This window comes from Geodermatophilus sp. SYSU D00697, assembly GCF_054050175.1.
The window spans coordinates 1-50,478 of the sequence record NZ_JBJGYV010000033.1 but is presented as its reverse complement, the minus strand read 5'-3'; the positions used below and the strand labels follow the sequence as shown (position 1 = coordinate 50,478).

The window sequence follows — 50,478 nt, the reverse complement described above, 5'->3', positions numbered from 1 at the left end:
CCACGAGCGCGCCGGCGGAAGGTGTTGCGGTGGGTGCGTGGTGCACTGCCTCCGTGGCGCAGGCAGAGCACGAGCATCCCGGGAGTGCATGGTGACGTGACTCCTTCGTGCTCTGCCTCCGTGGCGCAGGCAGAGCACGAGCATCCCCGGGGGAGGGTCAGGCCTCCCGCTGGCGCAGGGCGTCGAACAGCACCGTCTGCAGGTCGGCGGGGTCGACGGCGGAGTAGGCCTCACCCTCGGTCGCCTCGGCGATCTGCTCGAGGGCGTCCAGGTCGGCGTCCGGGCCGAGGGCGACGCCGATGACCTTGATCGGCCGCTCCGGGTCGGCCTCGTCGCCGAGGGTCTCCAGCAGGGTGTCGAGCGCGATCCCGTCGTCGTCGTTGGTGCCGTCGGTGACCATCAGGACGCTGTTCACCGCGGTCGGGTCGAAGTCCGCCCGCGCCGCGCGGACCGCGTCCAGGGTGGTGTCGTACAGGCCGGTGCCGCCGGGGCTCAGGCGGTCGGGGACGGTGTCGAGCTGCTCGTCGAGCAGGTCGCGCTGGGTGGTGGCCTCCACCTCGGTCTCCAGGGCCCGCGTGGGCACCAGCTCCGACCAGTCCTGGTCGCCCTCGAGTTCGTTGGCGAAGACCCACAGGCCCAGCGCGAAGTTGCCCGGCACCAGCGACAGGGCGCTCTGGGCGGCGTCCCGGGCGAGCGTGGCGCGGGTGCCGCCCCCGGCCGGGGCCTCCATCGACGTCGACACGTCGAAGACCGCGAGGATCCGGGACGGCGCGGCCAGCTCGGCCAGCTGCGCCAGCAGCGACTGCACCTGCCCCGGGTCGAGCAACACCGCCGTGGGCGCCTCCTCCCGGGTGCCGGTCGCCTCCCCGGCCCGCGGGGGAGCCGCGCCGTCGGCGTCGCGGAACCCGGCCTCCCCGAGCGCGGTGCGCGCCGCGTCGGAGGTCAGCGCCGAGACCACCGCGTCCACCGCCGCGGCGTCGGCGCCGGAGGCCGAGCCCACCCGCACGACCGGGTAGTCGAGGGACGGCGAGCCCTCGCTCGGGTACACCGCGACCAGCGACGGGTCCTCGGCGCCGCTGTTGGTGGCGTGGACCTCCTGCTCGCTGACCGGCACCAGCGGCGCGTCGGCGTCGTCGGCAGCCGCGGCCTCCAGCGCGTCGGCGGGCGAGACCGACGGACCGCGCTCGGCCGCCAGCACCGCCTGCACGACGGCGTTGTCGGCGTCCGCGCCGCCGCCCAGCGCGGTCCGGACGGCGCTCAGCGCGGCGAGCCCCTCGGCGCTGCTGGCCAGGTCCGGCACGGCGATGCCCTGGTCGCTGGCGAGCGCCTCGCCCCAGCCGGGCGGTGACCCGTCCCAGCCCAGCGCGTCCACGGCGGCGCGGCTGGTCGCCAGCACCACCGGCGAGGTGGCCATCGAGCCGACCGTCTCCAGCGCGGCCCCGTCCGCGCGCGCCGGCCACAGCGACGAGTCGGGTACCCAGACGTGCGGCAGGTCGGCCGCCTCGAGCGCGCTGAGGTCGCCGACGGTCTGCAGCGGTTCCTGCGCGGCCACCTCGGCGCCCGCGCAGTCGCCGTCCCCCAGTCCCTCGGCCTCGGCCAGCAGCCGGTCGGCGACGGCGGCCAGCTCCGGGGCCACGGTCACGCGGACGTCGTCGGTCCGGTCGCAGTCGGCGCTGCCGGAACCGACGACCCACCAGGTGATGCCGCCGGCGACCAGCACCACGAGTGCCACGGCGGCGGCGATGAGCAGTTGCGGCGTGGCGGCGACGCCCCGTCGGCGGGAGGTCGTGTCGGCGTGGCGGCCCATCCTGCAGCTCCCCCGTCGGTGGGTCAGGTCTCGTCGGCGACCCCGCGACCGCCCTCCTCACAGATTAGATGCGTTCGCGCACGGAGTGGTGTCAGCCGGACGACCCGGCCCCGCTCACCCGGCGGCGGCCACGGGCGTCGCCTGCCGCGCGGCGAACCAGTCCACCGTCCGGCGCAGTCCCTCCTCCGACGGCACGGTCGGCCGCCAGCCGAGCAGCTGCTCGGCGCGGGTGGTGTCGGGGCGGCGCACCTTCGGGTCGTCCACCGGGAGGTCGATGAACTCGATGGGGGAGGCCGAGCCGGTCAGCTCACGGATCCACTCGGCGAGCCGGAGCATCGACAGCTCGTCCGGGTTGCCGATGTTCACCGGCCCCGCCTCGGCCGACCAGGCCATCGCGAGGATGCCGCGCACCGTGTCGTCGACGTAGCAGATCGACCGGGTCTGCGAGCCGTCGCCGGCGACGGTGAGGGGGCGGCCGGCGAGCGCCTGTCCGACGAACGCGGGGATGGCGCGGCCGTCGTCCGGGCGCATCCGCGGGCCGTAGGTGTTGAAGATCCGCACGATGCCGGTGTCGGTGCCCTTCGACGTCCGGTACGCCGTGGTCAGCGCCTCGCTGAAGCGCTTGGCCTCGTCGTAGACCCCGCGCGGGCCGACCGGGTTGACGTTGCCCCAGTAGCTCTCGTCCTGGGGGTGCTGCAACGGGTCGCCGTACACCTCGGAGGTGGACGCGAGGACGTACCGGGCGCCCTTGTCGTGGGCCAGGCCGAGGGTGTGCAGGGTGCCGAGGCTGCCCACCTTGAGCGTCTCGATGGGCAGCTTCAGGTAGTCGATGGGGCTGGCCGGTGAGGCGAAGTGCAGCACCAGGTCCACCGGGCCGGGCACGTGCACGAAGTCGGTCACGTCGCAGCGCACCAGCCGGAACCCCGGGTCCTCCATCAGGTGGCGGACGTTCTCCGGCGAGCCGGTGAGGAAGTTGTCGAGGCAGACCACCTCGACGTCGCGCTCGAGCAGCTGCTCGCACAGGTGGGAGCCGAGGAACCCCGCTCCACCGGTGACCACTGCCCGCCGGATCCTCCGCGCCGCGTCCACCATGCCTGCTCCCATCGCCTCGGGGGCGCGCGACGGGGCGCGCCGAGCCGCGGCATACCCCGTGATCAGCGGGACACACTTCACCCTCTAAGTGTTCACCCGCCCGGACGACGACGGCTCGCCGCTCGCGACAGCCTGTCCGCGCCTCGCCTGGACCCGCCGGGCCGCACGGGGCCCTACTGCAGGTAGTCCTCCACCTGCTGCTCCGGGCGGGGCTGCGCCTCGTCGGGGTCCTGCCCGTACTGGCGCTTGGCGTCCCGCTGGCGGAGCAGGTCCCAGAGCTGGTCGCGGTCCTCCTCGATCTGCCGGAGGCGGGCGCGCTCCTCGTCGGTGTGCTCACCGTTGTCCCGGAGTCGGCGCTCCTCCTCGACCAGCGCCTCGATGCGGCTGCGGATCTCGCTGTCGTCCATGCCCGCTCCCTGCCCGCCGCCGCGCGGGCGAAACGGTCAGGTCGCGTCACGGGTCCGGCACGTAGCCCTCGAGGAAGGCCGCCAGCCGTCCGGTCACCGCGCCGCCGGCGCGGCCGAGCGCGAGCAGCGCCGTCCGGTCCAGCGGCACCCGGACCGGGCGCCGGCCCGCCGGCGCCCCCGCCCGCACGGCGTGGCCCGCGGCGACCAGCTCCGGCCAGGGCCGGGCCAGCTGGGCCTGCACCCGGGCCAGCGCGGCGCCGGTCGGCCCGGCATTGCCCTCGACCATCGCGGTGACGAACCCGGGGTCGCTGGCGATCACCCGGGTGCCGTCGCGGAAGCTGCCGGCGGCCAGGGCGAGCGCCAGCGGGCCGGCCTCCCCGGCCGCGGCGGCCAGTGCCGCGGCGAGCAGGTGCGGCACGTGGCTGATCGCGGCCACGGCGTCGTCGTGCTCCGTGGCGGTCACCGGGACCACCTCCGCGCCCACGGCCAGCGCCACCTCCGCCACCCGCAGCCACCGAGGCAGCTCGGTGCCCGGCTCCAGGCACACCGCCCAGCGGGCGCCGGTGAACAGGCCGGGGTCGGTGGCGGCGTGCCCGGACCGTTCCGTGCCGCACATCGGGTGCCCGCCGACGTACCGCCCGCCCAGCGCCGCACCCAGGTCGGCCAGCACCGGGACCTTCACCGAGCCCAGGTCGGTGACCGTGGCGTCGGGGGCCACGGTCAGCTCGTCCAGCGCCCCGGCCATGGCCGGCAGCGGGACGGCGAGGACGACGACCCCCGCCATCTCCCGGCCGATCCGCACCCCGCGGGCGGCCGCGGCCGCGCGGGCGTCGGGGTCGACGTCCCACCCGGTGACCGACCGGCCGGCCGCGACGAGGGCCGCGGCCAGCGACCCGCCGAGCTGGCCCAGACCGACGACGCCGACCGGCGGCGCGGGCATCGTCGGCACGGGGGAGGAGCGGGTCACGCGGACTCCCATGGGCGCTCGGTCCGGAACACCCGGGCCAGCGCCGTGGCGACCAGCCGGCCGTCCTGGGCGCGGGCGTCGATCCGGTAGACCGCGGTGCGGCTGCTGCGGTGCACCTCGGTGCCCTCGGCCACCAGCCGGTCTCCGGGCCGCCCGGGCGCGAGGAACTCGGTGTGCACGTCCTGGGCGACGGCGACCGTCCCGTGGCTGTTGCTGACCGCCGCGTGCACCACGTCGAGCAGCGCCATCGTCGCGCCGCCGTGCGCGGTCCCGACGGCGTTGAGCAGCTCCGGGCGGACCGTCATCGCGGCGCGGGCGTAGCCGGGGCGCACCTGTTCGAGCTCGATGCCCAGGTGTCCGGCCAGCGGGTCGGCCGCCAGCCGGGCGAACAGGGCGGGGTCGACGTCGGCTCCGTCGTCCGGGGCGGGATCGGCCATGATCAGAGGCTATGACCCCGACCTCCGCGCTCCTCCGTCCGCACCTGCCATGACGCCGCGGTCGTTCCTGCTCACCCCGCAACTGGGCGACTACGTGCGGGCGACCTCCGAGCCGCCGGACGACGTGGTCGCCGACCTGCTCGCCGAGACCGCCGCCCTGGCCGACCGCGGCGAGGTCCCGCCCACCTTCCAGATCGCCCCGGAGCAGGGGGTGTTCATGCAGGTGCTCACCCGCGCCCTCGGCGTCCGCCGGGCGATCGAGATCGGCACCTTCACCGGCTACTCGGCGCTGTGCGTCGCCCGCGGGCTGCCCGCGGACGGCTCGCTGCTCTGCCTCGACGTCAGCGAGGAGTGGACGGCGATCGCGCGGCGGTACTGGGCCCGGGCGGGCCTGGCCGATCGGATCGAGCTGCGGCTGGGCGACGCGCACGAGTCGCTGCGCGCGCTGCCGGCCGAGCCGACCTTCGACCTGGCCTTCGTCGACGCGGACAAGACCGGGTACGCCGCCTACGTCGACGACCTGCACCCGCGGATGACCGACAACGGGGTCGTGCTGCTCGACAACACCCTGGCCGGGGGCCGGGTGCTCGCCCCGGGCACCGACAACGAGCGGGCGATCGCCGAGCTCAACCTCGCGCTGGCCACCGACCCCCGCTGGGAGACCGTGCTGCTGCCGCTGTCCGACGGCCTGACGATGCTGCGCAAGCGATGAGCGGGCACGACCCCCGCGCGAGCTGGGCGGTGCGGGTGAGCCGGCCGGACGGCCGCTGGCGGGTGGAGCTGCTCGCCGCGGACGCCGGTGACGAGCTGCCGGTGCTCGAGCGCGCGCTGGGCGAGCCGGGCGCCGAGGGCTGGCCGGGACCGTTCGTGGTCGTCGTCGACTCGCGGCTGTACTTCGTCGTCCTCCGGCACGGGCCGGGCGGGCTGGTCCGGGTGCTGATCTCCGACGCGACCATGCAGGAGTGGGTGCTGGCCGCCGAGGTCGTGGAGCGGTACGGCATCGCCGTCGACGCCGACGGGGCCTTCGACGACGACGAGACCGGCTGGCCCGGCGGTGACCTCGACGTGTTCGCCGACGACGGGCTGCCGGCCGACGAGCTGAGGCCGATCGTCACCGCCGACGACCTGTGGGCCGACGAGATGGTCGCCGCCATCGCCGCGCGCCTCGGCTTCGCCGACGAGCTCGCGGCCGCGGTGACCCCGTGAGCGAGCGGACGGGTTCCCGCGTCGACCGGGGGAGCGGGCGCGTCTCCGCCGTCGTCTTCGACCTGGGCGGGGTGATCACCGAGAGCCCGATGCCGGCCTTCGCCGCCTACGAGGCCGAGGCCGGCCTGCCCGAGGGACTGATCCGGCGGCTGAACAGCACCGACCCCGACACCAACGCCTGGGCCCGGTACGAGCGCAACGAGCTCGACGCCGCAGGCTTCATCGACGCCTTCGAGGCCGAGGCGCTGGCCGCCGGGCACCGGCTCGACGCCCGGCGCGTCCTCACCGCCCTGGCCGGGGAGCTGCGCCCCGCGATGGTCGCGGCCGTCGCCCGGCTCCGCGACGCCGGGCTGCCGCTGGCGCTGCTGTCGAACAACGTCGCGCCGATGGAGCGCACCGGGCGGCTCGGGGAGCTGCTGGAGCTGTTCGACGCGGTCGTCGAGTCCTCGCTGGAGGGCGTGCGCAAGCCCGAGCCGGAGATCTACCGCCGCGCGCTGGCCCGGCTGTCGGAGGCCGCCGGCCGTCCGGTCGGGGCCGCCGACTGCGCCTACCTCGACGACCTCGGCATCAACCTCAAGCCCGCCCGGGCCATGGGGATGCACACGATCAAGGTGGTGGAGCCGACGGCCGCGCTGGCCGAGCTGTCGGACGTGACGGGCATCGACCTGCTCACCGTGGCGGGACCGTGACCCCGCACGGTCGTTCCCCGCATGCTCGTGCTCTGCCTGTCCGGCGCATGCAGAGCACGAGGTTCCCAGGGACACCCCGGTGACCCTCGACCTCGACGCCGCCATGGGCCGCGCGCTGGAGCTCGCCGCGGCCGCGGTCGAGTGGGGTGACACGCCGATCGGCGCCGTCGTCCTGGGGCCGGACGGAGCCGTCCTCGCCGAGGCCGCCAACGAGCGGGAGAAGCGCGGCGACCCCACCGCGCACGCCGAGGTGCTGGCGCTGCGCACCGCCGCGCAGGTGCACGGCGACGGGTGGCGGCTGACCGGGACGACGCTCGTGGTCACCCTCGAGCCCTGCACCATGTGCGCCGGCGCCAGCGTGCTGGCCCGGGTGGACCGGGTCGTCTACGGCGCCGACGACCCCAAGGCCGGCGCGGCCGGCTCGCTGTGGGACGTCGTCCGCGACCGCCGGCTCAACCACCGTCCGCAGGTCACGGCGGGTGTCCGTGCCGAGGAGTCCGCCGCGCTCCTACGCGCGTTCTTCCGCCGTCAGCGGGGCCTGTAGTCTCTTCGGCGGTGGCGTGTCCGAGCGGCCGAAGGAGCACGCCTCGAAAGCGTGTGAGGTGCAAGCCTCCGTGGGTTCAAATCCCACCGCCACCGCCAGTGCGAAGCCGCCTCCGGGATCCCCGGGGGTGGCTTCGTCGTCCCGGGCCTCAGCCGACGGTCTCGACGTACCGGTCGAGGTCCACCAGCCACCCGCCGTGGTCGGCGGGCACCAGGCGGACCTCGTGCAGCTCGACCTCCTCGCTGCCGTCGGCGCGGGAGAACCGCACCTCGGTGGTCGCCGTGACCGTGCCGTCGCCGCTCTGCTCGGCGTCCCGCACCTCCGCGAGCTCGACCTCCGACCACGGCGCCCAGAAGTCCTCGTAGTACGCGGGGTCGGCCGCGTCGCGCAGCGTCGGCCCGGTCATCGCGTACGCCGACCGCGGGTCGTCGGGGAGGTGCCCGTAGTACTCGCCGAGGGTCTCCTCGACGACGGCGACCGCGTCCGGGTCTCCTGACCCGTTCTCCGCGGACCCGGCGGTGTCCGACGTGCCCGGCCCGTCCTCGCCCGCCGGGGACGACGACGCCGGCGCGGGCTGCGCCCCCGTCGTCCCGGGGTCGTCCCCGCGGGTGGTGGCCCAGAGGGCGGCGCCCCCGGCGAGCAGGACGGCGACCAGCAGCGCGACCACCGCCGGGGCCCTCCGTCGGCGGCTCGGGGGCGCGGCCGCCGGTCGGGCGGCGGGCGGGTGCTGCGGGGGCCGGGCGCCCGGGGGTGTCGACGTGCGGGATGGGGCCGTCGGCCTGGGGGGCGGGGGCGTCGCCGTGCGCGGAAGGTTCGCCGGGGCGGCCGCGGTGCCGGAGCCGGCGGCCGGGGAGAGCTCGGCGGTCCGGGCGCGGTTCGTGGACGAGCGCAGCCGCGTGCGCGCGAGCAGCACGGTCGTCGGGTCCCCGTCGCGTCCGGCGGCGAGCTCGGCCAGCTCGTCGCGGACCTGTTCCATCGTGGGCCGCCGCGCCGGGTCGGGGTCGAGCATCCGCAGCAGGGGCCCGGTCATCGAACCGGCCCGCCGCGGGGGTTCGAGCTCCGCGGCGGCCACCCGGTGCAGCAGCCGCAGCGCGTTGTCGTCCATCCCGAACGGCGGCTGGCCCTCCAGGCAGGTGTACAGCGTCGCGCCGAGGGAGAAGACGTCCGACGCCGGTGTCATCTCGTTGCCCCGGGCGACCTCCGGGGCGAGGAACGCCGGCGTGCCGGTGATCTGCCCGGTCTGGGTCAGCGTGACGTCGCCGCGGGCGTGCGAGATGCCGAAGTCGGTGATCTTCACCAGGCCGTCGACGTCCGGTCCGGAGCCGATGAGGACGTTCGCCGGTTTCACGTCGCGGTGGACGACCCCGGCGGCGTGGGTGGCGGCCAGCGCGTCGGCGACCTGGGCGCCGATCTGCGCCACCACGTCCACGCGCAGGACGCCGTCCTCGTGCAGCACCTCGGCGAGGCTGCGCGAGGGCAGGTACTCCATGACCAGCCAGGGCGAGCCCGCCTCGACCGCCACGTCGAACACACGGATGGCGTGCAGGTGGCTCAGCCGGGCGGCGATGCGCCCCTCCCGCAGCGCGCGCTGACGCTGCTGCTCCACCGCGGCGTCGTCGGCCCCGGCGGGCGGCAACACCTGCTTGAGCGCGACCTGGCGGCCCAGCCGCTCGTCGTGGGCCAGCCAGATCGTCCCCATGCCGCCGCCGCCGATCCGCGACACCAGCCGGTACCGGCCGGCGACCAGGACGTCGGGCTCGGACACGGCCGGTCCCCCTCCGGCGCCGGGGCCCGCGCCGGTCAGACCCCGGAGGGCACGCCGTAACGCTGGGCGTACTCCTCCTGGGCGCCCGCGGGCAGCGCGTCGTAGAGCTCGCCGAGCTCCTCGACCACGTCGGGGGAGAGGTCGTCGAACAGCCGCTGCCAGGTGGGCGGCTCGTCGTAGCTGCGGGTCAGCAGCAGCTCCCAGGCGCGGGTCTGCCGGTCCCGCTTGCTCCGCTCCGCGGCGAACTCCGACAGGTAGCGGTCCTTGGCGGCGTCCTTCTCCGCCTTGGTCGCCGACGGCGGCAGCCCCGAGGGATCGGCGCCCTTGAGCACCGCGACGATGGCGTCCACGACGTCGGGCCGGGGCTGGTCGGGCTCGGTCATGGGGGTGCCTCCTCGTGGTGCCGCGCGCCGGGGACCGGCGTTCCGGACCAGCCTTCCCCACCGTGCCGACGGGAAACACCCCCGCCGTCCCGGTGCCCCGGCTGACCCCTCGCCGGCCGCCCGGTATCCTGGGCCACGCACCTGGAGGATTCGCCTAGTGGCCTATGGCGCTCGCTTGGAAAGCGGGTTGGGGGCAACCCCTCGGGAGTTCGAATCTCCCATCCTCCGCAGCGACGAGGCCGGTCCCCGCACCCGCGGGGACCGGCCTCCGTGCGTCACGCGGCCGGCTCCGGGACGACGTCCGGCCGGGTGCGGGCCCCGATCCGCCGCAGGTACAGCCCGGCGACCGCCGCGAGCACGAGCAGCCCGCCGGCGAGCGCACCGAGCGGCAGCCGTTCGCCCAGGAAGGCGGTCGCCAGCACCGTCGCGGTGACCGGCTCCAGCAGGGTGACGATCGCCGCGACCGCACCGGGCACCGTCCGCAGCCCGCGGAAGAACAGCGCGTAGGCGGCGGCGCTCGGCACGGCGCCCAGGTACAGCAGTGTGGCCAGGGCCACGGGCTCGGCGGTGAGGCGCAGGCCCGCCGCGAGTGCCACCGGCGTCAGGAGCAGCGCCCCGCCGGCGAACCCGGCCAGGGTCACCGGGACGCCGGCCGGCACGGCGCCGCTGGCGAGGGTCACCACCGCGTAGCCCAGCGCCGACCCGACGGCCAGCAGGGCACCGAGCAGCACAGCCGTCCCGGTCGAGGCGCCGGCGGTGAGGCCCACCAGCAGGCCCAGGCCGGTCAGCGCAGCGACCAGCGCGAGCAGCGTCGCGCGGTCGGGCCGGCCGTGGCCGAGCAGCGCCGCGCCGACGGCGATGAGCAGCGGGGCCAGGCCGAGCGCGACCAGGGTGGCGACGCTGACCCCCGCCGCCGCGACCGCGGCGAAGTAGGCCAGCTGGTAGGCGGCCAGTCCCGCCGCCACCAGCGCCAGCCGGACGACCACCGGCCGGCGGAGCGGGGCGGGCGCCGGGCGGCGCCGGTGGGTGAGCAGGTGCGCCGCGAGGAGGACGGCGGCGCCGATGGCCATGCGGTGCCAGGCGATGTCGAGGGGGCCGAGGTCGGTGCGGTCGGCGACGACGCGGCCGCTGACGCCCGCGGTGCCCCAGCAGAGGGCGGCGAGGACGACGAACACGAAGCCGCCGGTCACGGGGGCGGCGGGGGAGCCGGCGGCAGCGCCGGACGAGCGGGCCGAGGGGGTGGACATGACGCTCCTGGTCGGGGTCCGGATCGGGGACTCGGTCCGGAGCACGGCGCAGGGCCAGGCGCGGGGCGCCGGGCGGTCAGCGACCCGCGGTGCTCCGGGTCAGGAGCGGGGCGGGGGCAGGACGAGGGCGCGCCGGGGCGTCATGACCGTGGAGCGTAGCGGGGGAGTCGCCACGGCCCGAACGGTTTCCTCTACAGTGGGGGACGACCCCTCGTGTGGCGTCACCCTGTGAACCTCCCCAGGGCCGGAAGGCAGCAAGGATAAGCGGGCTCTGGCGGGTGCACGGGGGGTCCTCGTCTTTCTCGGTGGCGTGGCCTCCCCGGGGACGTGACCGGGGGCGCGGCGGCGGTCCCCGACGTCGTCCGACCTGCCACGTAACCTCGTCGCGTGGCTCTGGCGCTCTACCGGAAGTACCGCCCGGCGACCTTCGCCGAGGTGGTCGGGCAGGAGCACGTGACCACCCCGCTGGTCAACGCCGTCGACGGGGGCCGGATCAACCACGCCTACCTGTTCAGCGGTCCGCGCGGCTGCGGGAAGACGTCGTCGGCCCGGATCCTCGCCCGCTCGCTCAACTGCGAGCAGGGGCCGACGTCGAACCCGTGCGGGGTCTGCGGCTCGTGCGTGGCCCTGGCGCCCGACGGTCCCGGTTCGCTCGACGTCATCGAGATCGACGCGGCCAGCCACGGCGGTGTCGACGACGCCCGCGACCTGCGGGAACGGGCCTTCTTCGCGCCGGTCAACAGCCGGTACAAGGTCTACATCGTCGACGAGGCGCACATGGTGACCACGCAGGGCTTCAACGCCCTGCTCAAGGTCGTCGAGGAGCCGCCGGAGTTCCTCGTCTTCGTCTTCGCGACCACCGAGCCGGACAAGGTGCTGTCCACCATCCGCTCGCGCACGCACCACTACCCGTTCCGGCTGGTCCCCCCGACGACGCTGCGCGGGCTGCTGGAGAAGACCTGCGCCGCGGAGGGCGTGCAGGTCGAGCCGACGGTGTTCCCGCTGGTGGTCCGCGCGGGCGGCGGCTCGGTGCGCGACTCGCTGTCGATCCTCGACCAGTTGCTCGCCGGGGCCGGGCCGGATGGCGTCACGTACCGGGACGCCGTCGGCCTGCTCGGGGTCACCGACGACGCGCTGCTCGACGAGACGATCGACGCCCTGGCCGCGCACGACGCGCCCGGGGTCTTCCGCGCCGTCGACCGGGTGGTCGAGGCCGGGCACGATCCGCGGCGGTTCGCCACCGACCTGCTCGACCGGCTGCGCGACCTCATCGTGCTCGACGCCGTCCCGGACGCCGGGGGCAACGGCCTGCTCGACTGCCCGCCCGACCGGCTGGACCTGATGAGCTCCCAGGCCCAGGCGCTGGGCTCGGCGACCCTGTCGCGGATGGCCGACACCGTGCACGAGGGCCTGACCGAGATGCGCGGGACGACGGCGCCGCGGCTGCTGCTCGAGCTGGTGTGCGCCCGCATGCTCCTGCCGGCCACCGACGACTCGGCGGCGGCCACCCTGCAGCGGCTCGAGCGCCTCGAGAGGCGGATGTCGATCGCCGGCGAGCACGCCGGCCGCCCGGTCGCCGACGCGCCGGTGGGAGAGGTCCGGCGGGAGCCCGCGCAGGCGGCTCCCGCAGCGCCGGCTCCCGCGGCGCCGGAGCAGCCGGCCGGACCGCGCCGCGAGTTCGTCCGCAGGTCGCAGGTGGCCGCCCAGGCCCCGGCCGCCCCCGCGCCGGCCGACCGGACCCCGGCCCCGGCCACCCGCCCCGCGGCCCCGGCTCCCGCGGCGTCGGCTCCCGCGGCGTCGGCCCCGGCGGCGTCGGCCCCGGCGGCGTCGGTCCCCGCTGCTCCCGCAGCCGCCGAGCCGGTGCGGACGCCCGCCGACGACTGGCCCGCGACCACCCCGCCCGGCGCCGGTGCGCCGCGGTCCCGGCCGGGTCCCGCCGCCGACGACTGGCCCGAGACCACGCCGCCGGGCTCCGGCGCGCCGTCCCGGCCGGCGGCACCTGCGGCTCCGGCGAGCCCGCAGGCTGCCGCGGAACAGCCGCCCGCTGCCGCGGAACAGCCGCGCGCACCGCGGGTCGCGGTCGGGGAGCCCGACATCCCGCTGCCCCCGGAGCCGACCGACGACGAGGACTGGCCGCACCAGCCGCGTCCCGCTGCGGTGGCCGCGGCGGCGGCACGCACCGAGCAGCCGCGCCCGGCCGCGACCGCGGCTCCCCGGGCCGCCGCCGAGTCCGCTCCCGCGCCGCGGGGCGCCGAGCCGACGCCGGTGGTCTCGGCCGACCCGGCGTCGGCGTCCGCCGACGGCGAGCTGACCACCAGCGACGTCCGCCGGGTGTGGCCCGAGCTGCTCAAGGTGGTGCGCGGGCACAAGCGCACGACCGAGGCGCTGCTCAAGAGCGCCCAGGTGCAGGACCTGGCCGGCGGGGTGCTCACCCTGGCGGCCACCTCGCCGGCGCTGGCCAAGATGCTGGGCGACGACCTCAACAAGGACGTCGTCCGCCAGGCGCTGCAGGAGCTGCTCGGCGTGCGCTGGAAGGTCCAGGTCGTCGTCGAGGGCGCGGCCCGCAGCGGTGCGCCGGCCGTGTCGCCGGAGGTCGCCCGCGAGGCGGCGCGGGCCGCGGAGGCGGCCGAGGCCCGCGAGCTGATGGCCGAGCGGGCGGCGGAGGGTGCCGGCGAGCGGCAGCCCGACCCGGTGGTGGACCCGGAGCAGGCGGCCCTGGCGCTGCTGCGCTCGCAGCTCGGCGCCCGCCCCGTCGACGACTGAGAGGCCCCGTCCTCCCCACCCCTCGCGGGGCCCCGGGCGGGCCCCTGGACGGGGCCGGAGCGGGACCGCGCTCCGCGGCGTCCGCCACGCTCGGGGGACGCCGCGGAGGGGCACCGGTTCACTGCCCGGCGAGGACCTCGTCGAGGCGCTCGTAGCCCTCGCGGACGCCGACCTCCATGCCGCTGGCCACGAACGCGTCGCGGTCGGCGAACGAGTCGACCAGCGAGGTCGCGGTCAGCCGGGTGCGGCCGTTCCCGACGTCCTCGAGGACCAGCTTCTCCAGGGCCACGCCGTCGGGCATGCCCTCGAAGGTGAACGTCTGCACGATCCGCTCGTCGGGGCGCACCTCGTGGAAGCAGCCGTGGAAGCCGTACTCCTCGCCGTCCTGCCGGTGCACGTAGCGGTAGGAGCCGCCGGTGCGGCAGTCGTAGTGGTCGATCGACATCTCCAGGCCGCGGGGCCCCATCCACCGGACCAGCAGGTCGGGGTCGGTGTGTGCGCGGAACACCTTGGCCGGCGAGGCGTCGAACTCCCGGGTGATCCGGATCAGCGGCACGTCGGGGTCGGCGACGATCTGGGTCTCGTGCGTGGTGGCGTTCATGACGGGGTTCCTCCCTCGGGTGGTGCAGCGGTGGGGGTCACGTCGTCGTCCGGCATGTCCCGGAGGACGTCGTCGAGACGGCGGTAGCGCTCCTCGGCCTGACGCCGATAGCGCTCGATCCACTTCGTCATGAGGTCGAAGACCTCGGCTTCCAGGTGGACCGGGCGGCGCTGGGCGTCCTTGCTCCGGCTGACCAGGCCGGCGTCCTCGAGCACCCGCAGGTGCTTGGAGACGGCCTGCACGCTCACGTCGTAGGGCTCGGCGAGCTCCCCGACGGTCGCGTCGGCCACTGCCAGGCGGGCGACCATGTCGCGCCGGGTGGGATCGGCCAAGGCCGCGAAGACCCGGGAGAGCGGATCGGCGGCCACGTCGCGTCCTCCTCTCTTGTCAACCAATGGGTTGAACACGACAGTGGACCGGCCCTCCGTCGTTGTCAACCTCTTGGTTGAAGAAGTTCCCGGCCCGTCGTCCCGGCGGGTGTCGTACCCGCGGCCTACCCTCGGGGCATGTTCCCCGGAGGCCAGCCCGACATGGCACGCCTGCTCGAGCAGGCGCAGCAGATGCAGCAGCAGCTGGCTGCCGCGCAGGAGCAGCTCGCCCAGGAGACGGTGACCGGTTCGGCCGGTGGTGGCCTGGTCACGGCCACCATGACCGGCCACGGCGAGCTGGCCGCGGTCACGATCGCCCCCGAGGCGGTCGACCCCGACGACGTCGAGACGCTGCAGGACCTGGTCGTCGCCGCCGTCCGCGACGCCTCGCGCCAGGTCAACGAACTGACCGCCAGCCGCATGGGCCCGCTCGCAGGCGGCCTCGGCGGCGGCCTGGGGCTGCCCGGCCTCTGAGCCGCGCGCCCTCCACGACGAGAGGAACACCGTGTACGAGGGGGCCGTCCAGGACCTCATCGACGAGCTCGGCCGGTTGCCCGGCGTCGGGCCGAAGAGCGCCCAGCGCATCGCCTTCCACCTGCTGGCCGCGGAGTCCGCCGACGTGGGCCGGCTGGTGGCGGCGCTGCAGCGGGTGCAGGCCGAGGTGCGTTTCTGCGTGACCTGCTACAACGTCGCCGAGGGCGAGCAGTGCCGCATCTGCCGTGACCCGCGGCGCAGCGACGACGTCATCTGTGTCGTCGAGGAACCCAAGGACGTCGTCGCGATCGAGCGCACCCGCGAGTTCCGCGGGCGCTACCACGTGCTCGGGGGCGCCATCAGCCCGATCGAGGGCGTCGGCCCCGACGACCTGCGGGTCAAGGAGCTCATGACCCGGCTGATGAACGGCGCGGTCACCGAGCTGATCATCGCGACCGACCCCAACCTCGAGGGTGAGGCGACCGCCGCCTACCTGGCGCGGCTGGTCGCGCCGATGGGGCTGGCGGTGTCCCGGTTGGCCAGCGGCCTGCCGGTGGGCGGTGACCTGGAGTACGCCGACGAGGTCACGCTGGGGCGGGCCTTCGAGGGCCGTCGCCGCATCGACGCCTGACGCCGCCGGGAGCATCGCAGGGAGCGCCGGCGAACGAGGAGCGGACCGGGGGCGGGAGGCGTCCATGGACATCGACGCCTGACAGCGCCGTCCCCACCACCCCTCACGGGCGCGGGGCGGTGCTCAGGAGCGGGTCCGGTGCGGAGCCGCAGACCCGGGGTCGCAGGGGCCCGGGAACGCCGTGGGTGCGGGCCGCCGGCGGGGCAGTCACGAGGCGATAACAGTCCCCGAGCGGACTCCTGGGACCGGAACGCCCTGTGCTACGCATGGGTAACCAACACCCATACCCCGCTGTGACCTGGAACATGTCCTGAGTCCGCGGGGGTTCTCAGGAAGAACGAAGGTAGGCGGATGAGTTCCGTTTCGACCGGCGGGCGGCGCGCGCGCGTCGCCACGGCTGGCCTCGCGGTGACCGCGCTGGCGCTGACGGCGTGCGGCGGCAGTGACGGCGACGGCGGCGGTTCCGGCGGCGGCAGCGGTGAGGCGCTGACGATCGGCACCAGCGACAAGATCACCACGATCGACCCCGCGGGCTCCTACGACAACGGCTCGTTCGCCGTCATGAACCAGGTGTTCCCGTTCCTCATGAACACCGACTACGGCAGCCCGGACGTCGAGCCCGACATCGCCGAGTCGGCCGAGTTCACCTCGCCGACGCAGTACACGGTCACCCTGAAGCCCGGTCTGACCTGGGCGAACGGCAACGAGCTGACCAGCTCGGACGTCAAGTTCTCCTTCGACCGGATGGTCGCGATCAACGACCCGAACGGTCCGGCCGCGCTGCTGGCCAACCTCGCGAGCGTCGACGCGCCCGACGACACGACGGTCGTGTTCAACCTCGAGAACGGCGACGACCAGACGTTCCCGCAGATCCTGTCCAGCCCGGCCGGCCCGATCGTCGACGAGGACGTCCTCTCGCCGACCGAGCTGACGCCGGACCAGGAGATCGTCGACGGCAACGCCTTCGCCGGGCCGTACGTGATCACCAACTACGACCAGAACAACCTGATCAGCTACGAGGCCAACCCGGACTACCAGGGCCTCCTCGGTCAGCCTGCGACGTCGCAGGTCAACGTCAAGTACTACGCCGACTCCTCGAACCTGAAGCTGGACATCGAGGAGGGCAACATCGACGTCGCCTTCCGGAGCCTGTCGGCCACCGACGTCGACGACCTGCGCGGCAACGACGAGGTCGAGGTCGTGGACGGTCCCGGCGGCGAGATCCGCTACATCGTCTTCAACTTCAACACCCAGCCCTTCGGTGCCACCCAGCCCGACGCCGACCCGGCCAAGGCCACGGCCGTGCGGCAGGCGGTCGCCCACCTGATCGACCGGCAGGAGATCGCCGACCAGGTCTACAAGGGCACCTACACCCCGCTGTACTCCTTCGTCCCCGAGGGCCTGACCGGCGCCACTCAGGCGCTCAAGGACCTCTACGGCGACGGCAACGGCGGCGCGGACCCCGAGAAGGCGGCCCAGGTGCTGCAGGCCGCGGGCGTGCAGACCCCGGTGCAGCTGTCCCTGCAGTACTCCAACGACCACTACGGCCCGTCCTCGGGTGACGAGTACGCGCTGATCAAGGACCAGCTGGAGTCCACGGGCCTGTTCCAGGTCGACCTGCAGACCACCGAGTGGGTCCAGTACTCCGAGGACCGCGTGGCCGACGTCTACCCGGCGTACCAGCTCGGCTGGTTCCCGGACTACTCCGACGCCGACAACTACCTCACGCCGTTCTTCCTCACGGAGAACTTCCTCGCCAACCACTACGAGAACCAGCAGGTCAACGACCTGATCCTGCAGCAGGTCACGACGCCGGACCCGGCGCAGCGCACCGCGCTCATCGAGCAGATCCAGCAGCTCGAGGCGCAGGACCTGTCCACGGTGCCCTACCTGCAGGGTGCCCAGGTCGCCGTCGTCCGCACCGGGGTGGAAGGCGCGGCGGATACTCTCGACGCGTCCTTCAAGTTCCGTTACGGGGCCCTGAGCAAGGGCTGAGCGGACCGGGGGACCAGCGACACCGGCCCCGGGTGACCCCGCCGCACGGCGGGGGCACCCGGGGCCTCCCGTGTGCGGGGGACCCGCACCGACGGAAGTGACGACCATGACCACAGCAGCGACCGAGCTGGCGGCCGGGCAGCCGGCCCAGGAGGAGGCGCCCGCGGGGCGCCGGCGCCGGGGCGGTGGAGGCGGCCTGGGCAGCTACCTCCTCATCCGCTTCCTGCTGATCTTCCCCACCGTCTTCATCCTCGTGACGACGGTCTTCTTCCTCATGCGCTCGACGGGTGACCCGATCACCGCGGCACTCGGTGGCCGGCTCACCGCCGCCGAGCTGGCCCAGCGGGTCCAGGAGGCCGGGTACGACCGGCCGCTGTTCGTCCAGTACCTCGAGTACCTGGGCAACGTCTTCACCGGCGACTTCGGGACGACGCTGTCCGACCGGCGCCCGGTCACCGAGGTGCTCACCACCTTCGGGACGGCGACGCTGGAGCTCGCCTCCTACGCGCTGGTCGTGGCCTTCGTCGTCGGCATCCCGCTCGGCCGGCTGGCCGCCTACTGGCGCGACAAGTGGCCCGACGCGCTGCTGCGGGTCTTCGCGATCCTCTGCTACGCCACGCCGGTCTTCTTCGCGGGCCTGGTCCTCAAGCTGGTCTTCGCCAGCGGCCTGGGCTGGCTGCCGGTCGCCGGCCGCGCGTCGACCGGTGCGGAGATCCAGCTGCAGTTCCTCGAAGACCCGACCGGCATCTACCTGATCGACGCGATCCGGACCGGGGACGGCGACGTGGTCCTCGACGTGCTGGAGCACGCGGTGCTGCCGGCCATCGCGCTGGGCCTGCTGACCGCCGGGGTCTTCCTCCGGCTGGTGCGCACCAACGTGATCGGCACCCTCGGCTCGGGCTACGTCGAGGCGGCCCGCTCCCGGGGCGTGGCCGAGCGGCGGCTGCTGCGCAAGCACGCCTACCGGCCGGCGCTCATCCCGATCATCACCGTGATCGGCCTGCAGATCGCCCTGCTCCTCGGCGGCGCGGTGCTGACCGAGACCACCTTCGAGTGGAAGGGCCTGGGCTTCCAGCTCGCCGAGTACCTGCAGGCCCGCGACTTCGTGGCGGTGCAGGGCATCGTCGCGCTGCTCGCGGTGATCGTCGCCGTGACCAACTTCGTCGTCGACGTCATCGCCGCGCTCATCGACCCACGGGTGAGGTACTGATGGCCACCGCCACGGCTCCCGTCGAGGAGACCCCCCGCACCGACCCCGCCCGCCGGGGCTGGCGCCGGCTGCCCGTCATCCACCAGCTGCGGCAGAGCGTCGGGCTGCAGCGCGGCATGCTCGTCGCCGGGCTGGTCCTCACCGGCGTCTTCCTGCTCGCCGCGGTGTTCGCGCCGCTGCTCGCGCCCTACGGCTACAACCAGCTGCGCGATGCCGACGGCCCGTTCGGCGCCCAGCAGGCGCCCTCGGCCGAGCACTGGCTGGGCACCACCGTCGGCGGCTACGACGTGCTGTCGCGGGTGGTCTACGGGTCCCGGACCGCGCTGATGGTCATCGTGGTCGCGATCGTGTTCTCGCTGTTCGCCGGCGTGCTGCTGGGCCTGGTCTCCGGCTACTTCGGCGGCTGGCTGGACCGCGTGCTGGTCGTCGTGTGCGACGCGATCTACGCGTTCCCGTCGCTGCTGCTGGCGATCATCATGGCGATCGTCATCAGCGGCGGGCAGTCCAGCCTCTTCGGCGGCATCCTCGCCGCCGCCATCTCCATCACCGTGGTGTTCATCCCGCAGTACTTCCGGGTGGTGCGGGCCGAGACGGTGCGGATCAAGGGCGAGGCCTTCGTCGAGTCCGCCCGCGTGGTCGGCGCGGGCCACTGGCGGATCATGAGCCGGCACGTGCTGCGCAACGCCACGCGCACGCTGCCGCTGATCCTCACGCTCAACGCCTCCGAGGCGATCCTCACCCTCGCCGGGCTGGGCTTCCTCGGCTTCGGCATCGAGCCCACCGCCGCGGCGGAGTGGGGCTTCGACCTGAACAAGTCGCTCTCCGACGTCACCAGCGGCATCTGGTGGACGTCGATCTTCCCCGGCCTGGGGATCGTGCTGGTCGTCCTCGGGCTGACGCTGGTCGGCGAGAGCCTCAACGACCTGGCCGACCCGCGGCTGCGCAGCCGGCGCGCGGTCGAGTCCGGGGACGCCGCGGAGACCCCGGTCGTGCCCGGCGGTCCGCTGGGTGCCGGGCCGGGCGGTCTGGCCGGGCTCGAGTCGACGGGAGGCAACCCGCTGTGACCACCGCACGTGACGACGTCGTCGACATCGAGAACCTGTCGGTCTCCTTCGCCACGGACGCCGGCACCATCACCGCCGTCCACGACGTCAGCCTGTCGCTGGCCGCCGGCGAGGTGCTGGCGGTCGTCGGCGAGAGCGGCAGCGGCAAGACGGTGACCGCGCGCAGCATCCTCGGCCTGCTGCCCGAGACCGCCCGGACCCGCGGCGCGGTCGTGCTGCGCAGCAGGGACGGCACCGAGCAGCGCGACGTCGTCACCCTGTCGCCGCGGCAGCTGGGTGACGTGCGCGGTCGGGACGCCGCCATGGTGTTCCAGGAGCCCTCCACCGCGCTCAACCCGGTCTACCCGGTGGGCTGGCAGATCGCCGAGGGGCTGCGGGCGCACGGGCGGTACAGCCGCAAGGAGGCCCGCGCCAAGGCGATCGACGTCCTCCGCCGGGTCGGCATCCCCGACCCCGAGGAGCGGGTCGACCACTACCCGCACCAGTTCTCCGGCGGGCAGAAGCAGCGCATCGTCATCGCCCAGGCCCTCGTGCTGGACCCCGGCGTGATCATCGCCGACGAGCCGACGACAGCCCTCGACGTGACGGTGCAGGCCGAGATCCTCGACCTGCTGCGCCGCTGCCGCGACGAGTTCGGCGCCGCGATCGTGCTGATCACGCACAACATGGGCGTCGTGGCCGACCTCGCCGACCGGGTGGCGGTCATGTACCAGGGCCGGATCGTCGAGCAGGCCGACGTCGGCACGCTGTTCAGCGCGCCGCGCGACCCCTACACCCGGCAGCTGCTGGGCTCGGTGCCCCGGCTCGGGGAGGGGCGGGTGCGCGCCGAGCAGCGGGCGGCCACCCGGCCCGCGGGCTGGGTCGCCGCGACGCCGGTGGTGGAGGCGCGCGACCTGCGCATCGTCTACCCCGGGCGGCTGCGGAAGCCGGACTTCGTCGCCGTGGACGGCGTCAGCTTCGCCATCCGCCCCGGCGAGGTGCTCGGGCTGGTCGGGGAGAGCGGCAGCGGCAAGACGACGATCGGGCGGGCCATCGCGGGGCTCACGAAGGTGACCGACGGCTCGTTGCAGGTGCTGGGCACCGAGATGCGCGGGGTCAAGGAGAAGGCGTTCCGGCCGGTGCGCAAGCGCATCGGGTTCGTCTTCCAGGACCCGGCGTCCAGCTTCAACCCGCTGCTCACCATCGCTGAGGCGGTCGCCGAGCCGCTGGTGGTCAACGGCCGCGCCGAGGACCCGCGCGCCGCCCGCAGCCGGGTGGACGAGCTGCTCGAGGCGGTCCAGCTGCCCAAGGACTTCGGCGACCGCTTCCCGCACGAGCTCTCCGGCGGGCAGCGGCAGCGCGCCAGCCTGGCGCGGTCGCTCGCGCTGGACCCCGAGCTGCTCATCGCCGACGAGCCGACCTCGGCGCTCGACGTCTCGGTGCAGGCGCGGGTGCTGGAGCTGTTCGCGGAACTGCAGCGCGAGCTGGGCTTCGCCTGCCTGTTCATCAGCCACGACCTCGCCGTCGTCGACCTGCTCGCCGACCGGATCGCGGTCCTCCACCGCGGCCGGCTGGTCGAGGAGGGCACGGGGGCGGAGGTGCTGGGGGCACCGCAGCACCCCTACACCCAGCGGCTGCTGGCCTCGCTGCCGGTGCCCGACCCCGCGGAGCAGGCCCGCCGCCGCGCGACCTGGGAGCAGCTGGGCTGAGCGGAGGGGATCCGTGCGCGTGACGCGCACGGATCCCCTCCGCTCACTCCAGGACGACGTCGTCGCCGCGGCGCAGCGCCTTCCGCACGCGCAGCCGCAGCACCCGGCTGTAGGCCCGGACGACCTGCGTGTAGCCCGGCGTCGGGCCGTGGTAGCCGAGGAAACCGCGCGGGCCGGCCACCATCTCCCCGGTCCGGACGTCGTAGCGGCTCTGGTGCCAGGGGCACACCAGGCACCCGTCGGCGTCGACGGACCCCTTCGACAGGTCGGCGAGCTGGTGCCGGCAGCGGCGGGAGACGGCGAAGTACTCCCCGCCGGTGTTGCCCACGGCCCAGTCCCCGACGCGGCGCACGGTCCGGGGCGGCAGGTCGGCGGCGGGGATGCGGTCGGGCTCGCTCACGGGGTCCTCCACGGTCTCGGGTGGGGGGCTGGTACCCCGTGCGCCGTCCCCGGACCCCTGCGCCGCCGATAGGGTCGCGGAGCCCGCCATCGTCGTCCCCAGGAGGTGCCCGTGCGGCGGCTCGTCGTCGTCCTGGGGGTGCTGACGCTGCTGCTGCTCGCCGGCGGGCCCGCACTCGCCGTCCCCCCGTTCCGGCTCGCCCAGCCGGTCGTCGACCAGGTCGGCGCGCTGGCCGGGCAGGAGTCGCGGGTCGAGGAGGCGCTCGACCGGCTGCGGGCCGAGGGCGGCACCCAGCTGTGGGTCGCGGTCGTCGACTCCTTCGACGGCGCGTCCGGCCAGGAGTGGGCGGACGACGCCGCGGCGGCCTCGCAGCTGGGGAGCTCCGACGTGCTCTTCGCTCTCGCCGTCGAGGACCGCGCGTACGGCCTCTCGGTGGACGAGGGCTTCCGGCTGTCCGACGACGAGCTGGACCGGCTGCTGGCCGGTGACGTCGAGCCCGAGCTCTCCGAAGGGGACTGGGCCGGCGCGGTGGTGGCGCTGGCCGACGGCCTGGGCGGCGGCGCCGGTGGAGGCCTGTCGACGGGGCTGCTCGTCGGCGGCGGGGTGGTCGTCGTGGGCGGCGGTGCGCTGCTGGTGGCCCGCTCCCGCCGGAAGCGGCGGACGGCGGCACCGGCCCCCGGCCCGGTGGACCCGCACGCCGGCGTGCCCACCGAGCAGCTGCAGTTCCGGGCCAGCAGCGCGCTGCTGGAGCTCGACGAGCAGGTGCAGGCCTCGCAGCTCGACCTCGACTTCGCCCGCAGCCAGTACGGCCCCGAGGCGGTGACCGGCTTCGACGAGGCCCTGGCGCAGTCCCGGGCGGAGCTGGCACGCGCCTTCACGCTGCGCCAGCAGGTCGACGACGAGGTCCCCGAGGACGAGCCGGGGAAGCGGCGCGTGCTGGCGGAGATCCTGACGCTGGTCGAGGCGGCCGACGCCCGGCTGGACGCGCAGTCCGAGGCCTTCACCCAGTTGCGCGACCTCGAGCGCACGGCGCCGCAGGTCCTGGACGCGCTCGAGCCGCGGATCGCCGAGCTGCGCGGCCGGCTCCCGGGGGAGGAGCAGCGCCTGCGGGACCTCCAGCAGCGGTACGCCGCCACGGCGCTGGCCCCCGTGGCGGACAACGTGGCCCAGGCGGCAGACCGGTTGACCGCCGCTGCGGCCGAGGTGGCGGAGGCGCGCGCCGATCTCGCCGCCGGTCAGCCGGGGGCCGCGGTGAGCGACGTCCGCGCCGCCGAGGACGCCGTCGCGCAGACCGGCACCCTGCTCGACGCGATCGGCCGGCTCGCCGCCGACCTCGACGCCGCCGCCGCGCGAGTGGCGGCGGCCCGCACCGAGACCGAGGCCGACCTCGCCGAGGCGCGGGCCCTGGTCGCGGCCGGGGACCGCACCGGCCTGCAGCCGCAGGTCGCCCGCGCGGAGGCAGCGCTCGCCGCGGCAGACACGGCCCTGGCGCCGCCGGACGGCCGGCCCGACCCGCTGGCCGCGCTGCGCCGGCTCGAGGAGGCCGACGTCGCCCTGGAGGAGGCGCTGCGGACGGCGCGGGACGCGCAGGCGCAGGCCCGGCGGGCCGCGGCCGCCCTCGACCAGGCCCTGCTCGCGGCGCGCTCGGGGATCACCGCGGCCGGCGACTTCATCAGCACCCGCCGCGGGGCGGTCGGCCCGGAGGCGCGCACCCGGCTGGCCGAGGCGCAGCGGCACCTCGACACCGCGGTGGCCGCGGGGCAGAGCGACCCGGTCGCCGCGCTCCGCGAGGCGCAGCAGGCGGGCGCGCTGGCCCAGCAGGCGCTCGCCGCAGCGCAGGGCGACGTCTCTGCGTGGGGGTCCGGAGCCGGCGGCTTCGGCGGGTACCCACCGGGCGGCTTCGCGGGCGGACGGCCCGGCGGCGGCGTGGACCTGGGCAGCCTCGTGCTCGGCGGCATCCTCTTCGGCGGGGGCGGCGGGTCCCGCGGCGGCGGGTCGTTCGGCGGCTACCGCAGCAGCGGCTTCGGCGGCGGCGGACGCCGCTCCGGGGGCGGGACGCGCCGGTCCAGCGGCGGCGGACGGCGGTCCGGTGGCGGCCGGCGCGGGGGCGGCGGGCGCTTCTGACGCGGGTGCTGCCCGCGGTGCCGATCGTGGCCGGGAACTGTGGATGAGCGCCGTCCGTGCCTACAGTCCGGACGTCCTGACGGGCGTCCTGAGTACAACCGGAGGTCCCACGTGCGCCGCCTGACGATCGTCATGGCTCTCCTCACCGCGCTGCTGCTGGCCGGGTCACCGGCGCTGGCCGAACCGCCGTCCGGGCTCGCGCAGCAGGTCAGCGACTCCGCGGGGGTCCTCGGCGGGGACGCCGACGCCGTGCGCAGCGCGGTGGAGGACCTCGAGCAGGAGACCGGCACCCGGCTGTTCGCGGTGTTCGTGGACAGCTTCGACGGGGTGGACCGGTCGACGTGGGCCCGGGAGACCGCGCAGCAGTCCGGGCTCGGCGCCGACGACGTGCTGCTGGCCGTGGCCGTCGACGACCGCCTCTACGGAGTGCACGCCGGCGACTCCGTCGACGCCGCGGAGCTGCAGGCCGTCGTGGACGACGAGGTCCGCCCGCGGCTGTCCCAGGGCGACTGGGCCGGCGCGGTGACCGCGCTGGCCGACGGGCTGGCCGGCGGGACCACGGCCGGCACGTCGTCGGGCTCCGCGGGCGGCTCCGGCGGTTCGGGCGCGGTCACGCTGGCCGTCGTCCTCGGCCTGCTGCTCCTGGGCGGTGGGCTCTACCTCTTCTCGCGGCGCGGACGGCGGGCCGGGCGGCGGGAGCTGGCGGCGACGCCGGAACCGGTGCGGCTGCAGCAGCGCGACCCGCACGCCGGGGTCCCCACCGAGCAGCTCAACTACCGGGGGAGCACCGCGCTGCTGGAGCTCGACGAGCAGGTGCGCAGTGCGCAGGTGGACCTCGACTACGCCCGCTCGCACTTCGGCGAGGACGCGGTGCCGGGGCTGGTCGGGGCCCTGGACCGGTCACGGGCCGAGCTCGCCCGGGCGTTCACGATCCGGCAGGAGCTCGACGACGAGATCCCCGAGGACGAGCCGACCCAGCGCCGCATGCTCACCGAGCTCCTCTCCCTCACCGACGCCGCCCGGCAGCGGCTGCGCGACCAGGCCGCGGCCCTCGAGGAGCTGCGCGAGCGGGAGCGCACCGCCGGCCAGGCCGCCGAGGAGCTCACCCGGCGCATCGAGCAGCTGCAGCAGCGGCTGCCCGACGAGGAGCGGCGACTGGCCGACCTGCAGGGGCGCTACGCCGCGTCGGCCGTGGCGTCGGTCGCCGAGAACGTCGCCGAGGCCGGCGTGCGGCTGGCCGCGGCGACCCGGGAGGTGGAGCTGGCCCGACAGGACCAGGCGGAGGGGCAGGCGGGGCGCTCGGTGGGCCGGCTGCGCGGCGCGGAGAACGCCGTCGGGCAGAGCGCCACGCTGCTCGACGCCATCGCGCGGCTGGGCGGCGACCTCGCCGCGGCCGAGCAGCGCGTGCCGGCGGCGCGGGCCGACATCGAGGAGGACCTCGCCGAGGCCCGCGCGCTGCTGGCGGCCGGCGGCTCCGGCGACCTGCGCCCGCAGGTCGCCCGCGCCCAGGCGGCGCTGTCCGCCGCAGAGGAGGCGCTCTCCCGGCGGGACGGCGCGCTGCCCGACCCGCTGGCCGCGCTGCGCCGGCTCGAGGAGGCCGACATCGCCCTCGAGCAGGCCCTGCAGACCGCGCGCGACGACCGGACCCGTGCCCGCCGCGCCGCCGAGGCGTTGGAGCAGGCGCTGCTCACCGCCCGCTCGGCGGTGGCCGCGGCCGGGGACTTCATCGGCACCCGCCGGGGCGCGGTGGGGCCGACGGCGCGCACCCGGCTCGCGGAGGCCGAGCGGTACCTGGCCTCCGCGGAGCGCCAGGGCGGCTCGGACCCCGCGTCGGCGCTGCGGTCGGCGCAGACCGCCGACCGGCTCGCCCAGCACGCGCTGGCCGAGGCCGAGGCCGACGTCCGGCGGTGGTCCCAGCAGACCGGATACGCCGGCTACGGGGGCTACGGCAACACCTGGGGCGGCTACGGCGGCGGCTACGGCGGGGGCTGGGGAGGCGGCGGCTACCGGCGCGGCGGGGGGATCAGCCCGCTCGGTGCGGGGCTGGGCGGCCTGCTGCTCGGCGGCCTGATCTTCGGTGACCACGACGGCGGCGACGTCGGCGGCGGGGACTGGGCCGCCGGGGACTTCGGCGGCACCGACTTCGGCGGGGACTTCGGCGGCGGGGAGTTCTGACCGGACCGTCCGCCGAGGTCTGGGAACTGTCGGACCCCGGTGGAACTGTGTCCTCCCCCACGGACGAGGAGGACACATGCCCACTCGGAACACCCCCTGGCCGGCCGGCACCCCCTGCTGGGTCGACTACGGCGCCTCGGACCTCGAGGCCGCCAAGGACTTCTACGGCCGCCTGCTCGGCTGGGAGTTCGAGGGCGGCGACCCGGAGTACGGCGGCTACCTGAACGCGACTCGGAACGGGGAGCCGGCAGCGGGCATGGGCCCGCTGATGAACCCCGGCGACTCGCCCGCCTGGACGACGTACTTCGCGACCGACGACTCCCAGGCGACGGCCGCCCGCATCCGCGAGGCCGGCGGCACCGTGGTCGTCGAGCCGATGGAGGTCGGGCCGATGGGCACGATGGCCATCGCGGTCGACCCGCAGGGCAACGCCTTCGGGCTGTGGCAGTCCGGCACGCACACCGGCTGCCGCATCTACAACGAGCCCGGGTCCCTGGTGTGGAACGAGGCGGCGGTCGACGACCCGGCGGCGGCGCGGGAGTTCTACGGGGCGGTCTTCGGCTTCACCTTCGACCAGGTCCCCATGGACGACGAGATGGACTACACGACCTTCGCCACCGGTGAGAACCCGCTGGGCGGGCTGGGCGGGCACCAGCCGGGCTCGCCGAAGGGCTGGGCGGTGTGCTTCTCGGTCGCCTCCACCGACGAGGCCGTCGCCACCGTCGAGGCCGCCGGTGGCAAGGTCACCATGGCGCCCACGGACACCGAGTTCGGCCGCTTCGCGGTGGTCGAGGACCCCTGGGGTGCGCCCTTCTCGGTGATGCAGGCCCCGGCCGGGAGCTGAGCGGGGTCCCGAGGACGGCGCGTCGGGGGCGCGCCGTCCCCGGGGCGGACAGGGCGGCCCGCTGCAGGGTCCCGCCGCGAGCCCGTGAGCGGCAGGGGCAGGGGCAGCGGGACCTCCCTCAGCCGCGCAGCTGGCCGTAGGCGTGCTCGGGCCGGAACCGGACGACCAGCCGGCGGTCGCTGACCATGGCCGCGCGGTACTCGTCCCAGTCCTCGTGCTCGCCGGAGATGCCGCGGTAGTAGGCGACCAGCTCCTCGACCGTGGCGTCGTGCGGATCGGCGGCGACCGGCGTGAGCTCCGCGGTCCCCTCCACGGCGGCCCAGCTCCAGAAGTCCTGCGAGGAGACGTGCAGGGTGACCCGCGGGTCGGCCCGCAGGTTGCGGGTCTTGGCGCGGTCGTCGGTGACCGACACCCGGAACAGCCGCGCCTCGGGGTCGTACGCGTAGCCGACGTTGGACAGCTGGGGCCGGCCGTCGCGCTTGATGGTGGCGAGCACGCCCCATCGGTGCTCGGCGACGAAGTCCAGCAGGCGGGGGTCCGCGGTCGCAGCCATGCCGGCAGCAACGCCGTCCCGGCCCGGGTTGTGCCCGGCACCACGACGGCGCCCTGGTGTGGGACAGCGGCCCGAGGGGGAGTGCAGCGTCATGAGCGACGAGCAGCCGACGGGCAGCGTGCTGGTGACCGGGGCGGGCGGCGTCATCGGCGCGCACGCGGCCGCGGAGTACGCCCGGCGGCCGGGGTGGCGGGTCCGCGGCGTCAGCCGGCGCACCCCGCGGAGGGCGACCTGGGAGCACCTGCCGGTCGACCTCGGCGACGCCTCCTCCGCGCGGGCGGGCCTCGACGGTCTGGGAGACGTCACCCACCTGGTCTTCGGCGCGTACGCCGAGCGGCCCACGGCCCGGGAACTGTCCGAGGTCAACGTCGCGCTGCTGCGCAACACCCTCGACGGGCTGGCGGCCGCCGGTGCCCCGCTCGAGCACGTGACCCTCTACCAGGGCGGCAAGGCCTACGGCGCGCACATGGGGTTCTTCAACACGCCGGCCAGGGAGCGGGACCCGCGGATCATCCAGCCGAACTTCTACTACGACCAGGAGGACCTGCTCCGCGAGGTCGCCGCCGAGCGAGGCCACCGGCTCACCGTCTTCCGGCCGGAAGGCGTCATCGGCTACGCCGTCGGCAACCCGATGAACCTGCTGATGGTCATCGCCGTCTACGCCGCGATCACCCGCGAGCTCGGCCAGCCGCTGCGCTTCCCCGGCAACCTGGCCGCCTACGACGCCCTCTACCAGGTGACCGACGCCGAGCTGCTCGCCCGGGCCACGGTGTGGGCCGGCGGCGAGCCGGCCGCCGACGGCGAGGTCTACAACGTCACCAACGGCGACCAGCTGCGCTGGCGGCACGTGTTCCCGGTCGTCGCCCGCCACTTCGGCATGGAGTACGCCGAGCCGCAGCCGGTCCCGCTCGCCGAGGCGATGGCCGACCGGCGGGACGTCTGGGAGCGGCTGGCCGCCCGGCACGACCTCGTGCCGACCCCGTACGAGGACCTCGTCCGGTGGGAGTTCGGCGAGTTCATCTTCCGGTCCGGCTTCGACAACGTCAGCTCGACGATCAAGCTGCGGCAGGCCGGGTTCGCCGACTGCCTCGACACCGAGGACCGCTTCCTCGAGCTGTTCGACCGGCTCGCCGCGGACCGGGTCATCCCGCCGCTGAGGTAGGCCTCACCGTTGCCGGCCGCGCGCCTTGAGCGGCACCGACGGCAACGGTGGGGCAGCCAGCCGGTCGCCGTCGTACCCGACGACCGCGCCGAACCGCTCGTCCTCGTCGTTCCAGCGCTGCGCGTACTCGGCGATCTCCTCGCCGGACCGGCCGACGAAGTTCCACCACATGACGATGCGCTCCTCGAACGGCTCGCCGCCGAGCAGCAGCAGCCGGCTCGCCTCGCCCGCCTGCAGCCGCACGCCGCGCCGTCCGGTGCCCAGGTACAGCATCGCGCCGCGCTCCAGGGGCACGCCCTCCACCCCGACCGACCCGGAGGAGGCCAGCAGCGCGTACTCGAAGTCCGGCTCCAGCGGCAGCTCGACGTCCGCACCGGCGGCGAGGTCGAGGTCGGCGCCCACCAGCGGGGTGTAGGCGGTACCGGGCGACGTGGCCCCGCCGAGGGACCCCATGAGCACGGTCGCGGTCAGCCCGTCGGAGGTGAAGCCCGGCAGCGCCGCGTGGTGGTCGAAGGCCGGCGCGACCTCGCGGTGCGCATCGGGCAGCGCCACCCACAGCTGCGCGCCGTGCAGGAAGCGCGGGTGCACGGCGGGGGACTGCTCGGAGTGCGCGATCCCGTGGCCGGCGGTCATCAGCGCCAGCTGGAGCGGCCGGATGACCGCGTCACTGCCGAGCGAGTCGCGGTGGTGGACCTCGCCCTCGAGCAGCCACGAGACGGTCTGCAGCCCGGTGTGCGGGTGCGGCGCCACCTGCATGCCGGGTGAGGAGGTGATGTCGTCGGGCCCGTAGTGGTCGACGAACGCCCACGCGCCGACCAGCCGCCGGCCGATCGTGGGCAGCAGCCGGCGGACGCGGGTGCTCTCCCCGAGCTGCACCTCCTTGCCGGGCAGCAGGTCCAGCACCGGGCCGGCGGGGGTGGCGTCCCGCCCGCCCAGCTCCCGGGCGGGCGGGCGACGGTCGAGGTTGCTCACGGCGCGGACCTCCGAGCTGCGGATGGGATCGGCGGGGTCAGGCGGGTGTCGGCGCGGTCGGGCAGCGCAGGGCGTCGAGGTCCCAGCCGGCCCGGCGAGCACCGGCCAGGTAGGCGCTCTCCAGGAACTCCAGGACGACGGCCCGCGGGTCGGTCGCGGTCCGCACGTCCTCGTAGGGGAGCAGCGCCAGGTGCGCGCCGCGGCTGTCGATCCACCGTGCCGCGGCCGGCCGCAGCGGCTCCTCGGCCAGCCCTGGCGGCTCCGGCGCGGTGTAGGAGTAGAAGGCCGGCTCGGGCACCTGGTCGTCGCCGAACCAGAAGCCGGCGCTGATCACCTCGTGCGAGTAGGCCTCGCGGGTGACCGGGTCGACGTCTGCCGGCTGCTCCACCCGCCGGTCGGAGAACCGGGTGACGGCGATGTCGAAGGTGTGCCAGAAGTGGTGCACCGGGCTGGTCTTGGCGTAGCTGCGGCCGGCGAACTCCTCGAGCACCTGCGCCACCTGACCCAGCACCAGCCAGTAGCGGGTCACCCGGTCGCGGTCGTAGGCGGCGTGGTGCTCGTCCTCGGCGAACGGGGTGCGGTCGGCGAGGTCGAAGGGCACGGGGAGCTCGACGGTGGCGGGCAGGCCGAGCCCCGACAGGGTGCCGAGCAGCTGCCGGTAGAACGCCGCCACGCTGAGCCCGGGCAGCGGGAACGACGCCCGGCGTCCGTCGGCGACGGCCACCTCCAGCCGGTGGTCGATCAGGTCCAGGTCGACGGCGAAGACCGGGTCGAAGCCCATCGGCCGCGTGGTGAGGCCCCGGCCGGTGAGGTGGAACGGGATGTGCCACCAGTGGTTGCGCCGCGGGGCGTTGGCCAGCCGCAGCTTGCCGACGATCTGCAGGAACCGGTGCACGGTCTCCTTGGTGTCGGCCCACTCGGCCAGCGGCAGAGGCGGGAAGACGGACACGACGGGGCTCCTCCCTCGCGGTACCCGGTGGGGTCAGCATGCAGCCCGCGGCGGCGGCACGGTAGCCGCCGCCGCGGACGGCGTCCGGGCGGTGCTCACTCGCCGGTCTCGCCCCGCACCCCGGCGTGCGGGATCCGCTGCGCGGGGATCGTGCCGAGCCGGCCGGCCTGGAAGTCGGTGAACGCGTCGACGACCTCCTGGCGGGTGTTCATGACGAACGGCCCGTACATGGCGATCGGCTCGCGGATGGGCAGCCCGCCGAGGACGACGACGTCGAGCGCCGGTGTCCGCGACTCCTGGTGCACGGCGCCGTGGAGGGTCACCGTGTCACCGGGGCCGAGGACGGCGAGTTGACCGGTGCGCACCGGCGCGCCGTCGATGCCGACCGACCCCGCGCCGGACAGCACGTAGACCAGGGCGTTGAAGTCCGGCCGCCACGGCAGGTCGAGGGTCGCGCCCGGCGCGATCGTCGCGTGCACCATCGCCATGGGGGTGTAGGTGGACCCCGGCCCCCGGTGCCCACCGACGTCCCCGGCGATGACCCGCAGCAGGGCGCCGGCGTCCGGGCTGGCCAGCAGCACCGACTCGTGTGCCCGCAGGTCCTGGTACCGCGGCTCGACCCACTTCTGCGCGCGGGGCAGGTTGACCCACAGCTGCAGGCCGTGGAACAGCCCGCCGCTGACCACCAGGTGCTCCGGCGGGCGCTCGATGTGCAGGACACCGCCGCCGGCGGTCATCCACTGGGTGTCGCCGTTGCTGATCGTGCCCCCGCCGCCGTGGGAGTCGGCGTGCTCGAAGGTGCCGTCGATGATGTAGGTGACCGTCTCGAACCCGCGGTGCGGGTGCCAGGAGGTGCCCTTCGGCTCGCCGGGTGCGTACTCGACCTCGCCCATCTGGTCCATGTGGAGGAACGGGTCCAGGTCGCGCAGGTCCACGCCGGCGAACGCCCGGCGCACCGGGAAGCCCTCGCCCTCGAAGCCCGACGGCGCGGTCGTCACCGAACGGACCCGGCGGCGCACCGTCCCGGGCGCGGGCAGGGGGACGCGGGGGAGGGTGGTGGTGTCCTCGACGGTCACGGCGGGCATGCCGGCCTCCTTGGTTGAGGGCTCAACTAGTGGCGACTGTAGCGCCGGAGGCGCCGATTGTCTTCCCGCCTCCCCGGTGGCGTTTGGGCGGCGGCGGCCGCGGTCAGCCTGCGAGCGTGGACGATGACGCCCGCCGGCCGGGGTGCCCGAAGCGGATGGTCTTCGGCCCGTGCGGCGGCGTCCGGGACGACGAGCGCTGCGAGGTCGCCGAGCACCGCTGCGTGTTCCTCGACGAGCCGGCGCCCCCGTGGGACACCCCGCGCCCGGAGCCGGCGCCGCCCCCGCTGGGCAGCCTGCTCGACTCCGCGCGCAGCCGGCCGGTGGTGCTCACCGATCTCACTGTCCCGCCCTACGACCCGCTGGCGCTGCGCCGCGTGGTGGGCGTGCTCGCGCCGGTGTCCGACGGCCTGCTGGCCGGGGAGCACGCGAACCGCCCCGACCTGCCGCCCACGCTGTTCGCGGCGGAGGTGCGCGACGCCGGCGGCCGGCCGTGGACGACGCTGGCCTGCCGGGACCGCAACCGCGTGGTGCTCGAGCAGGAACTGGCCGGGCTCGCCGCGGTCGGCGTCGACGCGGTCCTCTGCGTGACCGGCGACGCGCGCGGCCCCGGCGTCCGGCCGGGCGTGACCCAGGTCTTCGACCTCGACGGCCCGCGGCTGGCCGCGCTGGCGGCCGCGGCCGGGCTGCCGGTCGCCGTGCCGGAGTCCCCGGCCGCGCCGCCGGTCTCCGGCCGGCCCGCGCGGGTGGCGGCCAAGGAGCGGGCGGGTGCCCAGGTGTGCGTGCTCAACCACGTCCGCACCCCGGCCGAGGTGGCGGCGTTCGTCGCCGCCGCCCGGGCCGCCGGCGCGACCCTGCCGTTCGTCGCCGCGGTCGCCGTCTACACCGACGAGCGCTCGGCGCGCGTGCTGCAGCGCTTCCCCGGCCTGCACGTGGACGGGGACACCGTCGAGACCGTCCTCGCCGCACCGGACCCCCGCGCGGCCGGCATCGCCGCCGCGGTCGATGAGGCGCGGGCGCTGCTGGCCGTCCCCGGGGTCGTCGGCGTCAACCTCTCCGGCCTCGCGTCGGCGGCCGGGGAGGCCGAGGGTGCGCGGGTCAAGGCCGAGGTGGCCGAGCGGACCAGGGAGGCAGTGTGCGAGCTCCCGAGCGCACCGGAGGCGGAGCAGCGCCCGCTCACCGGCCCGACGAGCCCCAACGAGGAGGTCCGGTGAGCGAGCTCGAGAGCGCGGCGATGGAGTCGGAGTTCGGCACCGTCGCCGGCTGGACCGAGGAGGCGGTGCACACCCTCGGAGCCGAGTACGCGGTCCCCGCCGGGTGCCGCGGCAGTGGCAGCGAGGGGGCGCTGCGCTGGCTGGCCGACCGGCTCGCGCTCACCGACGGCAGCCGCGTGCTCGACGACGGCGCCGGGGTGGGCGGGCCCGCGGGCTGGCTGGCCGCCGAGCGCGGGGTGCGGCCGGTCTGCGCCGAGCCGATGGCGGCCGCCGCCGGGGCCGCCGCCCGGCTGTTCGGCCTGCCGTCGGTGGCCGCGGTGGCCCAGGCCCTGCCGTTCCGCGACGCCGCCTTCGACGCCGCCTGGTGCCTGGGCGTGCTCTGCACGACGTCGGACAAGGCCGGTGCGCTGGCGGAGCTGGGCCGGGTGCTGCGCCCGGGCGGCCGGCTGGGACTGCTGGTGTTCGTCGCCGACCGCCCGCTGCCGCCACCCCTGCCGGAGGGCAACGAGTTCCCGGCGGCCGACGAGCTGCCGGGCCTGCTCGACGCCGCCGGGCTGCGGCTGCTGGAGACCGCGGACGCCGACCTCGGCGACAGCCCGCCGGAGTGGTCCGAGCGCGCCGACGCCGTGGACGCCGAGGTCGCCCGCCGGCACGGGGAGGACCCGCAGTGGCGGGAGGCGCAGGAGCAGTCCCGCCGGGTCGGCCGGCTGCTGTCGCAGGGGGCGCTGCGGCCCTGGCTGGGGGTCGCCGAGGCGGTGTGACCGCGTGAGATCTGCACAGTGGTCGCGATCAGGCCGCGGATGTTCGCCACTGTGCAGATCTCGCGGTGTAGCGGGACGACACGGTCCGCGGGTCACGCCGTCGAAACGCGCAGGACACACGCCCGAACTAGGTTCCCGGTCATGGCGGACCTCTTCGACGGCTACCCCCTCGGGGAGCAGTGGGACGAGATGTTCGGGGAGGCCGACCGGCCCCGGCCGGCGTACACGGGGCTGTACACCTCGCTGCAGCCGATGGCCGGCGAGGAGCTCTCCGCCCGCGCGGACCTGCTCTCCCAGACCTACCGGGACGCCGGGGTCACCTTCGCCCACGCCGGTGAGGAGCAGCCCTTCCCGCTCGACATCGTCCCGCGCGTGATCGGCGCCGAGGAGTGGTCGCTGGTCGAGCGCGGCGTCGCCCAGCGGGTGCAGGCCCTGGAGGCCTTCCTCGCCGACGTGTACGGCGCCGGCCAGGTCTTCGCCGACGGCGTGGTGCCGCGCAGCGTGGTCACCACCAGCGCCCACTTCCACCGGCAGGCGCACGGGCTGGTGCCACCCGGCGGGGTGCGCATCCACGTTGCCGGCATCGACCTGGTCCGCGACGAGGCCGGGGACTTCCGCGTCCTCGAGGACAACCTGCGCTCGCCGTCCGGGGTCAGCTACGTCATCACCAACCGCGCGGCGATGAGCCAGGTGCTGCCCGAGCTGTTCGCCGACCACCGCATCCAGCCGGTCGCCGACTACCCGACCCGCCTGCTGGCGGCCCTCAAGGCGTCGGCGCCGCCCCACGTGTCCGACCCGACGGTCGTCGTCCTCACCCCGGGCGTCTACAACTCCGCCTACTTCGAGCACGCGCTGCTGGCCCGCCAGATGGGCGTGGAGCTGGTGGAGGGCCGCGACCTGGTCTGCGCGGGCAACCAGGTCAGCATGCGGACGACCGACGGCCAGCGCCGCGTCGACGTCATCTACCGCCGCATCGACGACGAGTTCCTCGACCCGGTGCACTTCCGGCCCGACTCGGTGATCGGCTGCGCCGGGCTGCTCAACGCCGCGCGCGCCGGCCGGGTCACGATCGCCAACGCCGTCGGCAACGGCGTCGCCGACGACAAGCTGCTCTACACCTGGGTGCCCGACCTGGTCCGCTACTACCTGGCCGAGGAGCCGCTGCTGGCCAACGCCGAGACCCACCGGCTCGACGAGCCCGACGTGGTCGAGTGGGTGCTCGGGTCGCTGGACCAGCTGGTGCTCAAGCCGGTCGACGGCTCGGGAGGCAAGGGGATCGTGATCGGGCCGCGGGCCGACGAGCGGACGCTGGCGGAGCTGGCGGTCAGGGTGCGGGCCCGGCCGAGGGACTGGATCGCGCAGAAGCCGATCGGGCTGTCCACCTGCCCGACGCTGGTCGGCGGCCGGATCGCGCCACGGCACGTGGACCTGCGGCCGTTCGCGGTCAACGACGGGGAGCGGGTGTGGGTGCTGCCCGGCGGGCTGACGCGGGTCGCCCTGCCGGAGGGTGAGCTGGTGGTCAACTCCAGCCAGGGTGGCGGGTCGAAGGACACCTGGGTGCTCAGCCCGCCCCGCCCGGCCACCGCGCCCGAGGAGGAGCCGGCCGCCGACCTCACCCGCATCGAGTTCACCGCTGCCGACCTGGCCGGTGACTCGACGGCACCCGACCCCGGCCCGGCGAGCGACCTGCTCGTCGACCAGTCCCAGCAACAGCAGCAGTCGGAGGACCCCTCCCTCCTCAGCGCTCGCACGCTCGCGCCGAGCCTCCGGGAGGGGCCGGCCGCTGGTGGCGCCGGTCGGGTTCGTCGCGGCGGTCAGCCGTGCTGAGCCGGATCGCCGAGTCGCTGTTCTGGATCGGCCGCTACGTGGAGCGGGCCGACGACACCGCCCGGATCCTCGACGTGCACACCCAGCGGCTGGTCGAGGACCCGTGGATCGACGAGCGTCGCGCCTGCGCCAACCTCCTGTCGCTGATGGGCTCCCCGGTGCCCGAGGAGGAGGCCGACACCGAGCGGGTGCTGGCCACACTGGCCTTCGAGCGGGCCAGCCCGAGCTCGATCGTCGGCGCGCTGTCGGCGGCCCGGGAGAACGCCCGCGGCGCCCGCGAGGTGCTCTCGGCGGAGATCTGGGAGTCGCTGAACGTCACGCACAACGCGCTCCCGCAGCAGCGGACGATGGCCCGCCGGTACGGCCCGCACTCGCTGTTCCGGTTCGTCCGGGAGCGTTCGGCGATGGTGTTCGGGCTGGCCGACTCCACGATGAGCCGCGACGAGAGCTGGCTGTTCCTCGTCCTCGGCCGGTCGCTGGAGCGGGTGGACATGACCGCGCGGATCATCTCCACCCGGGTCCTGGCCGGGGACGCCGCGCCGTCCTGGACCCTGGTGCTGCGCTCCACCGGCGCCTACGAGCCCTACCTGCGCACCTACCGCGGGGTGGTGGACTCCAGCCGGGCCGCGGAGTTCCTCCTGCTCGACCGGCTGTTCCCGCGGTCGGTGTTCGCCTCGCTGGAGCAGGCCGAGGCGTGCCTGGCCGAGCTGGAGCGCTCGCCGCTGCGCGACGCCACCCGCATCGGCGTCGCCGGCGAGGCGCACCGGATCGTCGGGCGGGCGCGGACGATGCTCGAGTTCATGGCCGCCCCCGACCTGCTCGCCCAGCTCCCCGCCCGGCTGGAGGAGCTGCAGCGCACCTGCTCGCTGGCGAGTGCGGCGATCACCAACCGGTTCTTCACCGAGCAGGCGCCGCAGGTGTGGGTCCCGGAGGGGGTGGCGTGAACCAGTCGCAGAGCTCGGCCGGGCAGACCCAGTCGCTGGGCGGGCAGACCCAGGCGCAGCGGTCGGGTCCCCGGCCGCCGGGCGACCGGTGGCGGCTGCAGGTCGTGCACCGCACCCGCTTCCGCTACGGCGGGCCGGTGCGGTCGTCCTACAACGAGGCGCGGCTGACCCCGGAGAACAGCAGCCGCCAGACGACGCTGCGCTCACGGGTGGAGATCGAGCCGGCCGCCAACGCCTTCCCCTACCGCGACTACTGGGGCTCCACGGTCACCGCCTTCGACCTGCACACCCCGCACACCGAGCTGGTGGTCACCGGGACCTCGATCGTCGAGGCCGGCCCGGAGCCGGTCGAGCACGAGCACGTGGACTGGGCGCGGCTGCGCGGACCCGACGTCCGCGACCGGTTCGGCGAGCTGCTCGCCCCCACCGCCCTGACCGCGATGGACGACGACGTCGTCGCCGAGGTCCGCGCGGAGGTCGGCGACGCCCCGCCGCACGAGGCAGGGGCGGCGGTCTGCCGGCTGGTGCGCGACCGGATGGCGTACCTGTCCGGGTCCACCAACGTGAAGACCAACGCGATGCAGGCGTGGAGCTCCGGGAAGGGGGTGTGCCAGGACATCTCGCACGTGACCGTCGGCCTGCTGCGCGCCCTCGGCCTGCCCGCGCGGTACGTCTCGGGCTACCTGCACCCCAAGCGGGAGGCCGGGGTGGGGATCACGGTCACCGGCGAGAGCCACGCCTGGGTGGAGTGGTGGGACGGCGGCTGGTGCGCCTTCGACCCGACCAACGCCACCGAGGTCGGCACCCGGCACGTGACCCTCGGCCGGGGCCGCGACTACGGCGACGTACCCCCGTTCAAGGGGATCTTCTCCGGGCCGGCCAGCGAGGGGCACACCGTCACCGTCGAGGTCACCCGCCTGGCCTGAGGCAGGCCCCGTCGTCCCACGCGGCGGGCAGCCGCTCGGTGCGTCGGGTCAGCCGCGGTGCCCAGTGCGCGGGAGCGGCGTCCAGCCAGGCGGCGCCGGCGTCGGCGAGCCGGCCGTCGGAGCGCAGTGGCGCCCAGCCGCGCAGCACCCGCAGCGCCTCGGCCACGGTGACCAGCACCCGCCCGACCCCGCGCCGGCGCACCACGGGGTCGACGGTGACGGTGTCGACGACGCCGGAGCGGGTCCACCAGCGGACCTCGCCGACCCGGTCGCCCGTGCGCACGCCCCGGGCGGCGGCCTGGTGCGGGCCCACCAGCGAGCCCGGGCGGAACTCGGGGCCGGAGAAGGCGAGCAGGGAGACCGAGGGGACCCCGCTGGCGCTGTGGTGGACCTCGGTGAACCACAGCGGCGGGCACCGGTCGGCGAGGGTCTGGGCCGGTTCGACCCGCACCACGGCGCCGTCGGCGACCCGGTAGCGCAGGTCGACCAGCCAGCCGCCCGGCCGCCGTCCCCGGGAGTGGAGCGCGGTGAGGTCCACCGGCGTCCCGTCGGGGAAGCGCTCGGAGGCCACCGCGACCAGCGAGTGCTCGGCCGACGCCGGCCCCCGCTCGGCCAGCCGCGCCCACCAGACCGACGCCGGGGCGGCCGCCGGGTCGCGGGACGCCCGGCGGACGGCGACCAGCGTCGCCCGGGCCGCCTGCTGCGCACCGCGGACCGGGAGCGCGGTCCCTCCGGCGAGAACAACCGCCGCGGTCATCGTCCACCTCCTGGGGAGTGCTGCGGGATCGATCGGCCCGACCCTCGGACGGGCGGCTTGGGCGGCCCTTGCGGGTCACTTGCGGCGCGCTGGCCGGGCACGAGGCGAGCCGGTTCCGGGCGGCGTCCCGGGAGCCAGCGGCCGCTGTCCCGGGGCGGTCGGGAACCGCGCCCGGGCCGGGCGGATACTGGGGATCCCATGAGCGCACCCGTCAATCTGGTCAACCTCGAGCGGGTGCAGAAGGCGCACGGCACGACCGTGCTGCTCGACGACGTCTCGCTCGGCATCGCCGCCGGTGAGCGGATCGGCGTGGTCGGCCGCAACGGCAGCGGCAAGTCCACGCTGCTCGGCGTCCTGACCGGCCGGGAGGACCCCGACACCGGCCGGGTCACCCGCCGAGCGGACCTCGCCCTCGGAGTCCTGGACCAGTCCGGCACCCTGCCGCCGGGCGCCACGGTGCGCGACGTCGTCCTGCCGGCGGACCTGTTCGCCGCCGAGCACGAGTGGGCCGCCGACCCGGCCGTGCGCAGCGTGCTGACCGGGCTGGAGCTCGACCGGCTGGGCCTGGACTCGCCCGTGGCGCCGATGTCCGGCGGCGAGCGCCGGCGGGTGGCGCTGGCCGCCCAGCTGATCCGGCCCCTGGACCTGCTGGTCCTCGACGAGCCGACCAACCACCTCGACGTCGAGGGCGTGGCGTGGCTGGCCGACTACGTGAAGGACCGGGTCGGCGCGCTGGTCGTCGTCACCCACGACCGGTGGTTCCTCGACGAGGTCTGCACCCGCACCTGGGAGGTCGCCGACGGCAAGGTGCACGCCTACGACGGCGGGTACGCGGCGTACACGCTGGCGCGGGCCGAGCGGGCGCGGATCGCGGCGGTCACCGAGGAGCGGCGGCTGAACCTGGTGCGCAAGGAGCTCGCCTGGCTGCGCCGCGGCCCGCCCGCACGGACGAGCAAGCCGCGCTTCCGGATCGAGGCGGCCCAGGCGCTCATCGAGGACGTGCCGCCGCCGCGCGACTCGATGGCGCTGAAGGGCTTCGCCGCCCGCCGGCTCGGCAAGACCGTCTACGACGTCGAGGACGTCGACTACGCCGTCCCCTCCGACGACGGCCCCCGGTCGCTCTTCAGCGACCTGACCTGGCACGTCGGCCCCGGCGACCGGATCGGCGTCGTCGGCGTCAACGGCGCGGGCAAGACCTCGCTGCTGCGGCTCCTGGTCGGGGAGACCGAGCCCGACCGCGGCCGCGTGGTGCGCGGCAAGACGGTCGCGCCGGCGTACCTCTCCCAGCACGTCGCCGAGCTCGACGGCCGGCTGCGCGTGCTGGAGGCGGTGCAGGAGGTCGCCCGGATCGCGCGGATCGGCGACCAGGAGATCTCCGCGTCCTCACTGGCCGAGCGGTTCGGGTTCGCGGCGTCCCGGCAGTGGACGCCGGTGGGCGACCTCTCCGGCGGGGAGCGGCGGCGGCTGCAGCTGCTGCGGCTGCTCATGGGGGAGCCGAACGTGCTGCTGCTCGACGAGCCGACCAACGACCTCGACATCGACACGCTCACCGCGCTCGAGGACCTGCTCGACGGTTTCCCGGGCACCGTGCTGGTGGTCAGCCACGACCGGTACTTCGTCGACCGGGTGTGCGACTCGGTCGTCGCGCTCATGGGCGACGGCTCGCTGGCCGCCCTGCCCGGCGGGGTGGAGGAGTACCTGGCCCGCCGCGCGGCCGGCGAGGCGCAGCTGCCCTCTGCCGGAGGCCGGGTGGCGGAGCCCGCGCCCGTCGCCGACACCGCGCCGGCCCGCTCGGCCGGTGAGGTGCGGGCGGCCCGCAAGGAGGCCGCCCGCCTCGAGCGGCGCCTGGAGAAGCTCACCGCCGAGGAGGAGCGGCTGCACGGCGAGCTCGCGGCCGCCGCCACCGACCACGCGCGGGTGCTGGAGCTCGACGAGCGGCTGCGGGCGGTGCTCGCCGAGAAGGAGCAGGTCGAGACCGACTGGCTGGAGGCCGCGGAGGTCGCCGAGGGCTGACCCCCGGCGGTGGGAGCCCGCCGCGAGGCTGACGCCGGGCGGTAGGGGCCCGCCACGAGGCTGACGCCGGGCGGCCGGAGCCCACCGACCTCCGGCTGGGTCCCGGTCCGCGCACGCTCGTGCTCTGCGTACCGCTGGCAGGCAGAGCACGAGCGTCCCGGGAGCCGACGACGCCGGCAGGACCTCGTGCTCTGCGTACCGATGGCAGGCAGAGCACGAGCGGGCCGGGGGCCCACGACGGTGGCGGGACCTCGTGCTCTGCGTACCGCTGGCAGGCAGAGCACGAGGTCCTCCGGCAGGTGGTGGTGCGGGGTCAGACGGCGGTGCGCTCGGCGCGGCGGCGGGCGATCATCCGCAGGCCGACGACGACCGCCGGGGCCGCCCCCACCAGCGCGAAGCCGGCGTACAGCAGCGGGGTGAACGTCAGCGCCGCCGACAGGACCAGGCAGGCCACGGCCGGGACCAGCAGCCACCAGCTGATGACACCGGCCCGCGCCAGACCCGCGTAGCCGACGAGCGGGCCGAGCAGACCCAGCAGCGTCACGGTGCCGACGACGCCCACCGCCGCCGAGCCCTGCACCGACTCGAACAGCGCCAGCGCGGTGTCGGCGGGCAGCTCGCGGCCGATGCCCCCGGTCCAGAAGTCGTACAGGACCAAGCCGGTCACCGTGACCAGGCCGATCGCCGACAGGAGGGCGCCGACGACCGTCGGCACGCGCCCACGGCGGCCGCGGACCAGCGCGGGGGCCGCCAGCCAGGCCAGGCCCGACGCCATGGTCCCGTAGTGCAGCAGCAGGGCCGACAGCGCCGTCTGCCCCTCGTCGCGGGCCAGCGCGGCGATGTAGTCGGCGTCGGCCATCGAGGCCTGCGGTGGCGAGGTGGCCATGCCGGCCACGTAGAGGAGCGAGCCCGCGACCAGGGCGCCACCGGCGATGGTGAGCATGAGGGAGCCGGCGCTGCGGTCGGAGGTCTCGGGGGTCGTGGGGGAGGGAGCCGTGCGGACGTCGGTGGTCATCGTTCCTCGTCGGGTCGGGTGCACCGCCTCGGTGCGGTGTCGACGAGGAAGCTAGGAACCCGGCCCTGACCTGCGCGTCCGTCGCGGCGCACCGACCCGCCTCCGCCGTACGGCGGACCCCGACACGACGGCGTTCGGCCGCGCGGGGGATCCCCCGGGCGCCGGCGGGCCCCTAGCGTGCTCGGCATGCCCCGCTGGCCGGTCGACCCGCGCACGCGCCGTCTCTTCTGGCCGGCCGTGGGCGCCCTGCTCGGCGCGCTGTCGGTGTTCGAGTGGTTCGTCGAGGGCTTCGACCGCAACCAGTTCGCGCTGGCCGCGCCGGGCATCCTGGTCGGCGCGCTGCTCGCCGTCTGCCCGCGGTGGCCGGCGGTCACCGCGGTCCTGGGTGCGCTCACCGTCCTGCTGAACCTCCTGGGCGGCGCGCCCGGCCCGGGCGGCTCCCAGCTGGTCGGCATGGGCCTGCTGGTCGGCCACGCGGTCGCCGTCCTCCCGGCCCGCCCGGCGGCCCGGGCGGCCGGAGCCGCCATCGTGCTGGCGACCGCACTGGGCTCGGTCTTCGCACCCAACCCCTGGGAGTCGGTCTTCTACCTGCTCGTCCTCGGTGCCGCGGCGACGGTCGGCGCCCTGGTCGCCCAGTCCCGCCGGCGCGCCGAGGAGCTGCAGGTGCTCGCCGCCCGGCTGGCCGAGCAGCAGGAGACGGTCGCCGCGGCGGCCACGACCACCGAGCGCGCCCGCATCGCCCGCGAGGTGCACGACTCGGTCGCCCACGCGGTCAGCGTGATGGTGCTGCAGATGGGCGGGCTGCGGCGACTGCTGCCCGACCACCCCGAGGCCCAGGAGGTCCTGCGCGGCCTGGAGAAGCTCGGCCGTGACTCGGTCGACGAGATGCGCCGCGTCGTGGGCATCCTGCGCGAGCAGCCGGACAGCGAACCGGCCCCGCTGCCCTCGCTGTCCCGGCTGGACGCGGTCCTCGACGATCTGCGGGCCGGTGGCATGCCGATCGAGCTCGTGGTCACCGGCGACCCGGTGGAGCTGCCCCAGCTGGTCGACGTCTCCGCCGTCCGGGTGGTACAGGAGGCGCTGTCCAACGTCGTCCGGCACGCCGGCGCCGCGGCCACCCGGGTGACCGTCGACCACGCGGCCGACCGGGTCACGGTGACCGTGACCGACGACGGCCGGGCGCGGGTGGCGACGCCGCCGCCGGTCCCGGGCACCGGCGGGCACGGGCAGCTGCACATGCGCGAGCGGGTCTCCGTCGTCGGCGGCCGGCTCGAGGTGGGCCCGGTCCGCGGCGGTGGCTACCGGGTGTGCGCGTCCTTCCCGCTCCCCGCCGCCGAGCGGCCGGCGCCCGCGGAGGTGGGGGCGTGACGATCCGGGTGGTGCTGGTCGACGACCAGGCGATGGTGCGCACCGGGCTGCGCATGGTGCTCGCCGCCGAGCCCGACATCGAGGTGGTCGGCGAGGCGGCCGACGGCGCGGCCGGGGTGCGGGTGGTCACCGACACCCGTCCGGACGTCGTCCTGCTCGACGTGCGCATGCCGGGGATGGACGGGCTGGAGGCCGCCCGCCGGATCGTCGCCGCGGAGCTGCCGACGCGGATCGTCGTGCTCACCACCTTCGACGAGGACGAGTACGTGGCCGCTGCGCTGCGGGCCGGCGTCAGCGGTTTCCTGCTCAAGGTGGCCCCGCCCGAGGACCTCGTCGCCGCCGTCCGGACCGTCGCCGCGGGGCACGGGCTGCTCGACCCGGCCGTGACGCTGCGGGTCATCGAGTCCTTCGCCACGGCGCCGGCACCCGACCCGGCGCGGGCCGGGGAGCTGGCCCAGCTGACCGACCGGGAGACCGACGTCCTCGCCCTGGTGGCCGCCGGGCTGTCCAACGCCGAGATCGCCGCGCGGCTGTACCTCGGCGAGGCCACGGTCAAGACCCACGTGAGCCGGGTACTGCTCAAGCTGGGTCTCCGGGACAGGGTGCAGGCGGTCGCGTTCGCCTACGAGAGCGGCCTGGTCACGCCCGGCCGGTGAGTCGGAGGACCCCGCTGCCCCCACCACTCGCAGGCTCGCGGTGGGCCCCTGCAGCGGGGCCGGGGCCAAACGCCCTGCCGGGTAGAGTGATGGTCACCGCCGGCCGTCGACGACCGACGTCAGTGGTCCCCGAGCCGCCCTCCGACTCCCGGGAGACCCGTGATCGCACTGCTCCTCCTCCACCTGCTGGCTGCGCTGCTGGCGCCCGTCCTCGTGCGGTGGTGGGGGAGGCAGGCCTTCGTCGTCCTCGCGCTCGTGCCGGCCGCCGGCTTCGTCTGGACCCTGGTGCAGCTGCGGACGGTCGTGGCCGGCGACGAGGTCCGCGAGACCGTGCCGTGGATCCCGGCCCTCGACCTCGAGATCGCGCTGCGGCTCGACGCCCTCGCGCTGGCCTTCGCCGCGCTGGTCACCGGGGTGGGCGCGCTGGTCCTGCTCTACTGCGCCCGGTACTTCGGCCCCGACGACGAGGGCACCGGCCGGTTCGCCGGGTGCCTCACCGCCTTCGCGGGCTCCATGCTGGGCCTGGTCCTCGCCGACGACCTGCTGCTGCTCTACGTCTTCTGGGAGCTCACCACCGTCTTCTCGTTCCTGCTCATCGGCGGCTCGGGACGGCGGCTGGCCGCGCGGCGGGCGGCCTCGCAGGCGCTGATCCTGACCACCGCCGGCGGGCTGGCCATGCTGGTGGGGCTGATCCTCGTCGGGCAGGCCAGCGGCTCGTTCCTGCTCTCGGAGGTCGTCGTCGCCCCCGGCAGCGGCCCGGCGATGGTCGCCGGGACGGCGCTGGTGCTCGCCGGCGCGGTGACCAAGTCGGCGATGGTCCCGTTCCACTTCTGGCTGCCCGCGGCCATGGAGGCGCCCACCCCGGTCAGCGCCTACCTGCACGCCGCGGCGATGGTGAAGGCCGGGATCTACCTGGTCGCCCGGCTGGCGCCCGGCTTCGCCGACGTCCCGGGGTGGCGGCCGGTGGTGCTCGGCCTGGGCGTGGCCACGATGCTGGTCGGCGGCTACCGGGCGTTGCGGCAGTCCGACCTCAAGCTGCTGCTGGCCTTCGGCACGGTCAGCCAGCTCGGCTTCCTCATGACGCTGGTGGGCGGGGGCAGCCGCGAGCTGGCCGCCGCCGGCCTGGTCATGACCATGGCCCACGCGCTGTTCAAGTCCACCCTGTTCCTCACCGTCGGCGTGGTCGACCACGCCACCGGGACCCGCGACCTGCGCGAGCTGTCGGGGCTGGGCCGGCGGCTGCCGGTGCTGGCCGGCATCGGCGTACTGGCCGGGGCGTCGATGGCCGGGCTCCCGCCGCTGCTCGGGTTCGTCGGCAAGGAGGCGGCGTTCACCGCGCTGTGGGACGTCGGCCTGCCCGACCGGAGGGCCGCGGTCGTCGTCCTCGCCGGCCTGGTCCTCGGCTCGGTCCTCACCGTCGCGTACACGGCCCGCTTCCTGTGGGGCGCCTTCGCCCGCAAGCCGGGTGTCGAGGACACCGAGCCCGCGCACCCGCCCGGCCCGCTGTTCCTCGCCGCGCCGGTGGTCCTGGCCCTGACCGGGCTGCTCGCGGGGCCGGCCAGCCCACTGCTCGAGCCGCTGGTCGCGGGGTACGCCGACACGCTCCCGCTGCTCGGACCGGAGGTCGAGCACCTGGCGCTCTGGCACGGCTGGCAGCCGGCCCTGGCGCTGTCGGCGCTCACGGTCGCCGGCGGCCTCGCGCTGTTCGCCGTCCGCACGAGGGTGTACCGGGTGCAGCGGAACCTGGCCGTGGGCGCGTCGGCCGACGAGGGCTACTGGAACGTCATCCAGGGCCTGGACCGGCTGTCGGTGCTGGTCACCGGCACCACCCAGCGCGGCTCGCTGCCGGCGTACCTGGGCACCATCCTCGTCGCGGTGCTGGCCCTCCCGGGCACGATCCTGCTCACCCGCGCGCCGTGGCCGGGGGAGTGGCGGGCCTGGGACACCCCGGTGCAGGCGATGGTGGGCGTCGTCGTGGTCACCGCCGCGGTGCTCGCGCTGCGCATCCGGCAGCGGCTGTCGGCGGTGCTGGTCGTCGGGGTGACCGGCTACGGGGTCGGCGTCCTCTTCGCCCTGCAGGGCGCCCCCGACCTGGCGCTCACCCAGTTCCTCGTCGAGACCCTCACCGTCGTCGTCTTCGTCCTCGTGCTGCGGATGCTGCCCAAGGACATCACCGAGCGGCACCGCCCCCGCGAACGCGCCGTGCGCGGGGTGATCGCGGTCGCCGTCGGGGCGTTCATGGCGGTGGTCGGTGCCGTCGCCCTGGCCGCGCGCACCGCGACGCCGGTGTCGGTGGACTACCCGGCACAGGCCTACGACTTCGGTGGGGGCAAGAACGTCGTCAACGTGACCCTCGTCGACATCCGCGCCTGGGACACCCTCGGGGAGATCTCGCTGCTGGTCGTCGCCGCCACCGGCGTGGCCAGCCTGGTCTTCCTGCGTGGCCGCACCGGCGGGGTCGAGCGGATCGACAGCGGGGAGCTGGCGCGGCGCCGTCCCGCCGGTGGGCGGGCCCCGCGCAACCGCTGGCTGGCGGCGACCGCCGCCCTCGACCCGGCCCGCCGCTCGGTGGTGCTCGAGGTGATCACCCGGATCCTGTTCCACACCATCACGCTGTTCTCGGTCTACCTGCTCTTCTCCGGCCACAACGAGCCCGGCGGGGGCTTCGCCGGTGGATTGGTCGCCGGCCTCGCGCTCGTGCTGCGCTACCTGGCCGGCGGACGCTACGAGCTGGGCGAGGCCGCGCCGGTGGCCCCGGGTCTGCTGCTGGGGACCGGCCTGCTGTTCGCCGGGACCACCGGGGTCGCCGGGCTGCTGCTGGGTGCCGAGGTCCTGCAGACGGCGATCCTCGAGACCGACCTGCCGGTGCTCGGCCACGTGAAGCTCGTGACCTCGCTGTTCTTCGACACCGGCGTCTACCTGATCGTCGTCGGGCTGGTCCTCGACGTGCTGCGCAGCCTGGGCGCGGAGCTGGACCGCCAGGAGGACGAGGACGACCCGATCGAGCTCAACCCCGGAGAGGTGGTGGTCCGATGACCCCGACGATCGTGCTGCCGGTGGTGATCGGCGGCCTCTACGCCGCCGGGGTGTACCTGCTGCTCGACCGCAGCCTCACCCGCGTGCTGCTGGGCTTCCTGCTGCTCGGCAACGCCACCAACCTGCTGCTGCTGTCCGCCGGCGGCCCGGCGGGGCTGGCCCCGATCCTGGGCTACTCCGAGGCCGAGGACATGAACGACCCGCTCCCGCAGGCGCTGATCCTCACCGCGATCGTCATCACCTTCGGCGTCGCGGCGTTCGTGCTCGCGATGATCCACCGGTCCTGGCGGCTGGTGCACCAGGAGGTCGTGGGCACCGACGAGGAGGACCGCCTGGTCGCGGCGCGCTCGGGCACCGACGCCGACGAGCTCGACCCCGACGACCTCGCCCCCGAGGACCGCATCGCCGGGCACGCGGACAGCCTGCACGAGGACGCCGACGGGCTGCCCGCCGACGACGTCGACCTGCCGGCGGGGGCGCGGTGATCCGCGTCCTGGCCCCGCTGCCGGTCCTGCTGCCGCTGCTGGGGGCGGCCGTCGCCCTGCTGGTGTCCGGTCACCCGCGGTTCCAGCGGCTGGTCAGCCTCGCCGTCCTCACCACGGTGCTCGCCGTCTCGGTGACCCTGCTGCTCGTCGCGGACGCCGAGGGCGCCACCTCGGTCGCCGTCGGCGGCTGGCCGGTCCCGCTGGGCATCGTCCTCGTCGTCGACCGGCTCTCGGCCCTGATGCTCGTGGTCGCCTCGACCGTCACCCTCGGCGTGCTGGTGTTCGCCGTCGGCCAAGGCACCGCCGACGGCGCGGAGGAGACGCCGCTGTCGATCTTCCACCCGACCTTCCTCGTGCTCGTCGCGGGCGTGAGCAACGCCTTCCTCGCCGGGGACCTGTTCAACCTCTACGTCGGGTTCGAGATCCTGCTCATGGCGTCGTACGTGCTGCTCACCCTGGGCGGCACCGCGCCCCGGATCCGCGGCGGCATCACCTACGTCATCGTCAGCCTGACCAGCTCGCTGGTCTTCCTGGCCGCGATCGGGCTGGTCTACGCGGCGACCGGCACCGTCAACATGGCCGACCTCGCGCTGCGGCTGGGCGACCTGCCCGAGGGCACCCAGGTCCTGCTGCAGTCGATGCTGCTCATCGCCTTCGGCATCAAGGCCGCGGTGTTCCCGTTGTCGGCCTGGCTCCCGGACAGCTACCCGACCGCCCCCGCACCGGTCACCGCGGTCTTCGCCGGGCTGCTCACCAAGGTCGGTGTCTACGCGATCATCCGCACGCAGACCCTGCTGTTCCCGCAGGGGGCCCTCGACGACCTGCTCATGTGGGCGGCACTCGCCACCATGCTCATCGGCATCCTCGGCGCGGTCGCCCAGACCGACCTGCGGCGGCTGCTGTCGTTCACCCTGGTCAGCCACATCGGCTACATGGTGTTCGGCATCGCCCTGGGGACGGCGAGCGGCCTGGCCGGCGCGGTGTTCTACGTGGCCCACCACATCGCCATCCAGACGACGCTGTTCCTCGTCGCCGGGCTGGTCGAGCGTCAGGGTGGGACGACGTCGGTGAACAAGCTCGGCGGCCTGGCCCGGCGCTCGCCGCTGCTGGCGGTGCTGTTCTTCGTGCCCGCCATGAACCTCGCCGGGATCCCGCCGCTGTCGGGCTTCGTCGGCAAGCTCGGGCTGCTCCAGGCCGGCGTGGCCGACGGCAGCGCGCTCGCGCTGACCCTCGTCGCCGGCGGGGTGGTCACCAGCCTGCTGACCCTGCTCGCGATCGCCCGGGTGTGGACCCGCGCGTTCTGGCGGCCGCCCACGCAGGCGCCCGCCGACGACACCGCGGCCGCGGCCGCCGCCGACGCCGGTGCCGACCTCGTCCCGACGACCCCCGACGGCGCGCCGGGACCGGCGGCGTCGGACGGCCGGTCTGCGACCGCCAGCGGGGACGGCCGTCCCCGCACCGCGCTCGAGGACGCGTGGCGGCGGCACACCCGGGTGGCGACGGCGGCCGAGCCCGACCTGCCGCCGCCGGCGGCCGCCACCCGGGCCCTGCGGCCGTTGCCGGCCACGATGGTGGCGGCGACCGCGGCCCTGGTCGCGGTCACCGTGTCGCTGACCGGCCTGGCCGGGCCGCTGTACGGGATCGCGCAGCGCGCCGCCGACGACCTGCTCGACCGCACGCCCTACATCTCGTCGGTCTTCGACCGGGAGCAGCCGTGAGCGAGCGTGCGAGCTCACGCGTGTGCACAGCACCGTCGGGCACGGCCGCGACGAGCGCCGGCGAGGAGGGGCCGTGACCGTCGAGCCCGCCGTCACCCGGCTGCGGCACCAGATCCCGCTGCTGGTCTGGCTGGTGCTGGTCTGGATCCTGCTGTGGGGCACCTGGTCGTGGGCGAACGTCCTCTCCGGGGTCGTCGTCGCGCTGGTCGTGACGGTGCTGCTGCCGCTGCCGCACGTCGTCGGGGGCACGCGGGTGCGCCCGCTGGCGGCGCTGCGGTTCCTCGCCCGCTTCGTCGTCGACCTGGTGGTGTCCGGGGCGCAGGTCGCCTGGCTGACCCTGCGTCCCGGCGGCGCGGGCATGTCGGCGATCGTGCAGGTGCAGCTGCGCACCGACTCCGACCTGCTGCTGACGATGGTCGCCGAGGCGGTGTCCCTGGTCCCGGGGTCGCTGGTCCTCGACCTGGACCGGGAGGAGAGGCTGATCACCGTGCACATCCTCGGCGTGCCCGACCTCGAGGCGGTGGCGCGGGAGAAGGAGCGGGTGCTGGCCACCGAGGACCGGCTGGTCCGGGCGTTCGGCTCACCCGCCGAGGTCGCCGCCCTCGACGCCGCACCCGGACGCCGTCCGGCCGGGAGGAGGACGCCGTGATCGTCGGCTACCTGCTCTACGGCCTGATCGGCGCCGGCGCGGTACTGACGCTGGTCCGGCTGGCTCGCGGGCCCTCGCTGCTCGACCGCGTGGTGGCCACCGACACGCTGCTGGTGATCATCTCGGCGGGCCTGGCGGTCTACGCCGCGCTGGAGCGGAACGCGAGCGTCGTCCCGGTGCTGGTGGTGGTGTCGCTGCTGGCGTTCGTCGGCACGGTGTCGGTCGCCCGCTACGTGGGCGGGATGCTCGTGCGGGCCCGGACCGACGACGGCCGGGACCTCGGCCTGCCGGTCGCCGCCGAAGAGCGGGAGGCCTCGTCGTGACCTCGTTCGCCGACGTCGTGGCGATGGCCTGCCTGGTCGCCGGGGCGTTCCTCTGCCTGACGGCGGGGCTGGGCCTGCTGCGCTTCCCCGACGTGCTCTCCCGGATGCACGCCGGCACCAAACCCCAGGTACTGGGCGTGCTGCTGGTGATGGTCGGCGCGGCGATCCGGCTCTCGGGCTGGTCGGCGACGTGGATGCTGCTGCTGGTCGCGGCCTTCCAGCTGCTCACCGCGCCGGTGAGCGCACACATGATCAGCCGGGTTGCCTACCGGCGGCGGCACGTGCGCCGCGACCTCCTGCTGGTCGACGAGCTCGGCGCCGCCGGCCACCAGGACCCGGTGTACCGCGGCGACGAGCCCGGCGACGCCCCGCCCGAGTCCGTCGCCGGCCGGTAGGCCGCTCACCCCAGCTGGCCGAGCCAGAAGGGCAGTCCCTGGTCGTCGCGGCAGTAGGCCGACAGCCCGAAGGACTGTCGCTCGACCTCCCCGGCCTGCCCGCCCGCGGTCCGCACCGCAGCGACGGCGACCTCGATGTCGTCGACCGCGTACATCGGCACCGCCCCGAGGTCGTGGGACGCGCCGCCGGCGATGCCGACCATCGGGGTCACCGACTGGTCCTCCCAGCCGTCCTCGACACGCCCGGGGCTCATCGACCAGTCGAGCACCGCCCCGTAGAAGTCGCGGGCGCGGGCGCCGTCCGGGACCCGCAGGGTCAGGTACACCGTGTCCCCGCAGTGCACCGGGGGGCGGGACGCGGCCGGGGCGCCGGCGGGGGTCTGCAGCATCCACCGGTGGCCGAACGGGTCCACGACGACGCCGGTGCGGCCGTACGGGGCGTCGGCCGGCTCGCGCTCGACCGTGGCCCCGGCCGCGGCGGCCCGCGTGACGGCCGCGTCGGCGTCCGCGACCGCCAGGTGCAGGCTCACGCTGACCCGGCCCTCAGCCGGCCCGGTGAGCCCCAGCTCCGGGTGCTCGTCGGCGAGGTAGAGGGTCGACCCGCCGACGTCGAGCTCGGCGTGGCCGATGCGGTCGTCGTCCATGACGTACGGGTCCCCGACGAGGCGGGCACCGAGGGCCTCGGCGTACCAGTTCATCGCCGCGCGTGCGTCGCGGACGACGAGGTAGGGGGTGAGCTGCGACATCGGGCTGGCCTCCCGTGGCTCGGGTGCGGGTGCCACGACGGCACCC

General features: G+C 75.3%; 47 protein-coding genes, 2 tRNA genes and 1 other RNA gene. 32 read left to right on the top strand and 18 right to left on the bottom strand.

Translation table 11 applies throughout. The annotated features are described in order from the left end of the window. Window positions 1-157 precede the first annotated feature (157 nt). The 5 genes from ACI79C_RS21450 to ACI79C_RS21430 form a co-directional block, all read right to left on the bottom strand. Complete coding sequence (locus ACI79C_RS21450; RefSeq protein WP_456947717.1) at window positions 158-1,807, bottom strand: VWA domain-containing protein; 1,650 nt, start codon at window positions 1,805-1,807, stop codon at window positions 158-160. Between the two features lie 114 nt (window positions 1,808-1,921). Beyond that, window positions 1,922-2,899 (bottom strand): UDP-glucuronic acid decarboxylase family protein, encoded by a 978-nt coding sequence (locus ACI79C_RS21445; protein ID WP_456947716.1) that lies wholly within the window; start codon window positions 2,897-2,899, stop codon window positions 1,922-1,924. A gap of 173 nt (window positions 2,900-3,072) precedes the next feature. After that, a complete protein-coding gene (locus ACI79C_RS21440) occupies window positions 3,073-3,306 on the bottom strand; it encodes a DUF2630 family protein (protein WP_456947715.1) in 234 nt (77 codons plus the stop codon). 46 nt (window positions 3,307-3,352) lie between these two features. Then, window positions 3,353-4,273, bottom strand: coding sequence for a prephenate dehydrogenase/arogenate dehydrogenase family protein (locus ACI79C_RS21435; protein WP_456947714.1), 921 nt, complete (start codon window positions 4,271-4,273; stop codon window positions 3,353-3,355). Further along, window positions 4,270-4,710 (bottom strand): PaaI family thioesterase, encoded by a 441-nt coding sequence (locus tag ACI79C_RS21430; RefSeq protein WP_456947713.1) that lies wholly within the window; start codon window positions 4,708-4,710, stop codon window positions 4,270-4,272. Before ACI79C_RS21430 ends, ACI79C_RS21435 begins: the two co-directional genes overlap by 4 nt. On the opposite strand from ACI79C_RS21430, the gene ACI79C_RS21425 reads away from it, so the two are divergent. From ACI79C_RS21425 to ACI79C_RS21405, 5 genes are all read left to right on the top strand, one after another. Beyond that, window positions 4,709-5,422 (top strand): O-methyltransferase, encoded by a 714-nt coding sequence (locus ACI79C_RS21425; RefSeq protein ID WP_456947712.1) that lies wholly within the window; start codon window positions 4,709-4,711, stop codon window positions 5,420-5,422. The genes ACI79C_RS21430 and ACI79C_RS21425 overlap by 2 nt on opposite strands. Then, window positions 5,419-5,916, top strand: a complete 498-nt coding sequence (locus ACI79C_RS21420) for a tRNA adenosine deaminase-associated protein (protein ID WP_456947711.1) — start codon at window positions 5,419-5,421, stop codon at window positions 5,914-5,916. The genes ACI79C_RS21425 and ACI79C_RS21420 overlap by 4 nt, the downstream gene beginning before the upstream one ends. After that, entirely contained in the window at window positions 5,913-6,605 is a 693-nt protein-coding gene (locus ACI79C_RS21415) for an HAD-IA family hydrolase (RefSeq protein ID WP_456947710.1), read from the top strand. Before ACI79C_RS21420 ends, ACI79C_RS21415 begins: the two co-directional genes overlap by 4 nt. Before the next feature lie 79 nt (window positions 6,606-6,684). Then, window positions 6,685-7,149 carry a nucleoside deaminase gene (locus tag ACI79C_RS21410; protein ID WP_456947709.1) on the top strand — a complete coding sequence of 155 codons (465 nt, stop codon included), beginning with the start codon at window positions 6,685-6,687 and terminating at the stop codon, window positions 7,147-7,149. Between the two features lie 10 nt (window positions 7,150-7,159). Beyond that, window positions 7,160-7,247 (top strand) — tRNA-Ser (locus ACI79C_RS21405). Window positions 7,248-7,297: 50 nt separating this feature from the next. On the opposite strand, the gene ACI79C_RS21400 is transcribed toward ACI79C_RS21405, so the two are convergent. Both ACI79C_RS21400 and ACI79C_RS21395 read right to left on the bottom strand, forming a co-directional pair. Then, a complete protein-coding gene (locus ACI79C_RS21400; RefSeq protein WP_456947708.1) occupies window positions 7,298-8,914 on the bottom strand; it encodes a serine/threonine-protein kinase in 1,617 nt (538 codons plus the stop codon). A 35-nt stretch (window positions 8,915-8,949) separates the two neighbouring features. Beyond that, a complete protein-coding gene (locus tag ACI79C_RS21395) occupies window positions 8,950-9,297 on the bottom strand; it encodes a hypothetical protein (protein WP_456947707.1) in 348 nt (115 codons plus the stop codon). 143 nt (window positions 9,298-9,440) lie between these two features. Between ACI79C_RS21395 and ACI79C_RS21390 the strand changes: the two genes are divergently transcribed. After that, window positions 9,441-9,525, top strand: a tRNA-Ser gene (locus ACI79C_RS21390). Window positions 9,526-9,572: 47 nt separating this feature from the next. On the opposite strand, the gene ACI79C_RS21385 is transcribed toward ACI79C_RS21390, so the two are convergent. Then, the gene (locus ACI79C_RS21385) at window positions 9,573-10,544 is read right to left on the bottom strand and encodes a DMT family transporter (RefSeq protein ID WP_456947706.1); all 972 of its coding nucleotides are present in this window, start codon (window positions 10,542-10,544) and stop codon (window positions 9,573-9,575) included. A 202-nt stretch (window positions 10,545-10,746) separates the two neighbouring features. Here ACI79C_RS21385 and ffs point away from each other — a divergent pair. Both ffs and ACI79C_RS21375 read left to right on the top strand, forming a co-directional pair. Further along, an RNA gene (gene ffs / locus ACI79C_RS21380) (signal recognition particle sRNA small type) lies at window positions 10,747-10,842 on the top strand. 89 nt (window positions 10,843-10,931) lie between these two features. Then, window positions 10,932-13,307: a DNA polymerase III subunit gamma and tau gene (locus ACI79C_RS21375; protein WP_456947705.1), complete on the top strand. Its 2,376-nt coding sequence runs from the start codon at window positions 10,932-10,934 to the stop codon at window positions 13,305-13,307. 118 nt (window positions 13,308-13,425) lie between these two features. On the opposite strand, the gene ACI79C_RS21370 is transcribed toward ACI79C_RS21375, so the two are convergent. Together ACI79C_RS21370 and ACI79C_RS21365 are read right to left on the bottom strand one after the other, a co-directional pair. Further along, on the bottom strand, window positions 13,426-13,908 hold the full coding sequence (locus ACI79C_RS21370) for an SRPBCC family protein (protein ID WP_456947704.1): 483 nt from the start codon (window positions 13,906-13,908) through the stop codon (window positions 13,426-13,428). Continuing rightward, window positions 13,905-14,276, bottom strand: a complete 372-nt coding sequence (locus ACI79C_RS21365) for an ArsR/SmtB family transcription factor (protein ID WP_456947703.1) — start codon at window positions 14,274-14,276, stop codon at window positions 13,905-13,907. Before ACI79C_RS21365 ends, ACI79C_RS21370 begins: the two co-directional genes overlap by 4 nt. Before the next feature lie 138 nt (window positions 14,277-14,414). Between ACI79C_RS21365 and ACI79C_RS21360 the strand changes: the two genes are divergently transcribed. The 6 genes from ACI79C_RS21360 (at window position 14,415) to ACI79C_RS21335 (ending at window position 21,338) form a co-directional block, all read left to right on the top strand. After that, window positions 14,415-14,750 (top strand): YbaB/EbfC family nucleoid-associated protein, encoded by a 336-nt coding sequence (locus ACI79C_RS21360; RefSeq protein WP_456947702.1) that lies wholly within the window; start codon window positions 14,415-14,417, stop codon window positions 14,748-14,750. A gap of 31 nt (window positions 14,751-14,781) precedes the next feature. Next, window positions 14,782-15,381 carry a recombination mediator RecR gene (gene recR / locus ACI79C_RS21355; RefSeq protein ID WP_456947701.1) on the top strand — a complete coding sequence of 200 codons (600 nt, stop codon included), beginning with the start codon at window positions 14,782-14,784 and terminating at the stop codon, window positions 15,379-15,381. A 351-nt stretch (window positions 15,382-15,732) separates the two neighbouring features. Beyond that, complete coding sequence (locus tag ACI79C_RS21350) at window positions 15,733-17,376, top strand: ABC transporter substrate-binding protein (RefSeq protein WP_456947700.1); 1,644 nt, start codon at window positions 15,733-15,735, stop codon at window positions 17,374-17,376. 106 nt (window positions 17,377-17,482) lie between these two features. After that, window positions 17,483-18,586: an ABC transporter permease gene (locus tag ACI79C_RS21345; protein ID WP_456947699.1), complete on the top strand. Its 1,104-nt coding sequence runs from the start codon at window positions 17,483-17,485 to the stop codon at window positions 18,584-18,586. After that, window positions 18,586-19,650, top strand: a complete 1,065-nt coding sequence (locus ACI79C_RS21340) for an ABC transporter permease (protein WP_456947698.1) — start codon at window positions 18,586-18,588, stop codon at window positions 19,648-19,650. The genes ACI79C_RS21345 and ACI79C_RS21340 overlap by 1 nt, the downstream gene beginning before the upstream one ends. Further along, entirely contained in the window at window positions 19,647-21,338 is a 1,692-nt protein-coding gene (locus tag ACI79C_RS21335) for an ABC transporter ATP-binding protein (protein ID WP_456947697.1), read from the top strand. Before ACI79C_RS21340 ends, ACI79C_RS21335 begins: the two co-directional genes overlap by 4 nt. 43 nt (window positions 21,339-21,381) lie before the next feature. Here ACI79C_RS21335 and ACI79C_RS21330 read toward each other — a convergent pair whose 3' ends face one another. Then, on the bottom strand, window positions 21,382-21,738 hold the full coding sequence (locus ACI79C_RS21330; protein ID WP_456947696.1) for a Rieske (2Fe-2S) protein: 357 nt from the start codon (window positions 21,736-21,738) through the stop codon (window positions 21,382-21,384). A gap of 111 nt (window positions 21,739-21,849) precedes the next feature. Between ACI79C_RS21330 and ACI79C_RS21325 the strand changes: the two genes are divergently transcribed. The 3 genes from ACI79C_RS21325 (at window position 21,850) to ACI79C_RS21315 (ending at window position 26,881) form a co-directional block, all read left to right on the top strand. After that, on the top strand, window positions 21,850-23,862 hold the full coding sequence (locus ACI79C_RS21325; protein WP_456947695.1) for a TPM domain-containing protein: 2,013 nt from the start codon (window positions 21,850-21,852) through the stop codon (window positions 23,860-23,862). A gap of 111 nt (window positions 23,863-23,973) precedes the next feature. Then, the gene (locus ACI79C_RS21320; RefSeq protein ID WP_456947694.1) at window positions 23,974-26,037 is read left to right on the top strand and encodes a TPM domain-containing protein; all 2,064 of its coding nucleotides are present in this window, start codon (window positions 23,974-23,976) and stop codon (window positions 26,035-26,037) included. A gap of 76 nt (window positions 26,038-26,113) precedes the next feature. Next, the gene (locus tag ACI79C_RS21315) at window positions 26,114-26,881 is read left to right on the top strand and encodes a VOC family protein (RefSeq protein WP_456947693.1); all 768 of its coding nucleotides are present in this window, start codon (window positions 26,114-26,116) and stop codon (window positions 26,879-26,881) included. A gap of 118 nt (window positions 26,882-26,999) precedes the next feature. Here the strand turns inward: ACI79C_RS21315 and ACI79C_RS21310 are convergent, their stop codons facing one another. Continuing rightward, a complete protein-coding gene (locus ACI79C_RS21310; RefSeq protein WP_456947692.1) occupies window positions 27,000-27,434 on the bottom strand; it encodes a PPOX class F420-dependent oxidoreductase in 435 nt (144 codons plus the stop codon). A 91-nt stretch (window positions 27,435-27,525) separates the two neighbouring features. Between ACI79C_RS21310 and ACI79C_RS21305 the strand changes: the two genes are divergently transcribed. Continuing rightward, window positions 27,526-28,596 carry an SDR family oxidoreductase gene (locus ACI79C_RS21305; RefSeq protein WP_456947691.1) on the top strand — a complete coding sequence of 357 codons (1,071 nt, stop codon included), beginning with the start codon at window positions 27,526-27,528 and terminating at the stop codon, window positions 28,594-28,596. Window positions 28,597-28,599: 3 nt separating this feature from the next. Here ACI79C_RS21305 and ACI79C_RS21300 read toward each other — a convergent pair whose 3' ends face one another. The 3 genes from ACI79C_RS21300 to ACI79C_RS21290 form a co-directional block, all read right to left on the bottom strand. Next, entirely contained in the window at window positions 28,600-29,568 is a 969-nt protein-coding gene (locus ACI79C_RS21300; protein ID WP_456947690.1) for a pirin family protein, read from the bottom strand. Between the two features lie 37 nt (window positions 29,569-29,605). Beyond that, window positions 29,606-30,517 carry a DUF5996 family protein gene (locus tag ACI79C_RS21295; RefSeq protein WP_456947689.1) on the bottom strand — a complete coding sequence of 304 codons (912 nt, stop codon included), beginning with the start codon at window positions 30,515-30,517 and terminating at the stop codon, window positions 29,606-29,608. Window positions 30,518-30,612: 95 nt separating this feature from the next. Continuing rightward, complete coding sequence (locus ACI79C_RS21290; RefSeq protein WP_456947688.1) at window positions 30,613-31,602, bottom strand: pirin family protein; 990 nt, start codon at window positions 31,600-31,602, stop codon at window positions 30,613-30,615. A gap of 116 nt (window positions 31,603-31,718) precedes the next feature. Here ACI79C_RS21290 and ACI79C_RS21285 point away from each other — a divergent pair, with 116 nt between their 5' ends. From ACI79C_RS21285 to ACI79C_RS21265, 5 genes are all read left to right on the top strand, one after another. After that, on the top strand, window positions 31,719-32,813 hold the full coding sequence (locus tag ACI79C_RS21285) for a methylenetetrahydrofolate reductase C-terminal domain-containing protein (protein WP_456947687.1): 1,095 nt from the start codon (window positions 31,719-31,721) through the stop codon (window positions 32,811-32,813). After that, window positions 32,810-33,574: a class I SAM-dependent methyltransferase gene (locus tag ACI79C_RS21280; RefSeq protein WP_456947686.1), complete on the top strand. Its 765-nt coding sequence runs from the start codon at window positions 32,810-32,812 to the stop codon at window positions 33,572-33,574. Before ACI79C_RS21285 ends, ACI79C_RS21280 begins: the two co-directional genes overlap by 4 nt. Before the next feature lie 141 nt (window positions 33,575-33,715). After that, the gene (locus tag ACI79C_RS21275) at window positions 33,716-35,401 is read left to right on the top strand and encodes a circularly permuted type 2 ATP-grasp protein (protein WP_456947685.1); all 1,686 of its coding nucleotides are present in this window, start codon (window positions 33,716-33,718) and stop codon (window positions 35,399-35,401) included. After that, window positions 35,395-36,345 carry an alpha-E domain-containing protein gene (locus ACI79C_RS21270; RefSeq protein ID WP_456947684.1) on the top strand — a complete coding sequence of 317 codons (951 nt, stop codon included), beginning with the start codon at window positions 35,395-35,397 and terminating at the stop codon, window positions 36,343-36,345. The genes ACI79C_RS21275 and ACI79C_RS21270 overlap by 7 nt, the downstream gene beginning before the upstream one ends. Next, window positions 36,342-37,271, top strand: coding sequence for a transglutaminase family protein (locus tag ACI79C_RS21265; protein WP_456947683.1), 930 nt, complete (start codon window positions 36,342-36,344; stop codon window positions 37,269-37,271). Before ACI79C_RS21270 ends, ACI79C_RS21265 begins: the two co-directional genes overlap by 4 nt. Here ACI79C_RS21265 and ACI79C_RS21260 read toward each other — a convergent pair. Continuing rightward, window positions 37,255-38,028 carry a hypothetical protein gene (locus ACI79C_RS21260; protein ID WP_456947682.1) on the bottom strand — a complete coding sequence of 258 codons (774 nt, stop codon included), beginning with the start codon at window positions 38,026-38,028 and terminating at the stop codon, window positions 37,255-37,257. The genes ACI79C_RS21265 and ACI79C_RS21260 overlap by 17 nt on opposite strands. 198 nt (window positions 38,029-38,226) lie before the next feature. Between ACI79C_RS21260 and ACI79C_RS21255 the strand changes: the two genes are divergently transcribed. After that, on the top strand, window positions 38,227-40,041 hold the full coding sequence (locus ACI79C_RS21255) for an ABC-F family ATP-binding cassette domain-containing protein (protein WP_456947681.1): 1,815 nt from the start codon (window positions 38,227-38,229) through the stop codon (window positions 40,039-40,041). A 313-nt stretch (window positions 40,042-40,354) separates the two neighbouring features. Here ACI79C_RS21255 and ACI79C_RS21250 read toward each other — a convergent pair whose 3' ends face one another. Then, a complete protein-coding gene (locus tag ACI79C_RS21250; protein WP_456947680.1) occupies window positions 40,355-41,056 on the bottom strand; it encodes a hypothetical protein in 702 nt (233 codons plus the stop codon). 186 nt (window positions 41,057-41,242) lie between these two features. On the opposite strand from ACI79C_RS21250, the gene ACI79C_RS21245 reads away from it, so the two are divergent. From ACI79C_RS21245 to mnhG, 8 genes are all read left to right on the top strand, one after another. Continuing rightward, a complete protein-coding gene (locus ACI79C_RS21245; RefSeq protein WP_456947679.1) occupies window positions 41,243-42,424 on the top strand; it encodes a sensor histidine kinase in 1,182 nt (393 codons plus the stop codon). Further along, window positions 42,421-43,080, top strand: a complete 660-nt coding sequence (locus tag ACI79C_RS21240) for a response regulator (protein WP_456947678.1) — start codon at window positions 42,421-42,423, stop codon at window positions 43,078-43,080. Before ACI79C_RS21245 ends, ACI79C_RS21240 begins: the two co-directional genes overlap by 4 nt. 159 nt (window positions 43,081-43,239) lie before the next feature. Further along, window positions 43,240-46,116 (top strand): Na+/H+ antiporter subunit A, encoded by a 2,877-nt coding sequence (locus tag ACI79C_RS21235; RefSeq protein ID WP_456947677.1) that lies wholly within the window; start codon window positions 43,240-43,242, stop codon window positions 46,114-46,116. Beyond that, window positions 46,113-46,601 carry a Na(+)/H(+) antiporter subunit C gene (locus ACI79C_RS21230; RefSeq protein ID WP_456947676.1) on the top strand — a complete coding sequence of 163 codons (489 nt, stop codon included), beginning with the start codon at window positions 46,113-46,115 and terminating at the stop codon, window positions 46,599-46,601. Before ACI79C_RS21235 ends, ACI79C_RS21230 begins: the two co-directional genes overlap by 4 nt. After that, window positions 46,598-48,319: a Na+/H+ antiporter subunit D gene (locus ACI79C_RS21225; protein WP_456947675.1), complete on the top strand. Its 1,722-nt coding sequence runs from the start codon at window positions 46,598-46,600 to the stop codon at window positions 48,317-48,319. The genes ACI79C_RS21230 and ACI79C_RS21225 overlap by 4 nt, the downstream gene beginning before the upstream one ends. A gap of 73 nt (window positions 48,320-48,392) precedes the next feature. Continuing rightward, the gene (locus tag ACI79C_RS21220) at window positions 48,393-48,968 is read left to right on the top strand and encodes a Na+/H+ antiporter subunit E (protein ID WP_456947674.1); all 576 of its coding nucleotides are present in this window, start codon (window positions 48,393-48,395) and stop codon (window positions 48,966-48,968) included. Then, window positions 48,965-49,291, top strand: a complete 327-nt coding sequence (locus ACI79C_RS21215; RefSeq protein ID WP_456947673.1) for a monovalent cation/H+ antiporter complex subunit F — start codon at window positions 48,965-48,967, stop codon at window positions 49,289-49,291. Before ACI79C_RS21220 ends, ACI79C_RS21215 begins: the two co-directional genes overlap by 4 nt. After that, a complete protein-coding gene (gene mnhG / locus ACI79C_RS21210) occupies window positions 49,288-49,686 on the top strand; it encodes a monovalent cation/H(+) antiporter subunit G (RefSeq protein WP_456947672.1) in 399 nt (132 codons plus the stop codon). Before ACI79C_RS21215 ends, mnhG begins: the two co-directional genes overlap by 4 nt. A gap of 5 nt (window positions 49,687-49,691) precedes the next feature. On the opposite strand, the gene ACI79C_RS21205 is transcribed toward mnhG, so the two are convergent. Further along, window positions 49,692-50,478, bottom strand: a 787-nt coding sequence (locus ACI79C_RS21205; protein WP_456947671.1) for a VOC family protein, incomplete at its 5' end; no start/stop codon positions are given.

Bases quoted from the DNA above. Each gene is read 5' to 3' on its own strand.
- ACI79C_RS21275 (WP_456947685.1), top strand. From the start codon at position 33,716: ATGGCGGACCTCTTCGACGGCTACCCCCTCGGGGAGCAGTGGGACGAG.
- ACI79C_RS21430 (WP_456947713.1), bottom strand. From the start codon at position 4,710: ATGGCCGATCCCGCCCCGGACGACGGAGCCGACGTCGACCCCGCCCTG.
- ACI79C_RS21340 (WP_456947698.1), top strand. From the start codon at position 18,586: ATGGCCACCGCCACGGCTCCCGTCGAGGAGACCCCCCGCACCGACCCC.
- ACI79C_RS21370 (WP_456947704.1), bottom strand. From the start codon at position 13,908: ATGAACGCCACCACGCACGAGACCCAGATCGTCGCCGACCCCGACGTG.
- ACI79C_RS21260 (WP_456947682.1), bottom strand. From the start codon at position 38,028: ATGACCGCGGCGGTTGTTCTCGCCGGAGGGACCGCGCTCCCGGTCCGC.
- ACI79C_RS21425 (WP_456947712.1), top strand. From the start codon at position 4,709: ATGATCAGAGGCTATGACCCCGACCTCCGCGCTCCTCCGTCCGCACCT.
- ACI79C_RS21440 (WP_456947715.1), bottom strand. From the start codon at position 3,306: ATGGACGACAGCGAGATCCGCAGCCGCATCGAGGCGCTGGTCGAGGAG.
- ACI79C_RS21445 (WP_456947716.1), bottom strand. From the start codon at position 2,899: ATGGTGGACGCGGCGCGGAGGATCCGGCGGGCAGTGGTCACCGGTGGA.
- ACI79C_RS21290 (WP_456947688.1), bottom strand. From the start codon at position 31,602: ATGCCCGCCGTGACCGTCGAGGACACCACCACCCTCCCCCGCGTCCCC.
- ACI79C_RS21245 (WP_456947679.1), top strand. From the start codon at position 41,243: ATGCCCCGCTGGCCGGTCGACCCGCGCACGCGCCGTCTCTTCTGGCCG.
- ACI79C_RS21315 (WP_456947693.1), top strand. From the start codon at position 26,114: ATGCCCACTCGGAACACCCCCTGGCCGGCCGGCACCCCCTGCTGGGTC.
- ACI79C_RS21305 (WP_456947691.1), top strand. From the start codon at position 27,526: ATGAGCGACGAGCAGCCGACGGGCAGCGTGCTGGTGACCGGGGCGGGC.
- ACI79C_RS21450 (WP_456947717.1), bottom strand. From the start codon at position 1,807: ATGGGCCGCCACGCCGACACGACCTCCCGCCGACGGGGCGTCGCCGCC.
- ACI79C_RS21360 (WP_456947702.1), top strand. From the start codon at position 14,415: ATGTTCCCCGGAGGCCAGCCCGACATGGCACGCCTGCTCGAGCAGGCG.
- ACI79C_RS21385 (WP_456947706.1), bottom strand. From the start codon at position 10,544: ATGTCCACCCCCTCGGCCCGCTCGTCCGGCGCTGCCGCCGGCTCCCCC.
- ACI79C_RS21255 (WP_456947681.1), top strand. From the start codon at position 38,227: ATGAGCGCACCCGTCAATCTGGTCAACCTCGAGCGGGTGCAGAAGGCG.
- ACI79C_RS21395 (WP_456947707.1), bottom strand. From the start codon at position 9,297: ATGACCGAGCCCGACCAGCCCCGGCCCGACGTCGTGGACGCCATCGTC.
- ACI79C_RS21310 (WP_456947692.1), bottom strand. From the start codon at position 27,434: ATGGCTGCGACCGCGGACCCCCGCCTGCTGGACTTCGTCGCCGAGCAC.
- ACI79C_RS21345 (WP_456947699.1), top strand. From the start codon at position 17,483: ATGACCACAGCAGCGACCGAGCTGGCGGCCGGGCAGCCGGCCCAGGAG.
- ACI79C_RS21250 (WP_456947680.1), bottom strand. From the start codon at position 41,056: ATGACCACCGACGTCCGCACGGCTCCCTCCCCCACGACCCCCGAGACC.
- ACI79C_RS21420 (WP_456947711.1), top strand. From the start codon at position 5,419: ATGAGCGGGCACGACCCCCGCGCGAGCTGGGCGGTGCGGGTGAGCCGG.
- ACI79C_RS21350 (WP_456947700.1), top strand. From the start codon at position 15,733: ATGAGTTCCGTTTCGACCGGCGGGCGGCGCGCGCGCGTCGCCACGGCT.
- ACI79C_RS21230 (WP_456947676.1), top strand. From the start codon at position 46,113: ATGACCCCGACGATCGTGCTGCCGGTGGTGATCGGCGGCCTCTACGCC.